Below are 49945 nucleotides of genomic sequence, written 5' to 3'. Positions count from 1 at the left end.
CAGCTTGACTATCGCTGACCAACTTATAACTAAGTTTATGTAGAAAATCTTGCCGCGAATTGCTAACCCGTTCGTATACCTTGGCGACAACTTTCCTATACTTGTACCTTGAATTACTCCCTTTTTGTTTACGCGCTAGTTTTTGTTGCTTGCGTTTTAGATTTTTCTCATGCTTGGCAATATGTTTAGGGTTGTCGTATTTAGAAACTTTTTCACCGTCAGTAACAACAGCAAAGTGTTTCAGCCCTAAGTCAACTCCGTAGATTTTTCCTTCTGTCGTAGTAGGATTATCTCCTTCTATTTCAGTCAGGATAGACGCAAAATATTTGCCTGATGGAGTTTTGCTAATAGTGACAGTCTTTATCTTCCCCTCAATTGGTCGGTGTATTTTGGCTTTGACGACTCCGATATTACCTGGAAGTTTTATATTACCCTTACGGGTTCGCCAGTTCCCTACGGAGGGAGACCCTCCTTCAGGACTGGACTCACCATCTACAATCTTGACGTTTTGAGGATATTGAATTGACTGCTTGCCATGTTTAGATTTTACCCTTGGAAATCTTGCTCGACCTTCAAAAAAGTTTTTATACGCAGTGGTCAAATTGAGTGTTGTAGCTTGCAAAACTTGGCTGTAGCACTCAGCTAACCATTCCGTATCTTTTTCTTTTTTGAGCTTAGGCAACAGTGCATTGAGTGCTACTTGTCCAAGTCCCTTCCCTGTCTCTTTGTAAACCTCAATAGATTTATTCAAAGCGTAATTCCACCACCAGCGCGAACATCCCATAGTCTGAGCTAGTTGTACTTGTTGCTGTTTTGATGGGTATAAACGAACTTGTACGGCTTTGTGTAACACTCAATATCACCTCCTGGTTTTTATATCTTACTATTATCTACACTTAACAGTAAAGCTATTCCGAAAAATATTTGGCAACTCCGCATACATCTTTTCCTTATCTTTCCTACGGAAAGATAAGGAAAAGATGCAATTGTCGTTGCCCGTCTTATATCCCGACGCTAAACGGAGTACCGTTATAGTGCGGGACTTACGACGAAGAAGTTAAACTCAGCAAGCTTGCGACGGTCTAATGATTGACTATGTTGGATCCCGGTGTAAAGACAAAACCTCCGTCACACTTGTATTGTGACAGAGGTTAATGAGGCTGATCCAAAATCAAAAATTCAAAACTTGAGAATTAAGAGAGCCATTCTAAAACAGCTTCTTCCTTAGTGTTGGTATTGCGAGATGGTGTTTCACGATTAAACTTCATGTGAATGGATCGTGTTTGTTCACCATCAGCAGCAACCGCCATAATCGGATAGTCAATCAAACCATCCTGGAAGGACATCTGGAAGCGGAAGGTACCGTCTGGATTCAGTTTAATTGGACGACCGCCAATTGTGACAGTCGCATCAGGTTCGGTTGCACCGTAAACAATCAACTCAGCATCAGCAATTAACCAGAATTTACGCGGACGCATTGGCACGTCACCAGAGAAGCCAGCACCGGACATACCAACACCGGACATAGTTAAACCAGATGTTGTTGGAACTGCCCACATACCGACGCCAGAGGGGAAGACATAGGAACTGATGGCTTGTTCTGGGATGACAGAACCAGGAACGTGCTGCATAGAACCGAACAGAGAACCAGCAACCCTTTGCGCTTCAGCAGACTCTGCTAAACCAAAGATTTGGTCGTAGATAGCATTGCCGTTGGTACCAGTAGCAGTGGATGCCACCTTCTTAGCAGGAGGAACGAGTTCGTAGAAGGTTTTGCCACGCAAATCTTCTTCAAAGTTCACGCTGATGAAGATATCTTCAATCCAGTCGGAAGGATAAACAGGAGGAACGTGAACGGGTGCAGAACGAGCAAGTACTAACCAGCGACCATCAACGCAACGGTAACCGATGTCGATCACATAATCGCGATCGCTCACCGGAACTGGCAGATACCATTCCCGCGCGAGTTCATCACTAGGATATTCTTGAATGCTATGTGGGCTTTGGTACTCTAAATTGATGTCAGTAACATCATAAATACGTAGTGCTAACTGCTGTCCCCCTTGTCTGCGCAGTTCTTCTTTGTGCTCGTTGGAAACATCCCAATAGGTATAAGCCCATTGTGGATCACGGGGTAACAGAACAATACGGCTTTCCCCGTAGCCTCCTGGAAGATCTGCTAATCCTTCATCAACATCAGCGAGAGTACCGCCAGTACGATCAACTTGACCCAACTCAAATTTTGCTGCTTCCACGGTTTCCTGTGCCTCCATTGAACGAGATTGGGTGAGAGAAAGTTTACTGCGTTGAGCTTCTTGAACAGATGCCAGCAGTTGCGATTTACGCATTCGACTGTAACGCGAGATACCACATTCACTAGCTACTTTCCGTAGCTGGCGCAATGTCATCTCTTCTAGGGGTGGGCGTTCTTTTGCCATGAATTTGGCCTCCAGTAGTTTGAAAGGTTTGTGATGTCCCCTGGTTAATAAGCGGCTGATAAATAATAGCCATAGACCCCAGATAAACTTCTTATTTCTGACTCCTGGTTTGCCGAGTTTGTTTTGTTTAAGTGCGTTTTTAAATTGTGAGTTACTCCCTTTCAATTCCCTGTTATGCCAAAATCAGCACTTTTTTTTAGGGGAGCAGAGGAGTCTTTGTTAATTAATATTAACTAACAACTCTTCGCTGGGATCAAGGGGTCTCTGGGCACTTTTTTGAGTTTTTCACGTATTTATCAGCCCTTTGGGGATCGTTAAGTTATGATTTTATGACATTCTAACTTGTTGGGAGCTGGTCCTACAGGGAAGAGACAGTCAAATTGTCAAAGTTTGATGACAAAGCCTTTTCGTCTGTAGCAAGTTAGCTCCCTTCAACTGTCTTACTTCTGAAGAACACACTACGTGGTGGTAGGCTGAGCAATAAGGTCAAAGCCCAGGGATTGAGCCTTAATCCTTACGGTTGTTAAGGACTTGCTCATGGTATTTCTGCTCACAGTAGTCTATGCCAGGGTCGGTAATATCGGTAATATGTAGATAATCTTTGGAACGGGATAGAAAAAATACTGCTTCACCTCTGTTAAAGTTATACAAAACTTTGAACAGTAAGTATTACCATGTTCAGAAAACTCAACGGATTTGAGAAAATTCAGGTATGCGTGAATCGATTAAAAAGACTAACTGGCAAAAACGGGCGTTTTACACATCATTAACTTTGTGTATAACCTGCTTCTTGTTGTCAGTATTTGGTTTTTACAATTACTCGCAAGAACAAGAGCAAAGACTCCAAGAGGCGAAAAGCAACGCTAGGCGACAAGCTGTTCTAGCTAATCTGAAAATTTTGCAAAATTTGCGTTTAGCCCAAACAACCGTTCTTTCCCTCACTACTAAACTCGATAATGGCAAATTAAATGATCGGCAGCTATTAGACCAGTTACAGCAGGGAATTAGGAAAAATCCTGACCTTTTAAATCTCGGTGTTGCCTATAAACCGTTTGCCCATGACCCAACAGTTGAGCTATATGCGCCCTTCTATACAAGATTAAAAAATCCGCTTCAATTACTTCAACTTGAGGATATCTACAAGCAAACTCAATATAACAACACTAGCTGGTATAAGCTCGCTTTTGTCAAGGGTTCTTATTGGGGAGAACCCTACTTTTTGCCAGACACTTCGTTACTAAGCGATCAAATATTGGGATTTTATGCCCCTTTTTCTGACTCAAAGCTGCCAAAAAAACCACTCAAAGGTGTAGTCTTCGCCGAGTTTTCTTTGGGTCAACTCAAAGAGATTATGTCCTCACTCAATCTTGGTCAGACCGGCTACGGATTTCTAATTTCAAATAGAGGCTCTTTTCTCTACCATCCTATTAACGAGTATGTCAAAAATCAACAGCAAATTTTTCAAATACCCGAATTTCAGAACAACAAAAAACTTCAAGGTTTAGTCAGGAAAGCGCTTGAGGGTGAAAAAGTAGAAACCGAGTTGAAAGATGAAATCACAGGTCAAAATGCCTTCCTTGTCCTGCAACCCAGCAAGCGTAACGGATGGGTAGTGGGAGTCGTCTTTATCAAAGACGAAGCTTTACTTGACAGCCAAACCAAGCGGCGCACGCTCATCGGGTTCAGCCTTGCAACAATCTGGTTTCTCGTTTTTCTGTCAATCCTCCTGTCGCGGGCATACTCGGGCAGCGTTAAAAGTCTTGTGACAGTATCGTTTTGTGCCAGTATCTTGTTCGCGGCAGAGATCGGGTTGATTTGGAATTTAGCTCTAGCAGAGTCTAGCAATCAAGGAAATCGGAATGTGCTGTTCAGTCAGATAATGGTAAACAAGTTATTAGAACCCCAAGTCAAGTTAAGCAAGCAATTCAACCAACAGCCCCCGATTTATATTCCTACGGGAATTTTCGTTCAGTCTCTGAGTTTTCCCAGTCCTAACGAAGCTTTTATCACCGGCTACATCTGGCAAAAATACAACAATGGTATCCCTAAGAAGCTGTCTCGCGGTTTTATCATGCCCGATGTTACAACTGCTAATGATATTGAGGTGAAGGAAGCTTATCGCCACAAAGTGGGTAATACTGAGGTCATCGGTTGGTATTTTGAGTCCACCTTCCGTCAGAATTTCGATTTTGACAAGTATCCCTTTGATGAGAAAGATGTTCAACTTCGATTATGGCATCAGGACTTCAACCGTCCAGACTTAAACCGTCAGGTGATTCTGGTACCAGATTTAGAAAGCTACAACGTAACGAATCCGACAACCAAACCCGGTGTGTATAAGGATATTGCGTTAAATGGCTGGACGCTTTCTCAAAGTTTTTTAGAGTATCAGTTCAAAAGCTATGATACGAATTTTGGTTTTACAGCTAATGGAAGTAAAAGAAACTTTCCGGAACTCACTTTTAATCTGATTCTCAAAAGAAACTTCCTGAGTTTATTTATTTCTAAAACAGGCCCTTTAATTATTGTCATCACCCTGTTATTTGCGATGCTGCTGATTGCCAAGAACGAGAACGCAACTGAGGTTTTGGCAGCTTGTGCTGGTTTTGTATTTATCGTCATTCTTGAACAAGTATCGCTTCGAGAACAAGTTGTCGCGCAAACTCTTGTTTACTTCGAGTATTTCTACTTGGTCGCCTATCTCTTCATTCTCATAATAGGTATTAATGCTATCTTGTTGATATCCTATCCCAATTCAAGGTTTACCGGATATAAAAATAACCTAGTATCGAAGTTACTCTACTGGCCCATTCTGATGAAGATATTGCTGCTCATAACTTGTTTTCTATTTTTTTAATTGCCTCTGAACTAAAGTCCTGCTCATTTTACCTTGAATTTACCTCCCTTACTTGGGTCAGACCAGTCACAGGCATAACCTTTAGTAGCAGATATGAATTGGTTCCAAGGCTGTGGGTCAATTGGTTTACCTGTAGACCAAACGATATCAAACAGACCATCATTTCTAACTTGACCAATATATACAGTCTTGGAAAGATGATGGTTAGCTTGCATAGTCACCAAACCAGCAGGTGCATTAAACTGTTGACCAATTGCCGCAAGCCGCACTTTTTCTAAATCGTCAGCAGTTCCGGCTTTTTCCACAGCTTGCTTCCAGAGGTAAACCATAATGTAGGCAGCTTCCATCGGGTCGGTTGTCCTTGTATCGACTCCGTACTCGGCTTTGAAGTTTTTCACCCACTGCTTATTCACAGGCGTTTCCACAGTTTGAAAGTAGTTCCAACAGGCGTAATGACCAAGGAGAATATCTTTACCAATCTGCCGGACTTCTTCTTCACCAATAACAAGTGACATGACTGGATACTTGTCCGCTTTAAGTCCAGCACTCTTCATCAATTTGAAAAAAGCTATGTTGCTATCACCAACGACCGTATTAAAAATTACACCGCCGTTTGGCAAGTCCTTTTTGATTTTAGCGATAATAGAGGTAAACTCCTTGCTGCCCAGCGGTTGGTACTCTTCGCCAACAGTTAGACCATTTCTAGCTTCAAGTTGCTTTTTAACAATAGCATTGACGGTGCGAGGGTAAACATAGTCAGAGCCTACCAAAAAAAACTCTTTTCCCTTGTTTTTGAGGAGCCAATCAACTGCAGGCTCAATTTGCTGGTTCGGTGCTCCCCCTGTATAAAAAACATTTTTGGAACATTCTTGACCTTCGTACAGTCCAGGATACCAAAGCAGATGATTTCTTGATTCAAAAACATCAAGAACCGCCTTGCGACTAGCAGAAGTCCAGCAACCGAAAACGGTAACAACTTTGTCTTGCTCGATTAGCTTTTCGGCTTTTACTTTAAACACATCCCAGTCAGAAGCTCCATCTTCAAGGATGACTTCAATTTGCTTTCCCAGAACTCCTCCTGCAGCATTAATTTCTTTAATAGCAAGCTTTTGTGCTTCCACCATTGCGATTTCGCTAATCGCCACCGTGCCAGTGAGGGAGTGGAGGATACCGACTTTAATTGTATCTTTGCTCTTACCTTCTTGGGCGCTAGCACTTCCTGAAGTCTTCTCTGATTCGTTTGTGCTAGTCGTTTGACAAGCTTTTAAAAGAATGCTATTTAAGACAGCCGCCCCAAAGAACAAAAATTTCCGTCGCCGAAATTGTCTAGGCATAATTGTTTTCGATCAAGCTCACATAATTTAGATAGAGTAATAATTAATCTGCTCTCACAAACAGTATTTTTACAAAATGTCGGCTAATTTCACACCTACTGAAGACTCGTTTTTAAACATTGTGCCGGTGGTAGCATTATCAACACGCGCCTGAACCTTCAAGAGAATATTTTCTGGTAAAGTGACATACCCACTCTTTAAAATCAAGTAACTGTTTGCAGTCGCAATATGGTAATTAACAAAGGCTTTAACGGCTGATCTTTTTTGCAGAGAATCCTTGTTAATATACAAAAGTAAAGGACGAGTCAAGGGGTTGTAAGTGCCGTCTTTAATTGTTTCTTGACTTGGCTTTACGCATTTGCCTTGGGCATTTTCAATTGCAACAAGATTGAGGCTATCTTTATTTTTTAGGTAGTAGCTAACGGCAAGGAAACCAAGACTGCGCTCATCCGATCGCACCCCCTCAACAAGCACATCCTGCTCTTGATTGGAAGTGTAGTCATTGCGACCTTCACCTTCACCAACTGTAGCTTGGATGAAGTAAGAGTATGTACCAGATTCGCTGTCAAGTCCATAGAGTGCTAGGGGTTTATCAGGATAGCCGTTGCGGACTTGTTTCCAGTTGACGATTTTGCCTTGGGCTGCTTTTTCCCAAGTTTTGCCCAACTCCTTTGGGGTGAGGCAGGTTGCCCAATTGTTGGCTTTATTGACAGTAACGGTGATACCACCGAAAGCGATGGGAATTTCAACGAACGAAATCTTGTTTTTCTCACACAGTTCAATTTCAGATTTTTTGATCGGACGGGAAGCAGTAGCAATATCAATTTCTCCACTGCAAAGGCTCTGCAATCCTTGTGTACTATTAGATAAGCCAATAGATACATTCACCTCAGGATGATCCTCCATAAACTCTTGAGCTATTAATTGAGACATGGGGAAGATGACACTTGAACCATTAATCAGTACGTCGCTACTCAATAAACCAGCAGCCTTTGCCTCTGGGATAGAAGTTTGGTTCCCACCTGCGCTACAAGCACATAGTGTTAGAGATAAAACTGCTGTCAAAAAACACCGGGACTGAGGTACAAGTTGGATTTTAAAAGTCATATTCAACAATGCTTTTTGAATTGGTTGTACATGGGTTTAGGTTAAAGAACAATTGTAATCGCTCACACAAACCTACCCATATCTAGTCACTGCTTTATATCTTGCACCACGGTCAACATCAATGAACAATTATCAATTGTCAATTAGCAATTCACAAATTGATTGGTCAAAAACCGGGTTACTTGAGAATGACAACACAAGCCTTACCTTAATTTGCCGTTCATAAACCCGGTTTTTTAGGTCTTGTTAAGAATAGTGCAAAATGTTCAGTGACCCAGACATAGCCGTGGCGAGAAGCGAAGCATCTCATTGAAAATTCAAATTAAAAAATCATACTTATCTTATTCAGAACTGACATATCCCGGATGCGCCACGCGCCCTCTACGCGAACCAATTCATATCTAACTCGTAATTTTTCGTTATCTGATTTCTTTATCCGACCATTCGTATAGTATTCTGTCGCTTCAGTCACCGAAGCTTCTACCGCAGCGTGATGCTGACCAGCCTGATTGGCTTCCAAAGATTCTACTTTGACGCTATGTTCGTATTTCCGATGACGGTTATCAATCTTTTCTTGTAATGCCCATCGTTGCCATTTGGTCAATGTGGAACCGACTAAAATATTTTTTAAACTCTCAATCTCGTGGTTAGGTCCGAAAGCTAAGGCTTTGGTATCTAGCCAAGCCTGAATGATTTCCTCTGCTCCAGCTTCTGTGAGGTTTCCTGTTGGTAATTGTAGTTTGCTCTTTTGGTCAGGAATGGGGACTGGAGGTTGATTGAGCTGAACTGATAACTGTTCACCTTTCAACGACGGTCCAGGGAAAAACAGATTTTTAAACAATCCAAAAGTTGTTATCAACAACCACGATACCAATAGACTCCCCAAGGAAACAAACACTATCCGTATCAACCGCATTTGTGCGGGAGTTGTACGAGCAAAAACTCGACGATGATCAGATCCACGTCCTGAACTGGCAGATGGACTGCGTTTGCGCCTTCTCTGGGTTTGTCCTTGAGGAGGTGCTGTGGAATGTTTGAACCGAGGATTCAAGTTTTGGTCAGTTCCCTTAGCAGAAGCATTTATGTTCGGAGGTGGTGCGACAGGTGTTTCGGCTTGTGAACTTCCAGTACTTGATGAATTCGACGATATTGTATAACTGGGTGAGGAAAAGGTTGATGTGGGTGATGTTTGTGAGTTAAGAGTTTTTTGAGTTGGAAATTGTCCCTCAATGACTTTGGAATTATTGGTAGAATTATTATTGGAATGATTGCGGCGACTCTGACGAGTGGTCTGGTGTGTTTGGAAAGACTGTCGGTTGATTCCAGTTGCTGGCTCTGCGGGTTCTGCTTCTGTAGGCAAATCTTCTAAATAAGCTTGCACCTGTTGATTGGCAAAATAATCTTTCAGGGAAGCTGATTGCTCTACCAAATCTCGAAAGTTTGGAAACACTTCATTTTGCAACCAGCGTTCTCCGTATAAACACAGTCCTGGTAAGAGATCTGGGGAATCTTGAGAATTTTCCCGAATAAAAGCCAGAGCCTCATACTCCTGCGAGAGTTCCAAAGCACGACTTGCTTCTTCTGTTTGCCCCAATAAAAGCGCACAAAGCGACTGTTCTAAATGTACATCTTGACGTCTACCCAGGCGGAGCAGCATTTGCCTTGCTTGACGAATTAATGCAGGTTGACGCTGGGCAAACCCGCGCGCGATCAAAGCATAAACTGCTAAATACGTGGCGACTCCTGAGGGGCGCTTGCTTTCGACTTCAAAGAGTTTATGCTGCTCGGTAACACTCAAGTAGTTACGCAGTTGCTGAATAAATCTTAGAAAATCATCTGTACTTAGACCAGATTTATCGTTTCCTGTACCATCAATACCACCACGCTCATCTAAAAGAGCGTGTAATAATTGCAACCCTTGTTTTCGTTCGGTGGTCTGTTCTTCAGGTAGCGCAAGTAATTCTAAAATACGATAAGGTCGCAATCTATACAAGTCAGACTGGATTTCCGATCGCACGCTGGAAAATAACCCTTCACGTGCTAAAAGTTCTTCTCCAGTCTCTAGGGAAATCGCAGCATTTTCGTAGTGACCTTGCTGCCATTGCTCGCGACCCAGTTCTAAACACGCCAGGGAAACCGTAAGTACAACGTCTAGACGTTCATCAGGATAAGAAACTCCGTCTCTATCCTCTGTACCACTTAGGGCACTGCTTGTACCATTTCTATTCACTAGGTACGGATGACCCAGCTTGAGAACAAGTTCATATTCCCCAAGCTCTTGCAAAATCAATAAAGCACCTACTAATTCATCTTGGGAAATGTCAATACTTAGAGTTTGAGAATCAACATCACCAAGATGACTTTGCGTGCGACTTTCAACAGCAACAGCTCCACCCTGATGGCTGTCAGAACCATAGGCATGGGCAAGATAAAGCTGATCGTATGTTTTACGCTCTTTTGGATTAGAGAGAACCACGTAAGCTTCTTCTATGAGATTTTTTCGAGATGTAATTGCTGCTTGGGAATACTCACGACGCGGCAATTGCACCACGCGATCGCTATATGCCTGCCGCAACTGCTCCTCACTTGCCGCCATTGGTATCCCTAAAATTCTGTAGTAATCTAGCGGAATTTGCACGGCTCATTTCCCCTGCAGCACATTCAATATAGTTCTCCTAGAGTATTCCAGGCTTGTAAAAAAGTGCCATAACCATAACCTATCACTCTCACACTACTATAAGTATGTTTTGCAACAACTTTACTCGTGTTCTTACAATGATAGAATTTTGCTATAGTACTAGTCTTTTGCTTAAGCTGATAAGTATCCCGTCTTTTTAAGATAATTTTTACTATTTTTGGTTTATCTAAATAAGAAGCTATTTGATTCACGGGGTCTAACACGTAAGAAATGGGCAGGCTTTGAAGCCCCATGATTAATCGTGGGGACAAGACGCATATCGTATTAAGCCTGCCCATTTCTAGGGGACAATGCGTCACCAAAAAATGGCTACAGTGTCTTCGATAACAGTATAAATAACAGTTGGTTTGCAGGAGTATTCCTTTATTCTCTTTTTGGGATGTACAGCGCCACCATTCCTGCAACTGATTTAGACGGACTTTCTCCAGCATATGGTCACGCATTTGTCCCCTAAAAAATGGGGAAGGTTTATATATTGATCTGTGTTGTCCCGGAGCCTGATCCTGAAAAATTGGGCAGGCTAGTCCCGAAGGGGACGCTTCGCAAAGGTCTTGTTGATCTGTCGTCGTAGTCGCGTACTCGTTCTTATTAAGCCTGCCCAATTTTTTGCGGCAAATTCGACCCCATGATAAATCGTGGGGCTTGGAACCTTCCCCATTTTTTTCGTGTAAGACCTCGTCAGAGAAGTGCCACTTGAAAGGTTTGCTAACATACGGCGAACCCCAGTTTATCATAAGTTATTCTTTGATTACAATAATCTACATAAAAATACTGATTTTGGGAGCATTTTCCGAAATTGTTAGTAAATATGCAGAAAACAAGCTATTTTGGTAGGTAGTCTATAGACCAAGGTTGGCATACTACCAATTGCTGTGGAATTGGATGGACAACAGCAATAAAATGAATTTGATTATTGACTCCTTTAAACGCTATCTTTTTAAAAGCTTACGCTGCATGAGCGCAACTTACCTCAAATCGTAACTTTAAGTTTTACAACAGGAATACTCACAAAATAATGGCTCAAGAACGCACATTACCCAAATTTGATGCGGCTACCGTACAAATAACCAAAGAAGAAGGATTGCTGTTGTACGAGGACATGGTACTAGGACGTACCTTTGAAGACAAGTGTGCCGAGATGTACTACAGAGGCAAAATGTTTGGTTTTGTCCACCTGTACAACGGTCAAGAAGCCGTATCCAGCGGTATCGTTAAAGGAGCGATGCGACCAGGTGAAGATTTCGTGTGTAGCACTTACCGCGACCACGTTCATGGTCTGAGTGCGGGAGTTCCTGCAAAAGAAGTGATGGCAGAGTTATTTGGTAAAGCCACAGGGTGCAGCAAAGGGCGTGGTGGTTCGATGCATATGTTTTCTAGCGAACATCGTATGCTCGGTGGTTATGCATTTGTGGCTGAGGGTATTCCCGTTGCTGCTGGGGCGGCTTTTCAAACGAAATACCGCCGCGAAGTGTTAGGTGATGAAAGTGCTGACCAAGTGACCGCTTGCTTTTTTGGCGATGGGGCAGCTAATAACGGTCAGTTTTTCGAGACGTTGAATATGGCAGCGCTATGGAAATTGCCAATTCTTTTCGTGGTAGAAAATAATAAGTGGGCGATCGGCATGGCTCACGAACGGGCGACTTCCCAACCAGAGATTTATCGAAAAGCCAATGTATTTAACATGCCTGGAGTCGAAGTAGACGGTATGGATATTCTGGCAGTGCGAGCAGTCGCGCAGGAAGCAGTAGCCCGTGCTCGTGCAGGAGATGGTCCCACTTTAATTGAAGCACTAACTTACCGTTTCCGGGGTCACTCTTTGGCTGATCCAGATGAACTGCGAAGCAAGACTGAAAAAGAGTTTTGGTTTGCTCGTGACCCAATTAAGAGATTTGCTGCTTATCTGGTCGAGCAAAACCTGACTTCTGAGGAAGAACTTAAGGCAATTGACCGACAAGTGCAACAAGTTATCGACGAAGCTGTGCAATTTGCCCTTGCTAGTCCCGAACCTAACCCTAGCGAATTGTATCGCTTTGTGTTTGCTGAAGATGAATAAAAAGTCTTGAAGTGCTGAGTGTTAACAAGACACTCAGCATTCTAAACTTAAGACTGAAAACGTATTTGCCAGCACACTCCAACCATAGCAGTGCCATGAATAAAGTTTCCATTCAAACAAATCAGTCCCGGCTAGAGGTTATACCAGAAAGAGGTGGTATTATCATTAGCTGGCGAGTACAGGATCAAGAAATTCTTTACCTGGATGAAGAACGTTTTGCGAATCCTCAATTGAGCATAAGAGGTGGAATTCCAATTTTGTTTCCTATCTGTGGGAACTTAGTGAATGACACTTACACTCTCAACGGCAAGCAATACACTCTCAAACAACACGGCTTTGCCCGTGATTTGCCTTGGGAATTAACAGAAGAAAACCACATAACTCCAGAAAAAGCTAGCCTCACCTTAGTTTTAAATAGCAACGAACAAACACGAGCAGTTTATCCTTTTGACTTTAAAGTCGCTTTTACTTATCAAATCCAGGGCAATACATTAGAAATCAGCCAGAAGTACACTAATCTTTCCACTGAACGAATGCCTTTCTCTGCAGGCTTCCATCCTTACTTTTTAACAGTGGATAAAAATCAACTCAAGTTTGAAATACCCTCGCAAGAGTACCAAGACAAAGCAACCAAGGAAATTCACGCATTTAACGGTGATTTTGACTACAACCTTGATGAAATTGATGTCGCTTTTAAGCAGCTAAGCGGTCAATCAGCGACAGTCACAGATAATGCCCGCAAGCTGAAATTGACGTTGGAATATGACGATACATACTCTACTCTGGTCTTTTGGACGGTTAAAGGCAAAGACTATTATTGCTTGGAACCGTGGAGTGCTGCCCGCAATGCTCTCAATACAGGTGAACATCTAACGGTGCTGGAACCAGAAGCTTGTCATACAGCAACTGTACGCTTGACGGCAAATTTCTTCTAATACCCCCTTTACAAATCCCTCTGCTGTTATGCTATGATAGCTGAGGTCATGCAAATTTAAAGAAAGGGTCGCTAACTCAACGGTAGAGTACTCGGCTTTTAACCGATTAGTTCCGGGTTCGAATCCCGGGCGACCCATAAGAAAGTTCTAAGTCCTAATTTATGAATCTTAAAGTCATGGACAAAAACTACAGGTTATGGCTGCAACGGTATTTTTGGTGAGCTTTGTAACTCAAGAAACAAAACTCAGTCATCGAAATGATAGAGTAAGTTCGGCAGTGTCCACCTGACTTCGCTTAAAGTTTTTCAACATAAGGGGCACATCACTAGTTATAATTTCCTATAAGCTTAAAATACTATTAAGAATAGCGTACACTTTTACGCTTGTCTCACCCACTAGCTGACAAACCTATTAGGAGGACTATCTATGGCGCTCGTATCCTTGCGGCTGCTGTTGGATCACGCGGCAGAAAACGGTTACGGCATACCTGCTTTCAACGTTAACAACTTGGAGCAGATTCAAGCTATTGTTCAGGCTGCCCATGAAACAGATAGCCCCGTGATTTTGCAAGCCTCTCGTGGTGCTCGTAAGTATGCTGGTGAAAACTTCCTGCGTCACCTGATTTTGGCAGCGGTAGAAACCTACCCCCATATTCCCATTACCATGCACCAAGATCATGGTAACGAACCTGCTACTTGCTACTCAGCAATTAAAAACGGCTTTACTAGCGTGATGATGGATGGTTCGCTGGAAGCTGATGCCAAAACCCCCGCTAGCTACGAGTACAACGTTAGCACGACCCGCGAAGTGGTGAAAGTCGCTCACTCCCTGGGTGTCAGTGTTGAAGGTGAACTCGGTTGCTTGGGTTCTCTGGAAACTGGTACGGGTGAAGCTGAAGATGGTCACGGTGCGGAAGGTGTTCTTTCCCACGACCAGCTGCTGACTGATCCTGACCAAGCAGTGGACTTTGTGGAACAAACCCAGGTAGATGCTTTAGCAGTTGCTATTGGTACCAGCCACGGTGCTTACAAATTCACCCGCAAGCCAACTGGTGAAATTTTGGCAATCAGCCGTATCGAAGAAATTCACCGTCGTTTGCCCAACACCCACTTGGTCATGCACGGTTCATCTTCTGTACCAGAAGATTTACTTGCACTGATTAACAAGTATGGCGGTGCAATTCCTGAAACCTACGGTGTACCCGTGGAAGAAATCCAAAAAGGTATCAAGAGCGGTGTGCGTAAGGTAAATATTGACACAGACAACCGTCTGGCAATTACCGCAGCAGTACGTGAAGCTTTGGCAGCAAATCCCAAAGAATTTGACCCTCGTCACTTCCTCAAGCCTTCTATCAAATACATGCAGAAGGTTTGTGTTGAGCGCTATCAGCAATTTGGCACCGCTGGTAATGCTAGCAAGATTAAGCAGGTTTCACTCGAAGAGTTTGCTGCTAAGTATGCTAAGGGCGAACTCAACGCTGTGACTAAGAAAACTGCAACCGTCTAAGTTTGAGAATAAGTAAGTAGGGACACTAGAATATAGTGTCCCCATATCACTGAGGATTCTTACACTCGTTAGACTGAACTGGGTAATGTTTCGGTTCCCCGGTTTTTTTTGTTTTTCTTCTCAGCAATCTTTTTTACTCGTTAGATTACAAACTTAAGTTCCTCGGTGTTTTGTTTTATTCTGCACCAAAACACATGGGGAAGTATTAGTCACGGACGGAGATCCCAAAAGTGCAACTGCATGCGGGACAGGACGAGGTTCGTAACGTACAAGAGATTCTCCTTGGTAAACTAAAGAAGTACTTTGACCAGAATCAACCATCACGACATCCTGTAACCCAGCCTTAACGAGTGCAACTCCCAAAGATATAGAGTCAACAGATTCCAGAGAAACGCCGATAGTCGCTTGTTTATTTTGGTTAATACCCCAAAAAGCTCGATACCGTGCAGCATTAAAATCAAATAGTCCGTTAAAAGTGCTTGCTTCACGAGGTTGACCATCTTTGACTAACCACGCTGCAGCAACAAAAGCATCAGTCACTTCCGGCATTTCAGCTTGTATTCCCTCCAAAGTGTTATGCTTGAGCGGGTCAAAAGGAATAAAGCGCACTTCATGAGGACTAATCAAAACTAAAGGACGTCCACCTAGTTTCTGATTATCGCCATTGTTACCAGGAATAAATTTTTTAGTGACTTGGCTAAACACTGGTCCAATCATCACATTAGAATTTAAGAATTTCAGAGAGAAGAAACCCCCATCCACAGCAGCAACAGCATTGGTATTACTCCTAGCCAAAATTTCTTTGACCGTATAACGGCTATCAGCGTGGATAGTTATTGGTTGACCACCTGAAACTAAGATGAGAGGAATGTTATCAATCGTCATGTCAGTTCTTTGAACTGGACTTGCAAAATCAAAGCCTATTTTCCAGCTTGGTAATTTGGTACCTCCCCAAGCTTGGGTTATGACATCTTGTAATCTAGATTGACCAAAGCGGGAAATTGCTAATAGATTCTCTGATGCACCCGCAAACCGTTCATCCAGATCATTCATCGTCAGTGCTGAATCATATCCTGCTGCTTGCACCACACTTGCAACTTGCTCGTTATATTTTCCAGCAGGATAAGTGAAGTAGCGGATAGGAATCCCTAAATTTGCCTCTAAAATTTTTTTAGACTCGACAACTTCTTTTTGCATTTGTTCTGGTGGCAAAACTGTTAAATCAGCTGGATGACTGACGCTGTGAGCAGCAATTGTTACTAAAGGATTAGCCGCCATCTCCTTCACTTGTTCCCAACTGACATGAGTTCGACCAACATTGTTGCCAACCCCATTAGTATAAATAGAAAATACAGCAGGGTAGCCGTATTTTTTGAGTAATGGATAAACATACTCATAGTGTCCCCCGTAACCATCATCAAATGTCAACACCACAGGTTTTTCTGGAAGTGGCATTCCCATTTGCAAATGAGTCATCAGCTGGTCAAGACTAATAGGAGTGATGCCATTCTCTTTGAGGGTTTGAAAATGTTGTTCTAATTCTTCTGGAGTGACATCAAAAAAGACTTGTTTTTTTGGTAGAATGTCGTGATACATGAGAATAGGCACTCTTGCCTGCTTCGCCCGCTCATTAATACTGGGCCAAGAAGTACGATTGAGGAAAGCAGAAACATACGGACCAAAAGTTTCCACAATGTTTTCTAGCCCCCAATTTGGTTTGCTCATCCAAGTAGATGCCAAAACAAGATTGCTCGCCACACGAGAAACTTGGTTATTTAAGCTGATATCGTTGTTGCTACAAGCTTCACCAGTTGGTGTGGGAGTATTATCAGCTTCAGGTTTTGCAATAGGACGACGAGCAACAGCGAGTTGCGGCAAGAAGACTGAGACACTAAACAATCCACAAATCAGAACATGAAATATGCTTTGGGAACGGAAATTAAAAAATATGTAATTCAGAATACGATTATTCGGGATGAGCTTCATACTTAACTTTCAGAACGCTTCTGCTCTGTAACGGGTGCGTTGGCTTCGGTTCAAGTCACGCTTACACTTTATTCCTTATTCGTTATAAAGATAAGAGATAAAAGTATAAAGAAAAATTAATTAAAATATAAGGATTGCTTAAGCTTTACATTGGTAATATGTTAAGAGAAAACTGGTCTTTGTTAGGCTCAGTCAATATCAAGACTTTTCTTGTGATTAGACTGAGCTTAACAGTAGTTAAGTTCCTCTATGTTTTTTGTTTGATTGACCACTGAGATCAACAAAGTAACCCCTCTATGCAGTAGAGAGGGGAGATAGAAACGCAATTTAGGGCGTTGCTGAACAAAGGTATGAATTGTCATTCTGAGCGTAACGAAGTGGAGCGAAGAATCTCCGGAAAGCGTTGAAAATTAAACGAGATGCTTCACTACGCTTCGCTTCGTTCAGCATGACAAAACTGTATTTCATACTCAAATTCAGCAACGCCCAATTTAGATAAAATTACACAAAGACACGGTGTTGTAAGCTAGGCATTTGCCGACGGACTTGTTCTAGCCTTGATGGATTAATTTCGGCGATCGCCACTCCTGGCTGTTCACCTGCATCTGCTAAAATAACCCCCCAAGGGTCTATAATCATGGCGTGTCCGTGAGTTTGGCGACGGGCGTAGTTGATTCCCGTTTGTGCTGGAGCAATGACGTAGCAAGTATTTTCAATAGCACGCGCTTGCAGAAGAACTTGCCAATGGTCTTTGCCAGTGAAAGCAGTAAACGCAGCAGGGACAAAGATAATATGTCCGCCTTTGTCAGCTATGTGTCGGTAAAGTTCGGGAAAGCGAACATCGTAGCAAACCGATAGCCCGATGTTACCAAGTTCTTGCGAGAAGTAGACAGGAGGCAATTGCTTACCAGCCATGACTGTTGTAGATTCTCTATAAGTGTTGCCATCTGGGACGTTAACATCAAACAGGTGTACCTTTTGATAACGTGCGAGTTCTTGACCACTAGGGTCAATAAGTAAGGCAGTATTGTAGACAAGAGTGTTTTTGTCGTCTACAGGAACTGGAAAGCCGCCGCCTAGGATGGTGATTTGAAAACGCTGCGCCATTGTTTTAAGAAACTTTTCTGTTTCTTGGGCGATCGCACTAGCTTGAGCCAATTTTTCATTTTCCTCACCCATAAAGGAGAAATTTTCTGGCAAACCAATTAATTCAGCACCTTGACGCACGGCTAAATCAATAAATTCTTCTGCTTGTGCCAAGTTTTTTTGTAGATTGGACACACTGGTCATTTGAATCGCGGCGGCTAGATAAGACTTCATAACGAATAATCAAAGTTGTGCGAGGTTGAAAACAGTTAAGCGACCAAACTAAGAAAAGTTAACTTTTCCTCAACAAGTCAGTTGTGATGAAATGTGAACAGTCGATGAATTCACCGAGTTGGTTGAATCAATGAGTATAACTGTACATTTGAGAGGATATAGGCTACACCGTAAAATTCCAGATTTTTCTGGCGCACACAATGCCAGACTTATACAAGTGGTTTACGAGTCAAGCCGTTAACAATGCTTATTTTGCTTGAAATGTAGATTACCAAAATATATTTCTATAGAGAAGTCGGTAGCACTTAGTTTTTCCGGAAAATTTGCTACATTAAGTAAGTTTGCGTTTTTTAGTACTTCAAGATTTTCTGACTTCACTTATGATATTATAACCAATCTGTTAATGACTAAAAATAGCCGTAAGTATTATCTAGCGGATTTTTGAAAATTAGTAACAAATTACCGAGTAGAGGTTGCATAGCTTACTTTAGCCGCCACATCTTTACAAAGCTATATAGGCAACCTTCGGAACAACTATCACAGCAAATAGAAACTTGACCAAAGACATCTGCGTGGAAGGAAAAGCGCAAGATATTCAGTTCAGGGAATTTTCAGAAACTAAGTGGAAAAATTTCCGTATTTCTACGTCAGTTGATGTATTTAAATAATAACTATACTAGTTTTAGCCAGTAAAATAAGTAAATACCGTGTCAAAAAAAGTACAAAAAATTGAAACTCACGCGAAAACTCGTCTTCTTCTCGCTTTGTGGGATTTGGAAGGAACAAAGCAGGAAGTGAAGAAAGGTGAACTTACAAAGCGAGTTGTTCCCAAAGGCAAGAGGGTAGGAGATTATCAGAGCATTTTTGATGAACTGGAGAAAAAAGGGGCGATCGCCTTCTCTAAGTCTACAAGAAGCTACTCTCTACTATCTCCTGTGGGTTTAGAAGTCTTGAGTGAGGGTTTGAAAAGTCCAGAGTTTAGATTTGAAGGCAATATTATCGGAACTTGGGCGGCTAATGCGTTGCTGAAGTGGATAAGTCAGATGGATGGTGCGGTAGTTGCATCTGCATCTGTGAATGGGGTGAAGAGTGGAATTAAATCTTATGACGAGTTTAAGCAAGTCGCGTTGGAAGTCTATGACAAATTGAACCGCGACTATAACCTGAATGATTTGGTACCGATTTATCGGATGAGGAGGGAAGTGGGCGATCGCCTGAGTCGTTCTGATTTCAGTGATTGGCTGTTGGAAATGCAAGCTAACGACATTTTCCAGTTAATTGCGGGAGAAATACCAGACATGACATCTGATAAACGCGAAGACTCAATCACCATACCAGGAGCAGGATTACGCTCTTACGCCAAGCGCTTGAATTAATCAGATTGCCGAAACCCCTTGTAGTTCCTCACCTAAGCGCGAATCCACTATGGAAAATCCCTCTGTCTCTCCAACAGAATCCCTCAACGCCGCGATCCAAAGTCATAATCCATTTACCAATGCTGGTATTGTCCAAGAACAAGATGTCTGGGGAAGGAAATTCACCGATGTGCCTACCCTTAATGCTCACGCTTCTAATGCAGTTTTTCAGGCAATTCAGCTTGTGCGGTCAAGTCAATCTAGTCAAGACAAAGTGACTTCAATTGCCATAACAGCACAACAAGGAGTCGGTAAAACCCATCTTTTGAGTCGTATTCGCCATCGACTGAAACGCGAAGGCGGTGCTTTATTCGTCTACGCAGGCGTCAATAACTACACAGACTTAAATCTAGTTAAATACAAATTCCAGCAAACCTTGGCAGATAGTCTCAGCAAAACTGGTAGTCAAGGGGTAATGCAATGGCAGGAAGTAGCTGCTGCTATGGCAAACGAAGGCTTCAAAGCCATCAATCCCAATGCTCCAAGCCTTTCTCCGCAAGAACTGAAAGACCGATTTGATAAAGTATCTGCAAGTTGGTCGGCTAAGAACAAGAGTTTGATGAACACGCTCACCAAGCAAGTTCTTAAAACAAAACCAAATGCAGATCCTTATATTCTACGGGCTATTTTATGGACACTTTCCGAAACTCACGCATCTTTTGCCATTAAATGGTTGTCTGGCGAGCAGCTCGCTCAATTTAATGCTGATGTTCTAGGATTACCCAATGCTAGCAAAACCAGTCAAGAAAAAGAGGCAGAAGCCCTAAAGAATATTCAGCAAATATTGAATTTGGTTAGTTACTATAACCCCGTCGTCATTTGTTTTGACGAGATAGATGTCAAGAACAACTCCAGTGATGATGGGTTGCCAACAGAATTGGTAATTGCTGATTTAGTGAAGCGTCTGCATGATACTCTCGAACACTCCGAATTGAGTCAAGGGATTGTTATTATCACAGTCATGCTGCCTGTTACATGGACACAAAAAGTAAATGAGATGCCAGGTGGCACGCCAGATAGAGTATCAAAATATACTGCTCGAAAACCAATAAATTTAATAGAAATTGATAGTGATTCTCTGGTTGAATTAGTCACCCTTTGGCTGAAAGAGTTTTACGAGACAAGGAATTTAGTACCGCCTCATCCAGTCTATCCATTTGAAGAAAACCAACTGAGAGAATTTGGGAAACGCAAGCCAACGGTAAGGGAAGCTTTAAAATGGTGTGCAGAAAACTTTAAGGTTTATGAGGAGCCACTTCCTCCCGATCCACATGAGCGATTTGAACTTGCTTTAAGAAGGGAAAGTGAAGCAGATATTGGAGATTATCTAGAAGATAATTCACTAATTGCAAAAGTTCTTTTTTTTGGCTTTGAGACTTTGAAAGGTCAGACTTTAGAAGGAGTCATGATTGAGGAAATAACAAGTGATATCAAACCGAAATTACAAAATAAAGGTTTTATCAACTTCAAAATTGTTGGTAACGAGAATGGCAAAGAAGTAAAAATTGGTGTAGCTGTAATCCAGTCTTCTCAATTTACATTAACTGCAGGATTAAAACGTTTGAATGACTACGAAAAATTTGATCTAACTCGTGGTTGTTTAGTCCGTTCAAAATCCAAGATAGAACAAATGAAAAAAAATTCAGAAGCATATAAGTTGGTTAAGCAACTTATATCAGAAAAAGGTGGCGAAAACGTGGATTTGATAGAAGAGCAAATTCGACCACTTATCACAGTTCGGGCTGTCTGTAAGAAGTGCAGAAACTATAAGTTAACTGAGGAGCAGGTTTTTGATTTCATCTCTCAGAAGCAGCTTACTTTTGATAACCTTTTACTACGAGAAATTTTGAGTAACCCCTCTGGTAAAATGCCTGCTGTTGATGATGAGGACGATCTTGAACTTATAGAAGACTTTCTAAATCCGTCCACCATAAGCGAAACAGATGAAGTGGATGAGCTGAATGAGTTATTTGATGAAGCATGAGCGAATCAGTTTTGATTTACAATGCCTTGTGTCTACCTGCTCCGGACATTGAAGCGTTAATCCAAGGACGGACAATTGCAGCAATACCTCGTAAATTGATTAATTCAGGACAGAAATTTGCTCTCTATCCAGCCAACGCCTCAATTAACACTCTACCTCCTAAGCGTCATTACCGTCCAAATTTTTTGTCAATTGCCCAACAGGTTATAAACAACTTGGGTTCTGAAACCGTTTTAATTAAAGCTTGGGCTAGGTGCGAACTATGCCAAATGCTCAATGCTTCTGAAGCATTAGAGGCTTTTTCAGGGTTAAGCATTTGGACAACAGAAGCATTACAACAAATTTTACTGCAACGTCGTTATATTTTTCTTGCTCACTTGCGCGTCTATTTGCTGCCTCAGCCTCTTGAGGTTCCAGTGTATACCCAAGAGCGTCATTTTGTACCTTTGCCCCAACAATTGACAGTTTCTCAAGCAAACCCCGTGTTATGCGATCGCATCTTTGCCATCCGCAAACATCAACTAGAAACACATCAACCACCACCACACCCAGAATTGGAAGACTTGCAAAGTGCTATTGCCTCCCTTGCCATCACCAACCCAGCCGCTAAACAATTAGATCAAGATATCAAAGCATTCTTAGGTTGGACGACTGAAAAACTTATCCAACAACCTAATCCAGATTTAGCTTGGATAAACAACATTGCAGCATTAGGCGATCGCAGCATAGAACAAGATGAAGGCAAAAGCAACTACCAAGCTGGAACAGACTTTGAAAATATAGTCCGTAAGAGCCTGGAGTTTTTAGGATTTACAGTTGATTATTTCCACAGAGGCGGTGCTGGTGGTGTAGATGTATTTTGTTCACAACCCTATCCTTTAGTTGGGGAATGTAAAGCAGGTAAAAAAATTCCCAACACCACCGCAGTACAATTACTCAATCTAGGAACCCTACGCCTACAAAGCCAAGAACTATTTCAGCAAGCAGCTAAATTAATTATTGGTTCTGGAGAACCGACAACTCAACTTAAAGATGCGGCGACAATACAAGGTATGTCAATCATTAACCCAGAAACGCTACAGAGTTTGGTAAAACTGCAACATAACTATCGTGGTTCAGTAGACTTATTTAAGCTTAAAGAATATTTGAAACCAGGCTATTGTGATGATGAAGTTGATAAATATATTCAGCAAGTTTACAAAGAAATTCAATTGCGATCGCACCTAGTCCAGCTTGTGAAAAAACATCAAGAAAACACAGGTGATAAAAACGTTGAGGTTGCAACTCTGTTTGGAGCCTACGGTTACTCAAATCCACCTCAAAACTTAAGTCGTGAAGAGATGCACGAAATATTGATTGAACTTTCCTCACCATTAACAGGTTGTGTCGGGCGAATAAAAGGAGAAGATTGGAGACGCGATCGCTTTTACTTCCTGCGCGACTTGTGACTTTTCAAATTTGGCTCTTTTCTTTCTTACCTCTGCGCCTGGTGCGGTTCATCTCACCAAATAGAGCATTTATCCCAAAGTCAATATTCCAGCTTTATAGTTAACTGCTAAAGGCAAAATTTTTAACCACTCTGAACCCAGCAATACTTCTGTTATTTCATCTCCAGCAAAGACAGGAATTTCATACTCTTGTCCATCTAACAGCACCTTGCCTAGATAGATATAAAATCTTGCTTCTCCTTGCGCAGTCCGCAAAGATTCCTTACCAAAATAAGCCCAGTCAAGACCATCTAAATCTTGTTTATTAATAGCCATAAAGCCTGTGAAACCAGTATCTAACATGGCATCCACAGGTAGATTCAACCCATCAGCACTAATCAATTCAATTTCAAAAAATAGCTGTCCCTTCTCACCAAATGTTCCCTGAATCATATTCTGCCAGTGGCTCCATCTTCATTCAGGCAGAAAACACAGTGGTCAGCGTTTGGATATTTTTGAAGGGCTTTTCTGTGAGCTTGCATATTATCTTCATCAATGAAATAATCACCACTATCTGGCTCAACGGCAATATACCATCCATAGTGTCTATCTATCAATTCAGGACGCACTCGTTCAAAAATTGCCCGACACCGTTGATGAAATGCTTCTCTTTCTACTTTGCGCTTAGCTAGTTCTTCTGGGGATAATGTGCGTTCTGGAAATATTCTTCCTCGACGACGTTCTGGTTTTTGTGATGTTGATTCAGTCATCATCATATCCTTGTTTATTAATTCTATTTTAAGATGAAACTGCTAGTTATATATTTTTAAAAATTTATCTAGATCTCTTTTTTATTTCATATAACTAAATTTTAGCCGCTCTAAAAACCTTCTCTATATTCTTTCCTTCGCGCTCTTTGCAACGCCAGACACCTAGGTCGGGAGACCCTCCTGCAGCGTTGGCTCGTCTATGTCCTCTTGTCCACGCTCCGCTAATGTGGTTCGTTTTAAAATAGTACTTGTCTACTTAAAGCAACCATCGCATAAGCAAAAAGCCCTCCTAAAAACCATGCAAACTTACCAAGAAAAGCGATACTACTCTCCAGAAGAGTACTTACAACTAGAAGAAAATGCCGAGTATAAAAGTGAGTATATTAACGGTATAATAATCCCTATGGCTGGTGGAACGACGAATCATAACCGGATAGCAGGTAACTTTTATGCTGCATTAAACTTTGCTTTTAAGCAACAAGATTATGAAGTCTTCATGGGTGATGTGCGCCTGTGGATACCCCAGAAACGAATTTACACTTATCCAGATGTGATGGTTATAGCTGGTGAACCAATATATTGGGATAATCGCACTGATACTATTACTAACCCTATAGTGATTATTGAGGTTTTATCAGAATCAACCGAAGGTTATGATAGAGAGGGTAAATTTCAGACTTACAAAACAATTCCTTCATTTGCTGAATACGTTTTGATTGACCAAACTCGAATCTATATTGAGCAGTTTTCTAAAACAGCAAAGAAGCAATGGTCACTTTTTGAATACGACGAAGAAGATGAAAATATCACTCTCTCCTCAATCCCATTTCAAATTTCTTTAGCGGATGTGTACAACAAGGTGAAATTTGCAGAAAAACAAAAAAATTAGGGTGGGTTACTAACCCACCCTAGACGCGATTTAACCTTAAGAACTTACACTGGAGTCGCGTCATAATTCTTGATTCGGTTTGTGAATTCCAAATTCTTCAACGCTGCTTCTGCGGCTTCTAAGTCATAAGGAAATGGTCGTTTATGGGGTATGTAATCCCGCTCTTGAGGTGGTTTATGACGCAGCACTGCATTTACCAAAACACATGGTTCTGAACTTAAATTAATTGCTCCGTGCAAAACTCCTGGCAGAATTTTGATGACAATAGAATGGTCTTCACTCAAAGGAATATACTGGTATTGCTTATTAAGTAATGTCACAAGGACAAACTGTCTTTTAACGACTAGCAATTGGTCTGTATGCGTTTTGTGAACAAATAAATCATCTATTGTATTGGGTGGAATTTGTACCAGTATTGTTTCATGACTGGCTTGAGCAGTAAAGAACTCTACCATCCCTCCCTTGCTGGATTCCAGCCTACGGATTTCAATTCCCCTAAATTGACTCATATCAGTATCCTAAAAGAGAATCGTAAAAATTGAAGCTTACTCTTCTATCTTAGAAGTTCAATCTTAAAAGATTGTTACTTTAATAACAAAAAGGAACCATAATGTGATACAAGGACTTACGCACTATCTGCTAGAGCGCTGATACATTCATCAAAATGGAGAATAAAAAACCCGGTTTCTTCGTTTGCAAAGCTTGATATCTCGTTGATTCAACGATAAAAAAACCGGGTTTTTGGGACTACTGTACCGGCGTTCTAGAAACCCGATTTCTTCGTTCGTATTGAGTTGCGAAACAGACGATTTTTGGTAGAAACCAGGTTTGTTTGCGTAGTCCTGGATATGTGAAGCACTCAGCGGTTAGTATTTAGCAAATAGCTGTATGGAGACACGATTTATCGCGTCTCCACAGATGAAGCGTTAAGAGTTCATTCAGTTGAGAGAAACTTTCAAACTGCTGGGTTGTCCGAGATTTCCTTGCAACACGACTCCGCGCTGATTTGCGTGTATGTGACGCACAATCTTGTAAATTGCCTCAATTTTGTCTGCTGCACCTGCTTTTTGAGCAATTTCTTCCAGGGTAAGCGCTGTTTTTTCTGTTTGCAAAACTTCTATGACTTGTTTTTGCAACTCAAGAATTGCAGCAGCAGCTTTTTTCCCAGCTTCAACGCCTGGTTGATGGTAGGCGTTGATGTTAACTAAGCTAGCATAAAAACCCACAGCGCGGTCGTATAATGCAATTAAAGCACCCACTGTTCGAGAATTGACTTGGGGAATCGTTACTGTAATCGAGTCGCGCTGTTTTTCATAAAGTGCTTGTCGAGTTCCTTGCAAAAAACCAGAGAGATAGTCGCCCATTGTAATTCCAGCCTCAAGTTCTGAAGATGGATCTTTTCGGTCTTCTAAAACTTCAATGAAAGTAGCAAAGAAATTCGACACTCCCTCGCGCAACTGCTGAACATAAGCGTGTTGGTCAGTTGAGCCTTTGTTGCCATAAACGGCGATACCTTGGTGAACAACGTTGCCGTCTAAGTCTTTTTCCTTACCCAAGGATTCCATCACCAGCTGTTGCAAATAACGACTGAAAAGAAGTAAGCTGTCTTTGTAAGGTAGGACAACCATGTCTTTTTCGCCCCGTCCATTGCCAGCGTAGTACCAAGACAAAGCTAACAATGCGGCTGGGTTCTGTTTAATATCAGCTACGCGGGTGGCGTCATCCATCTCTTTTGCACCCTCTAGCATGGCAATAATATCGATGCCTTGCAATGCTGCAGGTAATAGCCCCACGGCAGACATTTCTGAGGTGCGTCCTCCTACCCAGTCGAACATGGGAAACCTTGCGAGCCAGTTTTCGGATTTTGCTTGTTCATCGAGTTTACTACCAGGCATAGTAATGGCGATCGCATAATTGGCAAAGTCCAAATTCTGTCCAGCGTAAGCTTTTTTGACTTCAATCATTCCATTGCGTGGTTCTGGTGTTCCTCCAGATTTGGAGATCACCAAGACCAAAGTGCTGGCTAGGCGGTTTCTCAAATGAATCAAAGTGCGGTCAATTCCTGCTGGATCGGAATTGTCAATGAAGTGAATTCCTAGAGGTGGAAAGTCTGGGGCTAAAGCTTCAGCAACGAATTGGGGACCTAAAGCAGAACCACCAATACCAATAGAGATAATATCAGTAAAGCGAGCCGCTTTGGGAGGATGAATTCCACCCGTGTGGATTTTCTCGGCAAACACTTCGATTTGTTCTATGGTGTCTACAATTTCTTGTGTGAGTTCTGGTGTCGGGGCTAAGTCAGGATTGCGCAGCCAGTAGTGTCCAACCATGCGGTTTTCGTCTGGGTTGGCGATCGCCCCCTTCTCAAGTTCCGCCATATCTGCAAAAGCTTTTTCAAACTTTGGCTGCAACTTCAGGGCAATTGCATCATCAAACCGCATCCGGCTTACATCCAGGTATAGTCCCAATCCTTCGTGGAAATATAACCATTTCTGGTATCGTTGCCAAAGTGCCGTAGCGTCCATAAGGAAATCTCAAGTAAAGTGATTTTCAAACACAAGTTTAAGCTAAGGTGGCAGCAATCCCTGTCTACCTTATACAGTTTTAAGTGTTTGCTTAATTCTTCACCTTAAACATCTGGCATAAGTCTGACACATAAGAATTTTATCATGAGACCTCTACTTCCCAAATAAACTACATGGCAACAGACTGTCCTGCTGCAAATACTTGTTTTGCCGTGAGTTGCAGGTTGGGAAAGGTTGAGGAAACAAGTTGGTCGTTATTATAAATTCATCAACAGTTAGAAGTTTTGGCGCTGATTTCACCATTGTGATTGTTCCTGATAATCCTTGCCTAGCCAGAGTTTTTTTAAACGAATTCCAAGTCAGCAGCAATGCCAAAGTGGTCGGAAGGGTACAAAGTGCGGCTTTTCCGTGCAGGCTGGTTGAGAATGACTTTACACGAACGTACCCGCAAATGTTGATTGATGAAGATGTAGTCTAAGGTACCGCGCCAAGGTCGGAAAGTCCGGTTAGATATTAAGTCCCGTACAAGTAGGCGCAGTGCCTTTTTCCAGGTACGGCGAGCAAGAGGTGTCGGGCAGGTGTATTCTGGTTCTTGTCCGTGGTACTCAGCATAGGCTGATGTAAAATTTTGTTTAATCAGCGTGATAGCTGGAGTTTGAGGTGTGCCATTAAAATCACCCACTGCGACGATTGGTATGGACGATGGAAGCTGACTTAACCAGTCGATTAGTAACTGCACTTGTTTAGTACGTTCAGGATGATCACCCGGATACCAGTAATAATGTCCGTTGCAAAACACCAATGGCTGATTATCCAGATTAACTTGCACATATTGAGCAACTCGTCCCTGAGTTTGTAAATCCAGAACTGCTTCTTCCACAAATGGGTGGCGACTGAGAATCGCATTTCCCACCCCCATGTCGTTGATATTTGTTGAACGACTGTCTGGAACCAAGTACACGTATGGCATACCAAGCTGACTCGCAAGCCAAGCAGCTGTGTTCTCTGGCAGCTTAACTTCTTGTAAAGCAATCAAGTCAGCTTGTTCGGCCTGAAGTCCATCAACTAAGAGAGTTCGCCGTTGCTCCCAGTCTGCCATGTCGTACAAGATGTTGATTGTAACAAGTTTAACCATTTGGTAGTGCCATGAAACGTATTTTACTTGACACTCTTAGGCTCGTGAAAATATTGCTGCGCTGACTTTGACAAATTTTTGTAGAGATCAATATTGTGTAATTATACATTTATCAATGCATAATGTCAACTAATGATCAATAACTCATAACTTATGGCTCAATATCTGATTTTCTTAACGATTTCGACTTCAATTTTTGCATTGTTCGGTCTAGGGCTAAACTTACAATGGGGCTTTACAGGTTTGATTAACTTTGGTCATGTTGCCTTCATGACGCTGGGCGCATACACCACTGTATTATTAACCTTGAAAGGAGTTCCTTTGGTTCTCTCAGCAATCATTGGGGCAGTTATCGCAGCATTGTTGGGTTTGGCAATTGGTTTCTCGACTTTGCGCTTACGAGAAGACTACCTGGGAATTGTGACTATTGGCGTTGGCGAACTGATTCGTCTTGTGGTGAATAACCAAGATTTACCTGTTGGTAATGAGTGGAGATCTGGAGCGTTTGGTGTCCAAAGTTATCCTATACCATTGGCAACTCTTGCCCCTAATCTTTTCGTCAAACTTCTGTTGATTGCGCTGTTGACGCTACTTGCGGTTATCAGTTTATGGCAGTTATGGCGGTGGGTTCGTTTTTCTAGAGTCTCAAAGGGCGCTGATTCAGACAAGAGAGTCGGTAGTCAGCAAGAATTTATCTCACGCCTGGTTATCGGAGTTTTCTTAGCACTGTTAACAGTGGCAATTTATATATCTGGTGTTATCGGCTTGTATGACTACAGCGCGACAGCAGGTTTGATGTTGGTGTCACTGATAGTATTGGCTTTTGTCTTCTGGCGGTTGGAAATTTTAGTGCGATCGCCTTGGGGTAGAATCCTCAAAGCCATCCGCGAAGATGAAGAAATTCCCAAAGCATTGGGAAAAAACGTGTTTTGGTACAAACTCCAATCGCTGATGTTAGGAGGTGCGATCGCAGGGCTTGCAGGTGCTTTCATAGCATGGCAACTTTCGGCAATTTACCCAAATAATTTTGAGCCGATAGAAACTTTCAACGCTTGGATTATCGTCATTTTAGGTGGTTCTGGTAATAATCTCGGCACAATCTTGGGTGCAGTGCTTTACTTTCTTTACTATGAAGGAACTCGTAACTTAGATAAAATTCTCCCTCTCGATTCAGACCGTTTGGGTGCATTGCGGATTATGATTATAGGTCTTATCTTAATGGTACTGATGATTTGGCGTCCTCAAGGCATCTTAGGGAAAAAGGAGGAACTCACCCTTGGCAAATAACGAGTCATCCCAATTTCCTCTGTTGGCTGCAACTGGACTTTGTAAAAATTTTGGTGGTATTAAGGCTGTAGATAATGCCGAAATTCAAGCCTTAAGTGGTAGTATCACAGGATTGATTGGTCCTAATGGCGCAGGCAAAACGACATTATTTAACTTACTCTCAAACTTCATCCGCCCAGACAAAGGACGAGTCACCTTTGATGGCGAACCTATACAGAACTTACAGCCATACCAAATCGCCCAGATGGGAATGGTGCGTACCTTTCAGGTAGCCCGAACTTTGTCACGCTTATCAGTGCTAGAAAATATGCTGTTAGCAGCGCAAAAACAAACAGGCGAAAATTTTTGGCAAGTCCAATTTCAACAACCCAAGATTGCACAAGAACAAAAAGAACTCAAAGAACGAGCACTTTTCCTTTTGGAGTCGGTGGGATTGGCGCACAAAGCATATGATTATGCTGGAGGGCTATCAGGCGGACAACGTAAGTTGCTGGAAATGGGAAGGGCGCTGATGACGAACCCTAAATTAATCTTACTAGATGAACCAGCTGCTGGTGTGAATCCAAGACTGATAGATGAGATATGCGATCGCATTAGCGGCTGGAACAACAGTGGCATGACTTTTCTGATTATCGAGCACAATATGGATGTGATCATGTCATTGTGCGATCGTGTTTGGGTGCTAGCCGAAGGGCGAAATCTCGCTCACGGAACACCAGAAGAAATTCAGCGTGATTCCAAAGTTTTGGAGGCTTACCTAGGCAAGTCAGCATAAAAATCGCCTGAATGCTTACGTTATCAGTGTGTGTGGGCTAGTCTAGCCTTACCTACACTGATACCTTCATTGTTGATTATCCATCAAAATTTCACTCGCAATTTACGAGAAAATGCTGTCGCACCAAGTCCCAACAAAGCAAATACTGAAGAAGCTTCCGGGATTGATTTGGCATTTCTCTGAACTCCAGTCCAAACTCCCTTAGTTTCGAGGAAATTATAACCCATGAAGTTACCAGAAGAATCTGTTCTAGCAACAACTTCTGTTTGCTCCCAAGTTCCCTCACCTAAAAATTCTGTACTCCCCCCACTCATACTGAACCTTGTGTAAGGACCAAATGGACCTACTGTAACATCGTTTTCTATTAGCTGCCAAGAATTTACGATGGATACGGGTATGACAGAACGAACACGTACTGATTGTCCTTTGGTTGATTCAGAGTTATTGGGAACCCACCAAAAAGTTCGATTACGAAAATCTTTTGTACCCCATTCCAAACCAGCAACATTTACAGAAAAGCTATCAACAATGCCAGTTACTGATATTGTTGTTGTCCCTGTTCCAGTAGTGGGTGTAAATGTGTTAAACGTAACTATAGCCGTCTTTTCTGGGTCATAACTAAACTCTCCATTTCCGATTTGTTCACCAGAATCATTGAAAAAATTCAAATCCCAAAAGACGGATGCTGCTTGCACTGGTTTAATTTGTGTTGCAGTCAAGCTCAAAACAATACCCGCACAAGTCGCAGCCATTTTTTTCAACAAATTGTCATTCATTTGACTCCCAAAATCCAAAATATTTCTGACATTTTTTCAATTAACTCAAACACATAGCTAATGTGGGATGGGCATTACCGTTCCTTACCCATACCCACCTTACTGATACTGCCTTCCCGGACTCAAGAGAAGGCTCAAAAACAAGGTGCGGAGCTACCAGAATCGCTCCGCCTAGTCCAATCTTGATCAAATCTCCATCTGTCAATGCTCCGCGAAGGACTTGCACTCTATTGATTTATGGAGATAGATTCTGTGTTCTGTGTTCTATTTTCTGCGTTCTTCTTAAGCATCAGCCCGACTGGGATACCTTTGGGTAAATCCTAAAGTAGAAGTCGCTGCTTGCGCAGTTAATTGACTAACAGTTAATTGACTAATTGTTATCGGTTGAGCCTCATATTCTGTACTTGTAATCACCAGTGGTTTGGTAACGGCTTGAGAATATGTGATGTTGTCTCCATTTTTTGTCGAAACAGTTGGAGTAGCCTGTTTAGCAGAACTTACATTTTGAGTAGAGATGGCTGCTGGAGTAGAGATAGCAGCTTGAACTCTGCTTTCATCTTCGTCTAAAAACCATCTGAGTTGAGAAAGCATCGGATTAGATGGTGAAACTTTCAGCGCCTGAATTTGAGAGTCTTTTTCCGAAACCACCTTTTGGAGATTAGACAACTCTTTTTCTAACTCGGAAGATTGACGTAAAGATTTTTGCCATGTCCACAGTATGACACCCGCAAATCCCAGTCCAAAACTGAATCCAGCTCCGACTCCGGGAGATACAAAATCCTTTAGTTCCCCATAGAACATCTCTTGATCATCTACTTGCACCTTCACAGGCTTAGATCCTTCCAAGGCTATGAGTAACATGAAGGAGGCAAAAAGCGTACCTGAGATTACTAAGGTCGGCAGTAAGATTTTTTTGAACATAACGAAAACCTACTGATATTTAGTGTGAAGACAACTTAATCAAAATTAATCAAAAGCCCGTATCTATAGTCAGATGCTATACCTGCCACCTAAAAAATTTAGAAATTCTAAAACCAAGGCAACAAACAGATACGGATTATACTTACTTCTCATCCAAAGTTAGTAAATTTGTTGAATATTTGCTTATATATTTTTGATGAAGTCTGCCACATTTTTGTAAATTTTTGGTAAACCCACCCTGATTTCTATGTAATTTCACTTAAAAAAGTATTGTTATTTACATTAATTGATTGAGTACACAGACGATTCCTATAGACTGGGTGATCACACCGAATCTCTTATTCCCAGTCTCTGCCAGAGAATACCTATAGGGAGTCTCAATGATAAAATTTCATCGCTGGCTCAAGAGCTGTTGAGCTCTTGAGCTTGTCTGAACGGATAAATTTCTTAACTCAAACCGTATTGTCTTAACACTGACTCGTTATTCTTGTACAAAACGCCAATACATCCCATTGTCCTTTAGCATCAACTGGTAGCTGATAAGCTCTTGTCGCAAAGTGGCGTAGTCAGGATGGTAGCACTTGAGAATTTCATTGAGTGTGTGCTCTGGGTATTTCACTCCCTGCTCAAATTTACTTGCTAACCATTTGAGAATCACTAACCGCTTTTTGCGGTTAGCAGGAATTTCTTTGAGGCGGTTACCTTCAACATAGGTTTTGAGTACTTTGCTCTCCCAGGCTTCAGTATCCACGTCTTCAACCAAAGAGGCTATTTTTTCAAGCGTACACATCTGTTTGCCCATGCTTTGCAAAGCTTGATTATCTAGCTGATAAAAACGAGCATTGCCCTCCGGGCGCATAGTCACCAAATTGAGTTCTTTGAGTTTTGCCAAATGATGCGATATCGTCGGCTCTCTAAGTTGTAGTAGCGCCGCCAACTCCTCAACGCTACACTCCTGATTTGCCAGGATACCTAAAATTTTGAGTCGGCTTTCATCTGCTAACGCTTTAAAAAAACGTAGCAGAATTTTAAACTCCTCATTGTTCATCTTTTGTTATGATCTTCTTAGATATCGATCTAATTAGGTTTACGTCAAATTGTTGTGCTGTTCTTCTTTGAGCAGCACTCGCTTGGTGTTTGAGATTTGTGAAGTTATGTTAATTCTGTTACGAATTACGAAGAAAAATAAGATTTCTTAAGTAGTTCTTTACATTTCACCTTGTTTGGTGGGTTTCAAAACTAGGAGAACAGGAGGATTGAATATGCTTAAGCGTGGCATTTCACTTGTACAAGCAGCAAAATACCTACAAGTAGAACAGTCAACTCTTTACATGGCTTTGCAGAAAGGACAAATTCCTACTCGCAGAAGAAATGGACGAACTGTAGTCAGTGAAGGAGCTTTATTAGATTATCGAGCGAGAAAACAGCCCTTACTATAAGAATTTCAAAATGTACAATTAAAAATTTCAACAGGAGAACTCAGGAGTCAGGAGCCAGAAGTCAGAATGAACTTCTGTGCGACTGGCGGATGAGTAAGGGGTTTGAATCCCCACTGTCTACACGGTGTCCACAGTTGGTTGGGGTTTGAATCCCCATCCAATCATATTGCTGAATCAAGAATTGCTGTCTTCTGACTTCTTCTTCAAATTCTTTAACAGTTACCAGTTATCAGTTATCAGTTTGAAGAAGTATTCAGTATTGCTGAATCCAGAATTCAGAATAGAAGAATCAATTAACTCTTTTATTCTGACCGGAGCTCCGGAGGCTGGTGGCTCCGCTCCTGACTCCTGACTCCTGACTCCTGACTCCTTCACTGTGTACTGTGTACTGGTCACTGTGTACTGTGTACTGTTTTAATTGCTCAATGCATGCTCAAATGAGAAGCGCTATAAAAATGCGGTTCTTCCTTTGGAAATTATTAGCATTATTGTGCCTAATTGCCATACAGCAAGCGTTCCAACTCGTCTTTGATCATTACATAGCCTCAATAGAATCAGAAGGCAGCAGGCCACTTTCAGGCGTTCCCATGCAAAGCATAAGAACGAGAAGTTGGTTACTTTACAGGACGAATAATTGGGGGAGTTGTAGGTTTCTTTTCTTGAAAAATTGCAGCAAAAGCTTGTTCCAAAGTTTCTGCCATCACAATCCGGTTATTGTAAGCAACAATTACCCTAACAAGTGTTGGCAAGCTATTTTGCTCAGCTTCTAAATAAAGAGGTTCAACATACAATAAAGAACGTTCTACCGGAATGACTAACAGGTTTCCTTGAATTGCTCTTGAACCCTGACGATTCCAAAGAGAAATTTGCTGGGAAATGAGTGGATCTTGATTAATCAAAGCTTCAATTTGTTCTGTTCCATAGACTAACTGCTGCTTTGGAAACTCGTAGAGCAACATTTTACCGTATTGTTGACCATCAGAACGTGCTGCTAACCAAGCAATTAAATTTGCCCGTTGTACAGGCTTGAAGGGTAGTAATAAAATGAACTCTTCTGATTGTGCTTGAGGAAGTTTCATAATTAGGTAGTAAGGCTCTACCTGTTGCTGTTTACTACCGTAAATCTCGTCGGGTATTTGCCACAAGTCTTCTTGGTTATAGAAAACCTGTGGATCTGTCATATGATATGTTAATAATCGCTCAGATTGAATACTAAAAAAATCTTGTGGATACCGAATATGGCTACGAAGAGCAACGGGCATCTCATCCAGAGGTTTTAGCAATCTGGGGAAGATCGCTCCTAAAGTATGAATAATTGGATCTGTTGGATCGGCAATGTAGAAATTAAGACTGCCATTGTAGGCATCAATGACAACTTTTACAGAATTGCGAATATAGTTAAATCCATTTTTGCCTGGGTCAGAATAAGGATAGCGATCGCTCGTGGTGTAAGCATCAATCATCCAGTACAAAGAAGTCTTCCCACCTTTGATATCTGTTCCTCCCCCATCAGCCGCAACCAGATAAGGATCGTTATCGTAACGTAAAAAAGGAGCGATCGCCTGGACTCGTTCTTTAATATTACGGCGATACAGCAGCTTTGTTTGCGGTGTAAAATTACGCGTCAGCAGCATCTGCCAATCTTTCAAATACTCAGCAAATACCAAGCGCCGCCACATTGCACCAATCGAGATTCCTCCACGTCCATCGTAAACGTTATAAACGTTGTCATATCCACTCGGATAGTCCAATTCCTTGGTTTTTGTCCCCGTCATCACATAAGTATTGGTGATTTCGCCATAATAAATGCGCGGTTGAGCAATGGGAATACTTTGCTCAACTGATTCATTCGATATCATCAACGAAGCTTGGTTATCTGCGTCATCAACTCCAATATCTTTGACGTAGTAATAAGGTAATCCGCCGGGAGCAACAACATTCACCGGACTAAGTGTAAAACCGTAGCCATGAGTATAAATAAGACGCTTATTGATCCATGTCTGTGCTTGTGCAGGAACATCACCATAGTCTAGTTCCCGCGCTGCTATGATTGTCTGTTGCTTTTCAGTTTTTTCGTCCTGTTTTAGCGTATAACGGTCAATGTCAGCGCCAGGAAACTTGTAATAAGGTCGGATTTGTTGCAACTGGCGGTTACTTTCCAGAAGAGGGCGTGTATCCCACAACCGGATATTGCGAATTGTCAGGTCATTTTTTTGCAAATCAGTCGCAGTTAGTTGACCTCGTGGATCAAAAGTTCTCGCTTCGATAGCGTTTAAATGAAAAGCTTCTCTGGTGAAGGTAATCGTGCGCTCAATGTAGGGACGTTCACGAGTCAGTTCATTTGGTTGCACAACCAAGCGTTGTACTGCTGAGGGTAAAATTTCTCCAGAAACCGCCGCCACAAAAATGTATAGTCCCAGTGTGCAAATGAGTTGAGGTGGATAGGGAATTGGTTTAAAGCTTGTTTTCTTTGCTCTAGATAAAAGAATAATTTGCAGTAGTAAGTAAATGGCGATCGCCACTGCTAAAAAACTCAACCCAGTATAAATTGGCAATAGCACCTTAACATCGGTGTAGCTAGCACCATAAATGACTCCACGGGTGGAATACAAAAGTTTATATCTTGCAATCCAATAATACAGAGCAACTGCCAACATGAATAAAATACTTAAGGCCTTCAAGTGGAGTCGCTGCGGTGTAGAAAACCCTACAAATCTTCCTTCACTCAGAGTATTTGCCGAACACAGGTAAATGAGAGTGACTGCAATGACGCCAAAGAGAAACAGCCCGACTAGCCAAAATGCCAACAGTTCCCAAATCGGCAGAGAGAATATATAGAAGCTAATATCTCGTTGAAATAGCGGCTCTGTGCGATGAAAACTAGTAGCATGAAAATACTGTAGAATTTCATCCCAATGTGCTGACAACAGAAAAGCTAGCAGTAAACAAATCAGGAGGGCGATCGCCCTCAAGCAAAACTCATGATAAATAATAATCGCAATTGTCAACACTACCAACAAAATTGACTGCACAATTGGCAGAGGAATCTGCTGTATATGCATTTGCTGCAACACCTGCTGTACCCAAGGTGTCAATGACAACTTCGTGCTAGGTAACTTAATATTGGGATGCCAAAAACTTAAGGCTTGCTGACCATAGTAAATAAGTATCAATCCTGCAACCGCACTCAGTACTATCACTGTTGGCAATAGCAAGCGTAATCCAAGTCCTGAATTTTGAATTTTGAATTTTGTTAGCGCAGCGGGACGCAGTTCATTTTGAATTGTCTTGTCCCCTTGTCCGACTAAGGGATACTTTAACTTAGAAGCAACAATAAAATTGCTGAATAAAAAGCCGACTGAGGTGAAAAAGACAAGTGCCCACACACCCAGTTGCGTCAACAAGCGCAACCAAAATTCTCGTAAATATCCAACTTCACTAAACCAGAAGATTTCTGCTGCTATGTGGGAAATGAAATCAAAAAACAGCCATAAACCTAACAGCAGGGAAATGAGTCTATAACTTCGTTTAAATAAGCCACTAGTCATCAGCCTATGACAATTGCATTACCCGACCCTTACTAAACAATCTTAACCATTAGCACCGATTCGCGATTTTACATTATTTAACTTCTACAATAACTTTGCTAACAGCAGTGTAAACCCAGGCACAACGTCTTCACCACTCAAAATTGCTGTAGCTGGATACTGGGTTATTGAACCATCCAGGCGATAAACCAAAGCTTGCTGATTTTGACACTCAATTAACCATCCCAACTTGACACCATTAGCTATATATTCCTCCATCTTTGCCTTGAGTTTTTCTAAACTATCGTTTTTAGAACGAATTTCAATCACAAAGTCGGGTGCTAGGTTGAGAAACTTGTCCTCTTGTTCATCCCAACCTTCGCTTAAGCGTTCTTTAGCCACAAAAGCTGCATCAGGGGAACGTACAGCAGCATTGGGTAATCTAAAACCCGTACTTGAACTGAAAACTTCACCTAAATCCTGATTTTCTACCCAATTAAGCAGATACGCTCCTGCCTTTATTTCTCTATTTCCAGAAATCCCCCCAGTCGGTGGCATAGTTTCTAGTGTTCCATCAGCATTACGTTCAAACTGAAGTTCTGGGTTTTGCGAACTCATGAGCATAAGTTCTTCATCGGTGACAGTATACAGAGACTGCACCTTGACTTTTTTGCTGTTCATGACAATGTCATCAAGCTTGATATACAGTTCAATTCTAGGCGTTGCTGAATTCTCGTCGTGAAATGACAAAATCACAATTCTCAAACACTAGAACACCGATTCACTAATCCCACGCAACCCGGTTTCTGTTACTGAGAAAACCGAAATTTCGTTGACTCAACGATGAAGTTACCGGGTTTTTTAGTCACATGCATGAATACTGAATCGGTGTTCTAGTTCCGGTGTGCCCTGTGTGCTTAAGAGTGCGAAACTCAACTCATACTGTCAACCATTAAGCCCATCCCCACCCTGTAGAGAGTGGGGAACTCCGTGGAATTATTTAACTACTGGAGCGTGGCGGTAACTGACTCGGCAGCAGTACTAGTCATTTAGCTAAACTGTTCGCCTGCATCTAGGTTAAACAACATTTGTAAAGTTTGCATACAGCGGCGTCTTGCCTCAACATCTTGCTGAGCTCGCAACTGTACCATTGGATCATGTAAAATTTTGTTAACAATTCCTTTTGTCAAAGCTTCGATAACTTCTTGATGTTTTTCAGCGAATTCTGAACCTAATCTCGACAAAGCTTTTTCCAGTTCTTGTTCGCGGATAGTTTCAACTTTATTCCGCAAACAGCTAATAGTCGTGACTGTTTCAAGCGATCGCCACCAAACATCAAAAGCTTCTGTCTCCTCTTCTAAAAGTCCTTCTGCTTCCTGCGCCATCTTGCGGCGACTCTCTTGGTTTTGTGCAACAACCGCCTTTAAATCATCCACATTAAACGCCTGTACGTTTGCCAATGTATTCACATCCGCATGAACGTTACGTGGCACAGAAATATCAATCAATGTCAACAGTCGGCTAGGTTCCAAAACCATCTCTAATTTAGCTCGGTCAAGAATCGGCTCTGTTGCTGATGTACTCGTAAACACTAAATCACTATCGGTTATTACTGTTATCATTTCCGAAAGCAAGCAAGTTTTGATCGGTTGTCCGGGGAACTGCTTTGCCAATTCCTCCGCCCGTCCGAGAGAGCGATTTAAGATACAAATTTGTTCAGCGCCTTTAGATAGTAGGTGCTGTACTAGCAACCGTGACATTTTGCCAGCACCCAATATTGCCACTCGACAAGCCGTTAAATTTTCTAATTTCATCTGCGCCAACTCCACAGCCGCCGAACTGATGGAGACTGCGCCAGTGCCAATGCTAGTTTCAGTGCGAACTCGTTTGCCTGCTGTAATGGCTTGTTTAAATAAGCGATTTAAAACTGTTTTTATACCGTTGTACTGTTGTCCTAGCTTGTGAGTGTTTTTCACTTGAGCCAAGATTTGACCTTCTCCCAAAACCAGGCTATCCAAACCAGCAGCAACACGCATCAAATGCATGACAGCATCTTGATGGAGTAAAACAAACAAATCTTGTCGTAAAGATATGACTGGTAGTTTACTGTGTTCACTAAGAAACTGAGTCACCTCCCGAATACCCTGTTCGGTTTCTTGAGCGACAATGTAAATTTCCAGACGGTTACAAGTGCTTAATATTGCGACTTCTTCAATATGAGGATAGCTGAGCAAGTGCGCGATCGCACCTTCAGTTTGTGGTTCTGGAATACTCAGTTTTTCCCGAACTTCTACTGGGGCTGTTTTATGGCTTAACCCCACCACTGCTATATTCATTTGCTAAATCTTAGTTACTAATTGGGAATAGGGAATCGGGAATTGGGAAAAGGGTAAAGGGTAAAGGAATATTGCGTTTGACACAATCGCGCAAATGTAAAGATAGCATCTCACAAAACTCAAAAGTCCAAACCAAAAGCATTTTGAATTTTGAATTTTGAATTTTGAATTCCTCCCTTCTCCCCTTTCCCAAAAATTTAGTGCAATTGCAATTCCTTAGGTTGTTTATCAAGCATGTGGATAGTGTCCACAAATCGGGCAGTACGCGATTGGTTGGAAATGACCAAGCTTTGAGTTCTTGCGCCTCCGTGGAAGAAGCGGACACCTTGCATGAGGTTACCAGTCGTAATTCCACAAGCCGCGAACAATACAGTTTCACCAGATGCTAGTTCATGAGCATCGTAGACCTTATCGGGGTCATTGATATTCATAGACTTCAACCGGTCGATGTTAGCTTCCTTGCTTTCGCCAATTAAACCAGTCTTGACGATCGCAGGATCGTAAATCAGTTGACCTTGGAAGTGTCCACCCAAAGCACGCATTGCGGCGGCGGAAATAACGCCTTCTGGGGCAGCACCAATTCCCATCAGGGCATGAATGTTAGTTCCAGCGAAACCACAAGATATGGCTGCGCCTACGTCACCATCAGAAATCAGCTGGACTCTCGCTCCTGCGTCCCGGATTTCTTTGATCAAGTCGTTGTGGCGTTCACGCTTCATCACCACAACAACAAGTTCGTCGATCGCTCTATCTAGACACTCAGCGAGAATCTTCAGGTTTTCAGTGGCAGATTTATCGATGTCCACCTTGCCCTTAGCCGCTGGGGGAGCTGCTAGCTTCTTCATGTAGAAGTCGGGAGCGGCAAATAAACCACCTTTTTGGGAAATTGCCAAAACAGCCATTGAGCCTGGTTGACCGTAAGCTACAAGGTTAGTACCTTCACAGGGGTCAACAGCGATATCAATTTCAATCAGTTCATCGGGGTTGCAAAAGTTTTTGGCATCTGGCTGGCTGCAAATACCAACTTCTTCCCCGATATAGAGCATGGGAGCATCATCGCGTTCGCCTTCCCCAATCACGATCCGACCGCGCATATAAATTTTATTCATTCGTTCCCGCATGGCTTCTACAGCCACTTGGTCAGCCGTATTTTTTTCACCTTTTCCCATCCAGCGTGCGGATGCGATCGCCGCTTGCTCGACGACTTCAATAATTTCTAACCCTAGTGTATTTTCCACAAACTCTGCCCTCTCGGTTGCTTGATTTTGCGTCGTTCCAGAAACCTGTTTCAGTTTTCAAGTCTACCAAAGGGCGGATACCTATGGGGATACCTATGGAAAATAGTATTAACTAGAGCCTATGTTAAGTTTTACTGCTAACGGCGGATATAAAGTCACACTTATGGCTACGGTAACCCCTAATATTTTGAGCCTCGTTCAGAGCAGTAGATATTATATCAGAAAATGACTACATTTACCATTTATCAGGAATAAGCTTAAGTCAAAATGAAGATTAGCCTACAACTGTAAACTAAAACTTTTTATGAAGGTATTAGAATCAACCCAGGAATTTATAGAACGCCATCCTCTTAGTTTTCTTTTCTTTATTTTAGGTACACTACTGATTCTTTTAGGAGTCACTGATAAGCTTAACTTACCAGTCTTCAAACAAATTGTTTCCAATGGAGATTATCGTTTAGCTTCCCTCGTGCTTGGTGTCATTTTTCTCCTTGTAACAATTTTTCTCTATTATCTTCCTCCTCAGGGAACAGCAGTTATTCCTAAAGAACTAAAAAAGACTTTTTATGAGCGTGAAAATAGCCTGAGCCCTACTCAGCAGCAAATTCTTAATTTTATCAAAAGACGAAACCGGAACAGTAATTCGAGCATACAACAAGAGATACTTGAGCAGGAGTTCAAAGGCAGAAGTGGAGCAGAAATATTCTTCCGACTAGAACAACTCTATTTACTAGGATTTTTGGAGAAACAAGAAAATGGTACATCGTCAAATGGTATTCCTCGTTTTATATATCGATTATCTTCTAAATACCGCAAAGAAATAGGTAAACGAGACTAACTAGAAACGGTAAAGTTTCTGAGTGGCAAACAACCACTAATGTCAAATTTATAAATTCCTCCACAGCCTCTAAAGCTTGTAGCATCGCTTTCTGAAGTTCTGTTAAAGATGTAACACCAATGATGTTCATGCCCTCGTAGAGTCCGTCAAATATCAGAGTTTTTTGACAACGATCTATTTGTAAACAGGACTTACGCACGAACAACGTAATCATAGTCCGCAGCGACCGGAGGGAAGCAATCGCAACCCACTGTTTTTAGTAGCGCGTGCGTAAGTCCTAGTAAAGTGGGTCAATTCTATTCATAAGTAAAAGTTACCAAAAAATTATAGAAATTTCTGGCGAACTTTACCTGAAATTGAGCTGAGTTTCGCTGTATCTACTATTGCCAACTCATTTTATGCCTGATGACGTGAAAGTGACGGAGAAATTTATATGTCAATTGAAATATTAATAGCATTGTCTTCTTATCTTTTGGGTGTCGTTATCCAATGGGTTGGATTTAGACAAAAATTAAGGGAATTAGACGAATACACAAATTTTCCTATAGTTTGGGCTGCAAAAATAGTCACAATGATAGGTTGCTTTCTGGAAGCTTTGACATGGCCTTATAGTCTGATTTTAGAAAATGAACTTATTTTAGAGAAAGAGAATACTAAGTAAAAAAATCTATTATTTGACGTAAAATCCGTATCAAGATGCACTCAAAGAGCCTGCCTCCGCAGGCGTAAGTCTCGTGTAGCCTTAAGCTTCTGGGCTAAGGGCAAATAAACTGCATTTTTAGGTTACTAATCTCTATTTGTGCCAGCAATGAATTAGGCTAAAGACAGATGAATCATGATTGATTTACAAAAATAATCTTACAGATATTATGTTGAATTTTCTTAATACTCTCCTAAATCGCCATCCACAAGCCGTTAAAGCCAATGTGGAAATCTACACTTGGCAAACTTGCCCATATTGCATCCGCGCCAAGATGCTGTTGTGGTGGAAAGGTGTCAAGTTTACAGAATACAAAATTGATGGAAATGAAGCAGCCAGAGCAAAAATGGCAGAACGTGCGAATGGACGCCGGACGGTTCCGCAAATTTTTATTAACAATCAGCACATCGGCGGTTGTGATGACCTTTATAAGCTAGACACGCAAAGTCAGTTAGACCCCCTTCTTGCTCAATCGGCTGTTTAGCTGCTCACCGATAAGAATATGCTCATCGAGTATTCAGAATATCTCATACATCGTCAATGGATGAGTCGCGCCTTAGAGTTAGCGCAAATAGCCGGTGATGCAGATGAAGTTCCTGTCGGTGCTGTTGTGATTGATTCGTCTGGAAGTTTAATTGCAGAAGGAGAAAATAGGAAAGAACGTGACAATGACCCGACAGCGCACGCAGAAATTATTGCTATTAGAACAGCTGCTCAAAAGTTACAAACTTGGCGTCTGAATCAATGTACCCTTTACGTCACTCTGGAACCGTGTCCAATGTGTGCAGGTGCTATTGTACAGGCACGTATAGGACTTCTAGTTTACGGCGTGGACGACCCCAAAACTGGTGCCATTCGTACCGTTGCTAATATACCCGATAGCGCTGCTTCCAATCACCGCTTGCGTGTCATTGGGGGTATTTCAGAATCCTCCTGTCGTCAGCAATTACAAGCTTGGTTTGCCAATCGACGACATTTTTCTAACTAACGGACAGAGGTAAAACTGTCCAACAGACGCTACACAAGTCACGGAAGAAAACCTACGGTGTAATTAACAGAGTTTTGAATGTATTCAACCTAACAGCCAGTCGCCACCGTCATGATTGAGTTAAACTCTTCCTCCGATACTTCCTGTAATGATCCAGCTACTACAACAGAAAATACCAAGGTGGCTCACATTAGAACCTCTGAGATTTCTCCTTGGTTAAGTCCTGTGGTGTATTTCTTGGGAGGTCATGTTGTTCTACCATTTTTCTTTGGACGTATTAAAGTCACTGGACAAGAAAATCTTCCTAAAACTGGTCCTGTTATCCTTGCTCCTACGCATCGAGCACGTTGGGATTCGTTGCTATTACCTTATGCAGCAGGTCGCTGTGTCACTGGACGAGATTTGCGATTCATGGTCACTATCACTGAATGCCAAGGGTTGCAAGGCTGGTTTGTTCGACGCTTAGGGGGGTTTTCTGTAGATCCTCAACGCCCCTCAATTACGACTCTGCGTCATAGCGTTGAACTCCTTGAACAAGCAGAAATGTTGGTTATTTTTCCAGAGGGGGGTATTTTTCGCGATCGCAAAGTTCAACCGTTAAAACCAGGAATTGCTCGTTTAGCTTTGAGTGCTCAATCCAATCATCCTGGATTAGACATAAAGATTGTACCCGTCGGCATCAATTACAGCGAACCTTACCCGACATGGGGTACAGATGTGAGTATTCACATCGGATCTTCAATAAAAGTCGCAGATTACGCTAAAGGCTCGTTAAAACAGGATGCCAAACGTCTGACTGGTGATTTGGCAATAGCACTCCAAAAATTAAGCTATCAGGAATTAGAAATCACTCCTCGTGCATTTGCAGAAATTGCAAATAGTTAACCTAATGTGCAGTTTTGTGACACACTTGCTGATTGTTTGGGTAATTTCAGTCAATTTCTAAATCCTCTCAAAAATCATCGGTGATGTTAATACTAACCTGAATATCTGCAAGCAGACTGGAGTCGGCTATGTCAAGTATAGTTTTGATGCTTTGTTGATCACTTGACAATCAAAGTTGAAAAATCACCAGAATTTGTGCGTTCGTTCATAGCGGTAATTTAGTCGGTAGTATGCAGAAGCTATGGGAACCTGATTTTATTGATGTTCAGTCTAAATCAGAGAAGCCGAATGATAAAGCTTTGTTTTGTCAAAGTTCAAAACAGAGTTAAGATACCCGAAGTTTCCATAACTGTTTTTTAGTTATCTTTCTAAATGACCTCATGAACTTCTGTGCAACCGTTCCTATACTTCGCTTGACTGCCTTAGCAGTGATAGCAGCACTGAATTTGTTATCACCTGTTAATGCTCAAGTACAGCTACCCACTGGCTCTAGCCAACCACAACCCATAGATCCGAACGATCCAAACAACCTCCGTCCGACAGCACAAAATAACAGCCTGTTGAGCCTTGACGGAGGGAAGCGTCTGATGACAGAAGCAAGTAATGCAGTTTCTTCCCAAAACTACGACACAGCCGCAAAGAAACTTCAAGAAGCACGAGCTGTCTTTAATCAGCTCTCTAATTTTTATCAAGAACTAAATTCTAGTTTTTCTGGAATTGACAATAGAGTTGCTGATGCTCAACGCAAAAAAGCGCTGGAAACTGCCCAAATGCGAGATGAAGCCACCTACCAGCTAGCATTGGTACATAGAGCGCAAAACAAGCCAGAATTAGCTGTACCGTTACTTGTGCAAATCGTTAAGAGTCAAAACCCAACACGTGATTTAGGTAAAAAAGCTTATCAGCAGTTATTAGAATTGGGTTTCGTGGATGCTCCTTTTTCTAGGGGAGGTAGCAGCGCGTCCTCTTCACCTTCTCCTTCTGCCTCTCCTTCTTCCTCTCCTCAAAAGAACCCTCAAAAGAAATAATCAAATTGCCTCCGTCGTTTGCTCACCACTGCCTCTAATCCCTAGTTGTCATTCAGCCGAGTGATCGGATGAGATTATTGGGGGTGGTGAGATGTTCTTATACTGCTGAGTTATAGAATTGTGTCCCTCATAAGGAAATTGCACGCCAAGCAAAGCGTGTCAGTAAAACATATTTTGAATTGCTCAAAGACGGGAGGAGTTACAATCCCTATTAGGGATTGAGAAAATCAGGAATTGCGATGATAAGTCCGCAGCAAGTAGAGGAAATGATTAAGGTAGAACTGCCAGACGCCCTAGTTCAAGTACAAGACTTGACTGGAGGCGGTGATCACTATCAAGTGACAGTCGTTTCATCGCAGTTTGCAAATAAAGGACTGGTACAACAGCACCAGTTAGTTTATGGTGCGCTTAAAGAAGCCATGTCTAGTGAAGCGATTCATGCTTTAGCACTAAAAACGTATACCCCCGATGCTTGGCAAAACAATCATTAGTCATGAGTCATGAGTCATTTGTTAGGACTAATGATGCAAGGCAAAAGACAACATCAGCAATTAAACTAAAAGCAAATCAGGAAACAAAAAGACGATGACGCCAGAACTCAAAGAGCGAATTGATAATTTGCTACAACAAAACAAAATTTTGGTTTTCATGAAGGGAACCAAGTTAATGCCTATGTGTGGCTTCTCTAACAACGTCGTCCAAATCCTAAATACATTGGGAGTTCCTTTCGAGACAGTTAATGTTTTGGATGACTACGAAATCCGTCAAGGAATTAAAGACTATTCCAACTGGCCAACAATTCCTCAAGTCTACATCAACGGTGAATTCGTTGGTGGTTCAGACGTCCTCATTGAACTGTACCAGAAAGGCGAATTGCAGCAAATGGTAGAAGTCGCACTCGCTTCTTAAGAGTTAGTTCTTAGCAAAGACAGTCCTGAGTGCTGGGTTTTGAGTAACCAGTGAGGTGATTAATCAACTCACTTTTTACTCACGACTCGTTACTCAGGACTGTTTTGCTGTAATTGTAAAGAAATATGTCCAAAAGTTCTCACGCTGCCATGCAAATAATTGGGTTGTGATATAATCATCTGCATTGACGTACGGGTACTATTGATAACAAAAGTCAGATATTAATAGTAATCCGGTTGTAGTTGCGTCATTGTGAAGTTTGAAACATCGTGCAAGTAGCGATTAGCCTCCTCTTCTAAGCGATGAATCAGATAAGGTTCAATGGCGTTACCGTGTTGCAGTGCGGCTATATAGCCATCCAAATACATCCGCATATCATCCATGCGATAACCGCGATTCCACAACTCGACGAAGGCGTCAGTTAGTCTTTGGTAATAGCGAATGGTTTGTGTGTCTTGGAGCATAACTGCTGTTGGAAAACTATCTGGAATAGAGGATTGTAATTTATTCGAGTTCAAATGGGAAGCCTTACTTTTAGTTTGGCATTCACTAAAAGACGACATTCCCTCCTAAAGGAAATCTCTAGAGCAGCTACAGATTATCTCGATCCTATTCCATAAAACGGGGAATATGATTATCCGGTAAGTTATTGTTATAATTTCCTTAACCAATAACCTAACTGCCTTGGAAAGTGTGAGTACCAATCTGTACCACGATATCGGATATGGTTTGACTGCAAATTTGAAGATTTTTTTGGTAAAGGTTAGCTTATTGAATGGCACTCCTTCGTTAAATAGCACCCAGTGTAAGGCAGGGTTTGTAATCAAAAGCATTTTTGCCAAGTCTAACAAAAATTTAAGAATATTACTAAATTGGCTTTGGGCAAGCCATTAATTAAACGCCTTGCCAGTATTGTTATTAGTAAATATGAATCCAATAGCAATTGAGGTAACAAGGATTACAAAACCTAAGACATAGGCTTTGTTACCTTGAAATTCATATACGCTAAGGGGTCTTGCCACCGTGGGTTCGGTTTGTATTGAAATCGTTGAGGGAAATCCCCATCTGAGGTCATTGCTTGGCTGGCACTTGCAACAACTGGACTATCGGGTGCATCAAGCCGCGAGTATTTATCAAGCCAGAGAAGTGTTTTTAAGCCATCAACCAACATTAGTTATTCTTGATGCCGACTTACCTGATGGTGATGGCATTGAATTCTGCCGTTGGTTACATCGTCAACAACAGCCTCTCATTCTAATGCTATCTGCTCGTAATAATGAAGTTGATATCGTCGCTGGTTTAAAAGCGGGAGCAGATGATTACCTTTGTAAACCTTTTGGTATGCAGGAATTTCTTGCACGGGTTGAAGCACTTATTCGTCGTAAGCGCACACCTGTTGCACCAGCTTATTTAGATTATGGTTCCTTGCAAATTGATTTGGTACAGCGTCGCGTTCGCTTTCAAGGAGAGTTTATCGATTTAACACCTCAGGAATTCAGTTTGCTCTACGTTTTAGCACAAGCTGGAGGAGTCCCTTTAAGTCGATCAGAACTGTTACGCCGTGCTTGGCCTGATGCTATAGATAATCCACGTACCATTGATACTCATGTTTTATCATTACGGAAAAAAGTCGAATTAGACCCCCGTCAACCTAGTTTAATTCAAACTATTCGCAATGTAGGATACAGATTTAACATGGAAATTTTAAATGCTAATATTTCACACTCACCAACAAAGTTACCAAAAGAAAGATTCAGCAATCAACGTTCGACGCTGAGTACTCAGCGGTGAAGGAGGAATAGGGAAAATTCAAAATCGCGCAGCGTTGCGAGTGTTTGCGCAGCGCCCCCAAAGGGGCTAGCGAAGCAATCTCAAAATTCAAAATCCAAATTCATCTTGGGCTTTTGCTTGCGTTAAGTTTTCTTTTAAGTTAACCCAGCTGATTTCAGACGCGTCTTGATTGACAAGTAAGCGACCTTGCTGTAAGTACAACAGCCGTGTGCAAAACTTCTCAGCTAACTCTAGCTGGTGATTTACCATAAAAACTGTTGTTTGATAATTTTGAGGAAGCTGGCTGAAAATTTCCACCAGACGCTCAGCCTTATCTATATCTAAAGCAAAGGTTGGTTCATCTAGCAATAAAATTTTCGGCTGAATAACTAACGCACGGGCGATCGCCACAAGCTGTTTTTGACCTGCAGAAAGTTGCACCTCAGTCCGCGTTAGCCATTCATCTGGAATTTGCAACTGTTCTATCCAGTGACTCACGCGTTGCTCAATTGTTTGTTTGGGGACACCACGCAAAACTAGGGGGTAAGCCAATGCTTCTTGCACAGTCATTCCCAATAGCTTGGACTCTTGGGGTACCAGTGTTACAATAGAGCGTAGTTGCAACACAGGAATTTGAGCATACTCCTGAGCTTCCAAATAGATTTTACCGCTTGTGGGTGTACTCAGACGGTTCAGCAGGCGCAATAAATGAGTTTTCCCGGCTCCAGATGGTCCGACAACGGCAACACGTTCTCCTTCCAAGACTTCAAAGGAAATATCCTGTAAAATTGGATATCCTGCTTGGTTAGCCTTAATCTGGGTTTTCAAACTGGCAAAAAGACTGACTTGTTCCAAGCGCAGTTGTGGTTTAAGGGTGAATTTTCCCGTCTGCGCATCTTGTTGAGTTTCCAAATTAAACCTTTGTGTAAGAATTGTCCTTTGAGTTTCACTCGAAATCCCTACAGGGAAATTAGCTCATTCAAAAATGATTTTGAATTTTGAATGAGCGCGCAGCCAGAGTCATCGGTTGCTGACTTTGTATGACACTTTAAGTTATCTTGCCCAGTGATAAAGCTGTGGCGATCGCCCAGCCATCAACCAATAGCAAAAATAGCGTCAAAACAAGTAAAATTAAATACATCCACGGTTGTGCTAAGGGATAGACATCTGTTGTATCTATCCCTGTTTTATCTTGCACAAGTTTTACCAGACGGGCAAACCCGACTACACGCATGGGTAGTAAATAAGCTTTTCTTTCTGGAGTCAGGAAGTAATAAACGATCCCTCCTTGACCAGTTGTGCGGGGTTTTAACTCTTTAATTTCAGACCAAGGTAAAGACCAGCCTTTGCGGAAAAAACGCGGTACCCACTGAGGATAAGTCACTTGAATTCCCTCGTTATCTACAATAACGCGTTCACTCAACGCTGCATACAGGGCAATAAAACCCACGATAATTCCCACCCATAACAATGTTGGTGGTACGGGTGCGGCTGTTACTTGGGACAGAAAAGGTAATGGTGTAGTCAGCGCCACATACAGACACAAAAGTGTGATTCTAATCAAAGGAGAGAGTCGAAAAACAGAAGATGAGTTATCAGTTGAGTTTGCTGTCACGGCTCTATCATGATCGTTGTACTTTCAATCAATACTAACTGGTAATGATAGAGCCACAGTTGTTAGTGTTTGCGACTCTTGTTCTCAAGCGTTGCTAGATCCAAACCTAGCCAACAACTCTTCTCGGGAGAATTCCAACAACAAGCGGCTATACTCTTCTGGTGGTAACTGTATTAATGCTTCAACCACTCCCAACAGTTCTGCATCCAGAGTTCCAAACCGGACTCTCAGCAAATTTTCTACAACTAGGCGTTGTCCTTCTTGTCGTCCTTCTTGTCGTCCTTCTTGTTGTCCTTCTTGGAGTGTAGCTTCGCGCCATTCCAAATACGCTTGTGACAAGTTCATAATTAACTCCTGATCATCTTCAGTTAAATTTCTTTGATTAATTACAGTGATACGCCAACTCGTAAGCAGTTGTTGGACGTTCTGACGTCAAGGATTATTTCTCGCAAGTGCAAGTAATTCACTAACGGCTTGGCGCTGGGTTTCTCCTTTACCTAAAATCCTTAGCTCAAACAAAAAGAAGCCCCACAT

General features: G+C 41.9%; 43 protein-coding genes and 1 tRNA gene. 21 read left to right on the top strand and 23 right to left on the bottom strand.

The window, feature by feature from the left end; genetic code table 11:
- Positions 1-853, bottom strand: an 853-nt coding sequence (locus DP117_RS12240; RefSeq protein ID WP_169218579.1) for an RNA-guided endonuclease TnpB family protein, incomplete at its 3' end; no start/stop codon positions are given.
- Between the two features lie 340 nt (positions 854-1193).
- Entirely contained in the window at positions 1194-2438 is a 1245-nt protein-coding gene (locus DP117_RS12235; RefSeq protein WP_169218578.1) for a DUF4912 domain-containing protein, read from the bottom strand.
- A gap of 712 nt (positions 2439-3150) precedes the next feature.
- Between DP117_RS12235 and DP117_RS12230 the strand changes: the two genes are divergently transcribed.
- On the top strand, positions 3151-5295 hold the full coding sequence (locus DP117_RS12230; protein ID WP_169218577.1) for a cache domain-containing protein: 2145 nt from the start codon (positions 3151-3153) through the stop codon (positions 5293-5295).
- Between the two features lie 23 nt (positions 5296-5318).
- On the opposite strand, the gene urtA is transcribed toward DP117_RS12230, so the two are convergent.
- The 3 genes from urtA to DP117_RS12215 form a co-directional block, all read right to left on the bottom strand.
- Complete coding sequence (gene urtA / locus DP117_RS12225) at positions 5319-6629, bottom strand: urea ABC transporter substrate-binding protein (RefSeq protein ID WP_169218576.1); 1311 nt, start codon at positions 6627-6629, stop codon at positions 5319-5321.
- Positions 6630-6698: 69 nt separating this feature from the next.
- Positions 6699-7736, bottom strand: coding sequence for a PstS family phosphate ABC transporter substrate-binding protein (locus tag DP117_RS12220; protein ID WP_169218575.1), 1038 nt, complete (start codon positions 7734-7736; stop codon positions 6699-6701).
- A gap of 322 nt (positions 7737-8058) precedes the next feature.
- Complete coding sequence (locus DP117_RS12215) at positions 8059-10374, bottom strand: IMS domain-containing protein (protein WP_169218574.1); 2316 nt, start codon at positions 10372-10374, stop codon at positions 8059-8061.
- Between the two features lie 1075 nt (positions 10375-11449).
- Here DP117_RS12215 and pdhA point away from each other — a divergent pair.
- From pdhA to fba, 4 genes are all read left to right on the top strand, one after another.
- A complete protein-coding gene (gene pdhA, locus DP117_RS12210; protein ID WP_169218573.1) occupies positions 11450-12487 on the top strand; it encodes a pyruvate dehydrogenase (acetyl-transferring) E1 component subunit alpha in 1038 nt (345 codons plus the stop codon).
- A 95-nt stretch (positions 12488-12582) separates the two neighbouring features.
- Complete coding sequence (locus DP117_RS12205; RefSeq protein ID WP_169218572.1) at positions 12583-13422, top strand: aldose epimerase; 840 nt, start codon at positions 12583-12585, stop codon at positions 13420-13422.
- 65 nt (positions 13423-13487) lie between these two features.
- A tRNA-Lys gene (locus tag DP117_RS12200) sits at positions 13488-13559 on the top strand.
- 289 nt (positions 13560-13848) lie between these two features.
- Positions 13849-14928 carry a class II fructose-bisphosphate aldolase gene (gene fba / locus DP117_RS12195; protein ID WP_169218571.1) on the top strand — a complete coding sequence of 360 codons (1080 nt, stop codon included), beginning with the start codon at positions 13849-13851 and terminating at the stop codon, positions 14926-14928.
- 153 nt (positions 14929-15081) lie between these two features.
- Here the strand turns inward: fba and DP117_RS12190 are convergent, their stop codons facing one another.
- Positions 15082-16914 (bottom strand): polysaccharide deacetylase family protein, encoded by a 1833-nt coding sequence (locus DP117_RS12190; RefSeq protein WP_169218570.1) that lies wholly within the window; start codon positions 16912-16914, stop codon positions 15082-15084.
- 501 nt (positions 16915-17415) lie between these two features.
- Positions 17416-18234, bottom strand: coding sequence for a carbon-nitrogen hydrolase family protein (locus DP117_RS12185; RefSeq protein ID WP_169218569.1), 819 nt, complete (start codon positions 18232-18234; stop codon positions 17416-17418).
- A 707-nt stretch (positions 18235-18941) separates the two neighbouring features.
- On the opposite strand from DP117_RS12185, the gene DP117_RS12180 reads away from it, so the two are divergent.
- The 3 genes from DP117_RS12180 to DP117_RS12170 are packed head-to-tail and all read left to right on the top strand — an operon-like array spanning position 18942 to position 23081.
- Positions 18942-19610 carry a hypothetical protein gene (locus DP117_RS12180; RefSeq protein WP_339381208.1) on the top strand — a complete coding sequence of 223 codons (669 nt, stop codon included), beginning with the start codon at positions 18942-18944 and terminating at the stop codon, positions 19608-19610.
- A 49-nt stretch (positions 19611-19659) separates the two neighbouring features.
- Positions 19660-21633 (top strand): P-loop NTPase fold protein, encoded by a 1974-nt coding sequence (locus DP117_RS12175; RefSeq protein WP_169218568.1) that lies wholly within the window; start codon positions 19660-19662, stop codon positions 21631-21633.
- Positions 21630-23081: a DUF1802 family protein gene (locus DP117_RS12170; protein WP_169218567.1), complete on the top strand. Its 1452-nt coding sequence runs from the start codon at positions 21630-21632 to the stop codon at positions 23079-23081. The genes DP117_RS12175 and DP117_RS12170 overlap by 4 nt, the downstream gene beginning before the upstream one ends.
- Before the next feature lie 69 nt (positions 23082-23150).
- Here DP117_RS12170 and DP117_RS12165 read toward each other — a convergent pair whose 3' ends face one another.
- Both DP117_RS12165 and DP117_RS12160 read right to left on the bottom strand, forming a co-directional pair.
- Positions 23151-23513, bottom strand: a complete 363-nt coding sequence (locus DP117_RS12165; RefSeq protein ID WP_169218566.1) for an aspartyl protease — start codon at positions 23511-23513, stop codon at positions 23151-23153.
- Positions 23510-23830 carry a hypothetical protein gene (locus DP117_RS12160; RefSeq protein ID WP_169218581.1) on the bottom strand — a complete coding sequence of 107 codons (321 nt, stop codon included), beginning with the start codon at positions 23828-23830 and terminating at the stop codon, positions 23510-23512. Before DP117_RS12160 ends, DP117_RS12165 begins: the two co-directional genes overlap by 4 nt.
- 298 nt (positions 23831-24128) lie before the next feature.
- Between DP117_RS12160 and DP117_RS12155 the strand changes: the two genes are divergently transcribed.
- Positions 24129-24719 carry a Uma2 family endonuclease gene (locus DP117_RS12155; protein WP_169218565.1) on the top strand — a complete coding sequence of 197 codons (591 nt, stop codon included), beginning with the start codon at positions 24129-24131 and terminating at the stop codon, positions 24717-24719.
- 44 nt (positions 24720-24763) lie between these two features.
- Here the strand turns inward: DP117_RS12155 and DP117_RS12150 are convergent, their stop codons facing one another.
- From DP117_RS12150 to DP117_RS12140, 3 genes are all read right to left on the bottom strand, one after another.
- Positions 24764-25228 carry a dTDP-4-dehydrorhamnose 3,5-epimerase gene (locus DP117_RS12150; RefSeq protein ID WP_169218564.1) on the bottom strand — a complete coding sequence of 155 codons (465 nt, stop codon included), beginning with the start codon at positions 25226-25228 and terminating at the stop codon, positions 24764-24766.
- A 429-nt stretch (positions 25229-25657) separates the two neighbouring features.
- Complete coding sequence (locus DP117_RS12145) at positions 25658-27244, bottom strand: glucose-6-phosphate isomerase (RefSeq protein ID WP_169218563.1); 1587 nt, start codon at positions 27242-27244, stop codon at positions 25658-25660.
- A gap of 343 nt (positions 27245-27587) precedes the next feature.
- The gene (locus DP117_RS12140) at positions 27588-28379 is read right to left on the bottom strand and encodes an endonuclease/exonuclease/phosphatase family protein (RefSeq protein ID WP_169218562.1); all 792 of its coding nucleotides are present in this window, start codon (positions 28377-28379) and stop codon (positions 27588-27590) included.
- Between the two features lie 153 nt (positions 28380-28532).
- Here DP117_RS12140 and DP117_RS12135 point away from each other — a divergent pair, with 153 nt between their 5' ends.
- Both DP117_RS12135 and DP117_RS12130 read left to right on the top strand, forming a co-directional pair.
- Entirely contained in the window at positions 28533-29666 is a 1134-nt protein-coding gene (locus tag DP117_RS12135) for a branched-chain amino acid ABC transporter permease (protein WP_169218561.1), read from the top strand.
- A complete protein-coding gene (locus tag DP117_RS12130; RefSeq protein ID WP_169218560.1) occupies positions 29656-30441 on the top strand; it encodes an ABC transporter ATP-binding protein in 786 nt (261 codons plus the stop codon). Before DP117_RS12135 ends, DP117_RS12130 begins: the two co-directional genes overlap by 11 nt.
- Positions 30442-30524: 83 nt before the next feature.
- Here the strand turns inward: DP117_RS12130 and DP117_RS12125 are convergent, their stop codons facing one another.
- The 3 genes from DP117_RS12125 to DP117_RS12115 form a co-directional block, all read right to left on the bottom strand.
- Positions 30525-31217 (bottom strand): hypothetical protein, encoded by a 693-nt coding sequence (locus tag DP117_RS12125; protein ID WP_169218559.1) that lies wholly within the window; start codon positions 31215-31217, stop codon positions 30525-30527.
- Between the two features lie 282 nt (positions 31218-31499).
- On the bottom strand, positions 31500-32138 hold the full coding sequence (locus DP117_RS12120) for a hypothetical protein (protein WP_248277639.1): 639 nt from the start codon (positions 32136-32138) through the stop codon (positions 31500-31502).
- Positions 32139-32619: 481 nt separating this feature from the next.
- Complete coding sequence (locus DP117_RS12115) at positions 32620-33186, bottom strand: metalloregulator ArsR/SmtB family transcription factor (protein WP_169218558.1); 567 nt, start codon at positions 33184-33186, stop codon at positions 32620-32622.
- 214 nt (positions 33187-33400) lie between these two features.
- Here DP117_RS12115 and DP117_RS12110 point away from each other — a divergent pair, with 214 nt between their 5' ends.
- Entirely contained in the window at positions 33401-33577 is a 177-nt protein-coding gene (locus tag DP117_RS12110) for a helix-turn-helix domain-containing protein (protein ID WP_169218557.1), read from the top strand.
- 614 nt (positions 33578-34191) lie between these two features.
- Here DP117_RS12110 and DP117_RS12105 read toward each other — a convergent pair.
- The 4 genes from DP117_RS12105 to glpX form a co-directional block, all read right to left on the bottom strand.
- Complete coding sequence (locus tag DP117_RS12105) at positions 34192-37125, bottom strand: UPF0182 family protein (RefSeq protein ID WP_169218556.1); 2934 nt, start codon at positions 37123-37125, stop codon at positions 34192-34194.
- 84 nt (positions 37126-37209) lie between these two features.
- On the bottom strand, positions 37210-37785 hold the full coding sequence (locus DP117_RS12100; protein ID WP_169218555.1) for a Uma2 family endonuclease: 576 nt from the start codon (positions 37783-37785) through the stop codon (positions 37210-37212).
- Positions 37786-38153: 368 nt separating this feature from the next.
- A complete protein-coding gene (locus tag DP117_RS12095) occupies positions 38154-39440 on the bottom strand; it encodes a glutamyl-tRNA reductase (protein ID WP_169218554.1) in 1287 nt (428 codons plus the stop codon).
- Positions 39441-39637: 197 nt separating this feature from the next.
- Positions 39638-40678 carry a class II fructose-bisphosphatase gene (gene glpX, locus DP117_RS12090; RefSeq protein ID WP_169218553.1) on the bottom strand — a complete coding sequence of 347 codons (1041 nt, stop codon included), beginning with the start codon at positions 40676-40678 and terminating at the stop codon, positions 39638-39640.
- A gap of 304 nt (positions 40679-40982) precedes the next feature.
- On the opposite strand from glpX, the gene DP117_RS12085 reads away from it, so the two are divergent.
- From DP117_RS12085 to grxD, 8 genes are all read left to right on the top strand, one after another.
- A complete protein-coding gene (locus tag DP117_RS12085) occupies positions 40983-41516 on the top strand; it encodes a hypothetical protein (protein ID WP_169218552.1) in 534 nt (177 codons plus the stop codon).
- Between the two features lie 433 nt (positions 41517-41949).
- Positions 41950-42177 (top strand): hypothetical protein, encoded by a 228-nt coding sequence (locus tag DP117_RS12080; protein ID WP_169218551.1) that lies wholly within the window; start codon positions 41950-41952, stop codon positions 42175-42177.
- Positions 42178-42385: 208 nt separating this feature from the next.
- Positions 42386-42700 carry a glutaredoxin 3 gene (gene grxC, locus DP117_RS12075; protein ID WP_169218550.1) on the top strand — a complete coding sequence of 105 codons (315 nt, stop codon included), beginning with the start codon at positions 42386-42388 and terminating at the stop codon, positions 42698-42700.
- A gap of 18 nt (positions 42701-42718) precedes the next feature.
- On the top strand, positions 42719-43204 hold the full coding sequence (gene tadA, locus DP117_RS12070; protein ID WP_169218549.1) for a tRNA adenosine(34) deaminase TadA: 486 nt from the start codon (positions 42719-42721) through the stop codon (positions 43202-43204).
- A 111-nt stretch (positions 43205-43315) separates the two neighbouring features.
- Positions 43316-44089 (top strand): 1-acyl-sn-glycerol-3-phosphate acyltransferase, encoded by a 774-nt coding sequence (locus tag DP117_RS12065; RefSeq protein WP_169218548.1) that lies wholly within the window; start codon positions 43316-43318, stop codon positions 44087-44089.
- 380 nt (positions 44090-44469) lie between these two features.
- On the top strand, positions 44470-45117 hold the full coding sequence (locus DP117_RS12060) for a hypothetical protein (protein WP_169218547.1): 648 nt from the start codon (positions 44470-44472) through the stop codon (positions 45115-45117).
- 239 nt (positions 45118-45356) lie between these two features.
- Positions 45357-45608 (top strand): BolA family transcriptional regulator, encoded by a 252-nt coding sequence (locus tag DP117_RS12055; RefSeq protein ID WP_169218546.1) that lies wholly within the window; start codon positions 45357-45359, stop codon positions 45606-45608.
- Positions 45609-45702: 94 nt separating this feature from the next.
- Positions 45703-46026, top strand: coding sequence for a Grx4 family monothiol glutaredoxin (gene grxD / locus DP117_RS12050; RefSeq protein ID WP_169218545.1), 324 nt, complete (start codon positions 45703-45705; stop codon positions 46024-46026).
- A gap of 221 nt (positions 46027-46247) precedes the next feature.
- On the opposite strand, the gene DP117_RS12045 is transcribed toward grxD, so the two are convergent.
- Entirely contained in the window at positions 46248-46490 is a 243-nt protein-coding gene (locus DP117_RS12045) for a DUF6761 family protein (protein ID WP_169218544.1), read from the bottom strand.
- Between the two features lie 559 nt (positions 46491-47049).
- On the opposite strand from DP117_RS12045, the gene DP117_RS12040 reads away from it, so the two are divergent.
- Positions 47050-47817 (top strand): response regulator transcription factor, encoded by a 768-nt coding sequence (locus DP117_RS12040; protein ID WP_169218543.1) that lies wholly within the window; start codon positions 47050-47052, stop codon positions 47815-47817.
- An 87-nt stretch (positions 47818-47904) separates the two neighbouring features.
- On the opposite strand, the gene DP117_RS12035 is transcribed toward DP117_RS12040, so the two are convergent.
- From DP117_RS12035 to DP117_RS35375, 3 genes are all read right to left on the bottom strand, one after another.
- The gene (locus tag DP117_RS12035; RefSeq protein ID WP_169218542.1) at positions 47905-48708 is read right to left on the bottom strand and encodes an ATP-binding cassette domain-containing protein; all 804 of its coding nucleotides are present in this window, start codon (positions 48706-48708) and stop codon (positions 47905-47907) included.
- Positions 48709-48844: 136 nt separating this feature from the next.
- Complete coding sequence (locus DP117_RS12030) at positions 48845-49411, bottom strand: hypothetical protein (RefSeq protein ID WP_169218541.1); 567 nt, start codon at positions 49409-49411, stop codon at positions 48845-48847.
- Positions 49412-49495: 84 nt separating this feature from the next.
- Positions 49496-49756 (bottom strand): hypothetical protein, encoded by a 261-nt coding sequence (locus tag DP117_RS35375; protein WP_211176060.1) that lies wholly within the window; start codon positions 49754-49756, stop codon positions 49496-49498.
- Between the last annotated feature and the right edge of the window lie 189 nt (positions 49757-49945).

This window comes from Brasilonema sp. UFV-L1 (assembly GCF_012912105.1).
Taxonomy (GTDB): Bacteria; Cyanobacteriota; Cyanobacteriia; order Cyanobacteriales; family Nostocaceae; genus Brasilonema.
This window is presented reverse-complemented; position numbering and strand designations above follow the sequence as displayed.

Coding starts and splice junctions, on each gene's coding strand:
- DP117_RS12080 (WP_169218551.1), top strand. CDS start 41,950: ATGTCAATTGAAATATTAATAGCATTGTCTTCTTATCTTTTGGGTGTC.
- DP117_RS12145 (WP_169218563.1), bottom strand. CDS start 27,244: ATGGACGCTACGGCACTTTGGCAACGATACCAGAAATGGTTATATTTC.
- DP117_RS12150 (WP_169218564.1), bottom strand. CDS start 25,228: ATGAGTCAATTTAGGGGAATTGAAATCCGTAGGCTGGAATCCAGCAAG.
- fba (WP_169218571.1), top strand. CDS start 13,849: ATGGCGCTCGTATCCTTGCGGCTGCTGTTGGATCACGCGGCAGAAAAC.
- DP117_RS12140 (WP_169218562.1), bottom strand. CDS start 28,379: ATGGTTAAACTTGTTACAATCAACATCTTGTACGACATGGCAGACTGG.
- DP117_RS12235 (WP_169218578.1), bottom strand. CDS start 2,438: ATGGCAAAAGAACGCCCACCCCTAGAAGAGATGACATTGCGCCAGCTA.
- DP117_RS12045 (WP_169218544.1), bottom strand. CDS start 46,490: ATGCTCCAAGACACACAAACCATTCGCTATTACCAAAGACTAACTGAC.
- DP117_RS12165 (WP_169218566.1), bottom strand. CDS start 23,513: ATGATTCAGGGAACATTTGGTGAGAAGGGACAGCTATTTTTTGAAATT.
- DP117_RS12120 (WP_248277639.1), bottom strand. CDS start 32,138: ATGTTCAAAAAAATCTTACTGCCGACCTTAGTAATCTCAGGTACGCTT.
- DP117_RS12190 (WP_169218570.1), bottom strand. CDS start 16,914: ATGAAGCTCATCCCGAATAATCGTATTCTGAATTACATATTTTTTAAT.
- DP117_RS12185 (WP_169218569.1), bottom strand. CDS start 18,234: ATGAAGTCTTATCTAGCCGCCGCGATTCAAATGACCAGTGTGTCCAAT.
- DP117_RS12115 (WP_169218558.1), bottom strand. CDS start 33,186: ATGAACAATGAGGAGTTTAAAATTCTGCTACGTTTTTTTAAAGCGTTA.
- DP117_RS12105 (WP_169218556.1), bottom strand. CDS start 37,125: ATGACTAGTGGCTTATTTAAACGAAGTTATAGACTCATTTCCCTGCTG.
- DP117_RS12065 (WP_169218548.1), top strand. CDS start 43,316: ATGATTGAGTTAAACTCTTCCTCCGATACTTCCTGTAATGATCCAGCT.
- DP117_RS12100 (WP_169218555.1), bottom strand. CDS start 37,785: ATGAACAGCAAAAAAGTCAAGGTGCAGTCTCTGTATACTGTCACCGAT.
- DP117_RS12125 (WP_169218559.1), bottom strand. CDS start 31,217: ATGAATGACAATTTGTTGAAAAAAATGGCTGCGACTTGTGCGGGTATT.
- DP117_RS12060 (WP_169218547.1), top strand. CDS start 44,470: ATGAACTTCTGTGCAACCGTTCCTATACTTCGCTTGACTGCCTTAGCA.
- DP117_RS12205 (WP_169218572.1), top strand. CDS start 12,583: ATGAATAAAGTTTCCATTCAAACAAATCAGTCCCGGCTAGAGGTTATA.
- pdhA (WP_169218573.1), top strand. CDS start 11,450: ATGGCTCAAGAACGCACATTACCCAAATTTGATGCGGCTACCGTACAA.
- DP117_RS12055 (WP_169218546.1), top strand. CDS start 45,357: ATGATAAGTCCGCAGCAAGTAGAGGAAATGATTAAGGTAGAACTGCCA.
- tadA (WP_169218549.1), top strand. CDS start 42,719: ATGCTCATCGAGTATTCAGAATATCTCATACATCGTCAATGGATGAGT.
- DP117_RS12095 (WP_169218554.1), bottom strand. CDS start 39,440: ATGAATATAGCAGTGGTGGGGTTAAGCCATAAAACAGCCCCAGTAGAA.
- DP117_RS12230 (WP_169218577.1), top strand. CDS start 3,151: ATGCGTGAATCGATTAAAAAGACTAACTGGCAAAAACGGGCGTTTTAC.
- DP117_RS12135 (WP_169218561.1), top strand. CDS start 28,533: ATGGCTCAATATCTGATTTTCTTAACGATTTCGACTTCAATTTTTGCA.
- grxD (WP_169218545.1), top strand. CDS start 45,703: ATGACGCCAGAACTCAAAGAGCGAATTGATAATTTGCTACAACAAAAC.
- DP117_RS12085 (WP_169218552.1), top strand. CDS start 40,983: ATGAAGGTATTAGAATCAACCCAGGAATTTATAGAACGCCATCCTCTT.
- DP117_RS35375 (WP_211176060.1), bottom strand. CDS start 49,756: ATGAACTTGTCACAAGCGTATTTGGAATGGCGCGAAGCTACACTCCAA.
- DP117_RS12220 (WP_169218575.1), bottom strand. CDS start 7,736: ATGACTTTTAAAATCCAACTTGTACCTCAGTCCCGGTGTTTTTTGACA.
- DP117_RS12175 (WP_169218568.1), top strand. CDS start 19,660: ATGGAAAATCCCTCTGTCTCTCCAACAGAATCCCTCAACGCCGCGATC.
- DP117_RS12155 (WP_169218565.1), top strand. CDS start 24,129: ATGCAAACTTACCAAGAAAAGCGATACTACTCTCCAGAAGAGTACTTA.
- DP117_RS12110 (WP_169218557.1), top strand. CDS start 33,401: ATGCTTAAGCGTGGCATTTCACTTGTACAAGCAGCAAAATACCTACAA.
- grxC (WP_169218550.1), top strand. CDS start 42,386: ATGTTGAATTTTCTTAATACTCTCCTAAATCGCCATCCACAAGCCGTT.
- DP117_RS12160 (WP_169218581.1), bottom strand. CDS start 23,830: ATGACTGAATCAACATCACAAAAACCAGAACGTCGTCGAGGAAGAATA.
- urtA (WP_169218576.1), bottom strand. CDS start 6,629: ATGCCTAGACAATTTCGGCGACGGAAATTTTTGTTCTTTGGGGCGGCT.
- DP117_RS12170 (WP_169218567.1), top strand. CDS start 21,630: ATGAGCGAATCAGTTTTGATTTACAATGCCTTGTGTCTACCTGCTCCG.